Raw genomic sequence first — 57,671 nt, 5'->3', positions numbered from 1 at the left:
TAATCGCTATTAGCTACGGTGGTCAGTGGGATATTGCCCATGCTGCTAAGCAGTTGGCGCAGCAAGTCGAAGCGGGCAAGTTGCGCGCAGAAGACATTAATAAAGAGATGCTTGGCGGATATGTGCAATTAGCAGATGCGCCAGCGGTTGATATGTTGATACGCACGGGCGGCGAATACCGTTTGTCAAACTTCCTATTATGGCAATCTGCTTATGCGGAGCTGTTTTTTACCCAAACCCTGTGGCCCGATTTTAAAGTAGCCGAGCTTGCTGCAATGATAACAGAGTTTGCTCAGCGCCAACGCCGCTTTGGCAAAACCAGCGAGCAAGTAGTCATAGAGCAGCAGACTTCTTAAAATAATTTTAGCCAATAAGCGCTGTAGAAATAATTGCTTAAGTCGTCCGCGAGGTTTGAATTACACTTGTTTGGTCTATAATAAGCTGCTTTAATTAGCGTTAATCCTGTTTAATGGGCTATTATAGAGCGCTGTTATGCTAGATTTGACCAAACATTTTTCGTTATATAAGGCTCGATAAGTATGTGGCAACGAATTAAGACGGCAATTGTTCTCGTTATTATCGTTGGTATTGCAATGTTTGCGAGCCAAACGCCTATTTTATTTGCACCGCTGCTAGCGATTGGTGTCATTATCGCCGCCCACGAGTGGACCAAACTGATGCCAAAATGGCAGCAGCCTACGTTGTTTGTGTTGTTGGTTTTGGCATTGACCATCGTCTCGCTGATGTTTAAAGTCACCTGGCTGTTTTGGTGGGTGGCATCACTAGTTATCTGGCTGATGGCACTGTCTTGGGTTCGAGTCTTTCCTACTCATATCAACTGGTACGGTAAAAAAATGGCTTGGATGGGCGCTATTATATTAACCGCTGCCATTACCGCTATGTTCTACTTATGGCAACTGTCTGCATGGTGGCTGCTGTATGTGTTTTTATTGGTATGGTGTGCCGATAGTGGTGCTTACTTTGTTGGGCGTAAGCTCGGTCGCCGTAAGATGGCGCCAAACGTCTCTCCCAATAAAAGCATGGAAGGGCTAGCAGGTGGCTTGGTCACAGGTTTGCTCGTGGTTATTGTCATTAGCGTCTTTAAACTACAGTTGACTGGTCTACCGTTAGTCGCTTTTGTAGCATTGTCAGCACTGACGATTTTGGCTTCTGTACTCGGCGATTTGTTTGAGTCTATGCTCAAACGCCGCGCTGACGTCAAAGACTCTGGCACCATTTTGCCAGGGCATGGCGGGGTACTTGACCGCATTGATTCGTTATTATCTGCTACTCCGATATTTGCGCTTGGCTTTTGGGCGCTACAGCAGCTCGGTTTAATGGTCGTATAGCAATAACTAGTTTAAGAATAAAAAATCTAAAAATAAAAAACTATCAGGCTAAAAATATAAAATAGGTAGGGCTTACATATTTGGTAGCGACTAGGCTGCCTCTTATTAGGTTTTATACCTTATATTTATTGTCTTTATTTCTCATTTAATTTCACCGTATTATAGGCATAGATGGTTATGACCCAACGCATCGCCGTACTAGGCGCGACAGGCTCGATAGGCGATAGCACGTTAGCAATTTTGGCGGCACAACCACAGAACTACGACGTTTATGCCTTATCAGGCTACCACCGTTTAGATAAATTATTCGCGCTTTGCCAACAGTTTTTGCCAAAACGCGTCAGTGTGCCGACAGCAGCGGTCGATGATTTCGCTCAGCGTCTTAGTGCCGCTGGTTTAAATATCGACGTGGTCGGCGGTGCTTCAGGGTTGGTCGATATTGCGACTGATCCGCAAACCGATACCGTCGTCGCTGCTATCGTAGGCGCAGCCGGTCTGCCTTCTACTTTGGCAGCAGCGCGTGCAGGCAAGCGTATTTTATTGGCGAATAAAGAAGCATTGGTCATGGCAGGAAAGGTAATGATTAATGCGGTTAAAACGCATCACGCGACTTTGTTGCCCTTAGATTCAGAACACAATGCGATTTTCCAGTGTTTACCCTTTGCGATTCAACAAGACAGTAGCCAAATTCATCAGCCAAACCATGGCGTTCGTAAGCTTTGGTTGACCGCGTCTGGCGGGCCTTTTTTGCAGCAGTCATTTGCGCAAATGCAGCAAGCTAGCGTCGCTGAAGCGGTTAAACATCCCAATTGGTCAATGGGACAAAAGATATCGGTTGACTCAGCAACGATGATGAATAAAGGGCTTGAGCTCATCGAAGCTTGTCATTTATTTGATTTAACGGAGGATAAGATAAATGTGGTGATTCATCCACAAAGTATCATCCACTCAATGGTAGAATATAGTGATGGTAGCTTTTTGGCGCAGCTTGGCAGCCCTGATATGAAGACGCCTATTGCCCATGCCCTCAGTTACCCTGCCCGTATCGATAGTGGCTCGCAGCCATTAGATTTATTTGCATTAAGTGGTTTAGAGTTTATTGAGCCTGATTTGCAAAAATTTGCCTGTTTGCGTTTGGCAAGGCAAGCGATGCAAGCGGGTACGCAGGCCACGATTGTACTAAATGCGGCCAATGAGATTGCAGTTGCCGCATTTTTAAATGGGCAGATTCGTCTGACTGATATTGCCGATATTAATGCGCAAGCACTAGATGAGATACAAGTAGCGGTATTAAATGAGACTGCCGATATTGAAGATATTTTAGCGATTGATAACATAGCGCGTCAGCATACTGATACGTTAGTGGCAAAGTTGGCATGAATCTATAAAAATTCAGTCATTTGATAAACGATGTTAAAAGAGCATATTGAGAAAAGATCATGACGTTTTTATTAACGCTACTTGCGGCAATATTTGTCTTAGGTCCACTCATCGCCTTACATGAGTGGGGCCATTACATCGTGGCGCGTCTGTGCGGCGTTAAAGTACTGACGTACTCTATTGGCTTTGGTCCGAAACTCTTTGGTTGGACCAGTAAAAAAAGTGGCATCGATTATCGTATCTCGGCACTGCCGCTTGGTGGCTACGTCAAAATGCTTGATGAGCGTGAAGGTGAGGTAGCAGCAGACGAGCTACATCTAGCGTTTAATCGTCAGCATCCGCTCAAAAAGATTGCGGTGGTTGCCGCAGGTCCTATTATGAATTTTGTCATCGCTATTGCATTATTTTGGGTGTTATTTATGACCCCATCAGAGCAATTGGCAACAAAGATAGGGCAAGTGCTGCCCGATACCCCAGCAGCGATGGCACAGTTACCTGTGGGCGATAAAATTGTCGCTATTGATGGTCATGAGGTGCAGACGTGGGAAGGTATTAACTATCGCCTTGCTGGGCGTATGGGTGAGACGGACAATGTCAGTGTCACCTTACAATCTGATGCAAAAGGTAGTAACGCCACCAAAACCTATCAAGCACCGATTAAAGAGTTTATGCAAGGCGATGCCCAAGGCAAAGATGCGTTATCAAGCTTCGGCATGATACCGTGGCAACCAAACATCACACCAATCGTTGGCAATTTAACGCCCGATGGCGCTGCCAGCCGTCAAGGCCTACAGGTTGGTGACCGCATTACGGCTATTAATGGTAAAGAGATTACCGACTGGATTAGCGCCACGCGTATCATTCGCGACAATCCTGAAACTTTGCTTAATTTCACTGTATTACGTGATAGCAAACAAGTTCAGTTATCCATCATGCCGCAAGGTAAAAAAGACAATTTAGGTAACGATTACGGGCAAATTGGTGCTATGGTGGCAGAGTCTGAAATTGTCATTCCTGACGCCTACAAAACCACCGTTGTCTACGACCCTGGTGAGTCATTGATTAAGTCGTTTGAGAAGACGGAGCAGTTAGCCGTCATGACGGTCAGCTCAATGGGAAAGATGCTGTCTGGTATGATAGGTTTGGAGAATTTATCAGGTCCGATTACCATTGCGAAAGTCGCCAAACAAAGCTTTGATATTAGCTGGCAAATGGTATTATCGACAGCAGCGTTGATCAGTTTGAGCCTTGCGGTTTTGAATCTTTTGCCCATTCCAGTATTAGATGGTGGACATATTGTCTACTATCTTATTGAGCTGATACGCGGTAAACCTCTGTCTGAAGGCGTGCAAATGGTTGGTCTAAATATCGGTTTACTCTTGCTGGCAGGTTTCATGGTGTTAGCAATTGGTAATGATATCAGTCGGCTATTTTGATAAATAATGCGGCGGTTTATTAACTAAAGCATGATGGTTTAATGCTTGCATGCTACTACAGCGCAGGCAGTTCATGTAATACGGCGCTTGTTTTCTATTACCGCTACTGTACTAATTTTATTTTTTAGTTTATTTTATGATGCGTTTTATATAAAGTGTCCTGAGTCTGCCGTGCTGAAGTTTTTCGACTTTATGCGAAATGGGCTAGACAACACGTGCTTTTTACCTTAACTTAAGCAAGTTTTTTATTGACGGATAGTGTTTATGCGTACGCCTTTATTTATGAGCGCGGCTGGGTTGCCGTTAGTTGTAGCAATGATGAGTATGCCGGTGCAGGCTGCAGAATTTGTGGTCACTGATATCGGCTTTAATGGTCTACAACGCCTAACTCCTGATAGTCTCTATCCAGTTTTGCCGATTTCGGTGGGTGATACGGTTAATGATAGTCGTTTGGCCGCCAGTATTAAGGCACTATATGCGACTGAAAACTTCGCTGATATTCAAAGTCGTGTTGAAGGCGGCAAGTTGCGCTTTGATGTCGTCGAGCGTCCTATCATCGCTGAAGTCAACTTTGAAGGCAATAAACTTATCCCAAAAGAAGGGCTTGAGCAAGGGCTTGGTAACGCTGGTTTGTCTGTGGGTGATGTGCTAAAGCAAGCGACCTTGCAAGGTGTTGCCAACGAGCTACAACAGCAATATATTAGTCAAGGTTATTACAATAGCAATATCGAAGTCGATCAGACATTATTAGATGGTAATCGCGTCAAGCTTGATGTGCGCTTTATCGAAGGTAAACCCGCCAAAGTCGTCGATATCAATATCATTGGTAATAAGCACTTTAGTGATGAGCAGATTAAAGACGTTTTTGCGGTAAAAGAGTCGTCGTGGACGCGCTTATTATCTAAGTCTGATCGCTATGCTAAAGAAAAGCTGGCGGCCAGTCTAGAAAGTTTAAAAGCACTTTATCAAAACGATGGTTATGTACGTTTTTCTGTCGATAATGCGGTTCTTAATATTAGCGAAGATAAAAGCAATGTGTTTATCGAAGTTAGTCTTAGCGAAGGCGAGCAGTATCAATTTGGCGAGGTGAACTTCTTAGGTAAACCAACCTTTGATAACGCTGAGCTAAAAGAGCTGGTCACGTTTGCGCCCGATGAAAAATATTCACAAGCCAAACTGGATGCGACCACTGCTGCACTGAAGAGCCGTTATGGTAATGAAGGATATTATCTCGCACAAATCAGACCAGTACCGCGTATCAATGATGAGACCAAAGTGGTCGATATTGACTATTATATCGATCCTGCGCGTCCTATTTATGTGCGCCGTATCAACTTTACGGGTAACTTAAAAACCCAAGATGAAGTGCTGCGCCGTGAAATGCGTCAGTTAGAAGGTACACTGGCCTCTAATGATAAAATTCAGCTATCGCGTACTCGTTTGATGCGTACCGGTTTCTTTAAGGCGGTCAACGTTGATGTGAAGCCTGTGCCAAACCAGCCAGATCAAGTTGATGTCAGCTATACGGTCGAAGAGCAGCCTTCTGGCAGCTCAACGATTGCTGCTGGTTACTCGCAAAGTGGCGGTGTGACCTTCCAGTTGGATTTAACCCAAAATAACTTTATGGGTACGGGTAACCGCGTGAAAGCAGCGCTATCACGTTCTGAAACGCGTGATTCTTACAGTTTAGGTTATACCGATCCGTACTTTACCGAAAACGGTGTGTCGCAAGGTGTCAGCGCATATTATCGCGAAACCAAATACGACGACAGAAACGTTAGTAACTATGTCACTGACGCTTATGGTGCCACGCTCAACTACAGCTATCCTGTTGATGAAACCAAACGTGTGAGCGCAGGCTTAAACGTTGATAAGACCACCGTACGTGCTGGTAGCCGTCTTGGCGTCTCAAACGTGCAGCAGATTATTGATGGTGGTGGTTCATTCGAAAAATTTATCAATGATGATAATGAATTCTCGGGTCGCACCGGCTTTAAAAACGATTATCAGACCTATAACTTATTACTAGGCTGGGATTACAGTACGCTAGATCGCCCCGTATTCCCCAATAAAGGCATGAGCCATACCATCGATGCAACCATTGGCTTTGGCGATGAAAGTTATCAAAAACTTGTTTATCGTGGCAATATCTACTATCCGATTTATAAAGATTGGGTGGCGCGTGGTTATACCAAGCTTGGCTACGGTAATGATTTGCCATTTTATGAAAACTTCTACGCTGGGGGTTATGGTTCAGTACGTGGCTATGAAGCCTCAACACTTGGACCTAAATCTGAAAGTTACTACAATGCGATTAATGGTACTACAGAAAATAAAGACGAGGAAATTGGTGGTAATGCGCTAGTCACTTTTGGTACCGAACTGATTTTACCGATGCCATTTAAAGGCGATTGGGCAGACCAAGTACGTCCAGTACTGTTTGCCGAAGGTGGTCAAGTATTTGATACCACAGATAAAGAAGATCGTACCTTTATTGATCCAGATACGACAAATCCAGATAGAGATACCGGTGTTCCACTATTAACTCAAGATAATAAATTCCGCTTTAGTGCGGGTTTAGGTGTCACTTGGTATACGCCAATTGGTCCGATCTCGCTCAGTTATGCTGTGCCTATCGGTGACAAAGAAGGCGATGAGACTGAAAAAGTTCAGTTCCAAATCGGTAATACTTTTTAGTCCGATAAAGTTAAATGCAGCGGTTTAATTGTTTTTGTTTATTTATGCAGCTAAGTAAACTAGTCCGCAGTTAAAAATTAATAGGTCGCCAAGCTGATATCTCAACTTGGCGACCCACTTATTCATATCAATACTAATTTTAATTATACCAATAGCAACTATGATAACGATTGAGCAACTTATCACTCGCATTGAGCAGCGTCAGCCTGTTCTTAACAAGGACGACCTTAGCGCTGAGCAGTTGTGTCTAAAATTAGAGGGTATTGGTAATTTAACCACCGCCAATTTGAAGCAATTAAGCTTTTTGGCCAACCCACATTATCTGCCTAGTCTGGCAACCAGTCAGGCGGGGGCTGTGTTAACTACCTCAGAGCATCAAGGCAAAGTGGCACAGAATACGGTTGCCTTAATCGTTGCCGCGCCTTATTTGGCTTATGCCAGTGCCAGTCAACTATTTGCCCGTACGGCCTTGTTTAAAGGTATTCATCCGAGTGCTGTGATAGCGGAAAGCGCTGTTATTGGCAACCAAGTGACTGTTGGGCCTTTTTGTATGATTGGCGAAGGCGTACAAATTGGTGATCGCAGTGTGCTCGATGCGCACGTGGTCATTGAGGCGAACAGCAGTATTGGTACCGATTGTGTGCTCAAGTCACAAGTGGTCATCGGGCATGATTGTGTGCTTGGTAATCGTGTAAGATTGCATGCTGGCGTTAGCATAGGGTCAGAAGGCTTCGGCTTTGCACCTACGAGTAATCCTAGTGTTACCGGCTGGGAGCGTATTGCTCAATTAGGACGCGTGGTAATTGGCGATGATGTACGTATAGGTAGCCAAACCTGTATCGATCGTGGTGCAATTGACGATACGGTGATTGGCAATCATGTTATTATTGACAATCTTGTACAAGTTGCCCATAACGTCCGTATCGGTGATGGTACTGCCATCGCAGCGCAAACTGGCATTGCCGGTAGTACCACTATTGGCAAGCGCTGTATTATCGGCGGTGCTGTTGGCATTACTGGTCATATTGAGATTGCGGATGATGTTACCTTATCTGGCATGACTATGGTAACCAAATCTATTACCAAGGCTGGCTCATATTCTTCTGGAACAGCGGCCATGCCAACCGCCAATTGGCGCCGTGCGGCGGTACGTTTTCGCCAGCTTGGTCGCGATTAGCCTAGCGCGATTAATGCATGACAATGAATGCTTAATGAATAAGACATTCAATTATTTATAAAATTTAAAAACACAGCAATGCTTAAACACAAAGCACTGCTTAGTATATAGCAAGGAAGCGCCATTATGAGTACGACTGTTATTGATAGCCCAAGTGATGAAGACATCAAAAGCTTAGCAGAACAAGGCTTAACACTGCCATTAACCTATCATACATTGAAGCACTATCTGCCGCATCGTTATCCGTTTTTGCTGGTAGATAAAGTCATATCGTGCAGCCCTGGCGAATGCATTACAGCGATCAAAAACGTGACCATTAATGAAGAGTTTTTTAATGGACACTTTCCCGATCAGCCCATCATGCCGGGTGTATTGATGGTAGAGTCGATGGCGCAAGTATCGGGCGTCCTTGGGTTTATCAGTGCCGGATTGACGGCAGAAGATGGTTATTTGTATTTGTTTGCAGGGGTGGATAAAGTGCGCTTTAAACGCCGTGTTATCCCTGGTGACCAGCTGATTATCCGTGCAAAAACCGTGATGCAAAAGCAGGGTATTTATAAGTTTGATTGTACCGTCCATGTCGAAGATGAGCTTGCTGCTAGTGCCCAAATTATGATTGCCCGTCAGGGACAATAAAATACGATGAACGCTAACGTATGGCAAGTTTATAAGATTGGCTAAATCTTTCGCCTTTAGATAATTGTTAGTAGAAATCTAGAAATTTATCTCGGTATTTTACCTAGATTGCCACTTTTAAAAATCGTTATGCTTTTAGGCGTCGTTGTCTTTTTAACCAGTTTTAACCAGAACCAGTATCAGGTTGATTATTTACCCTAAGCTTGCTTTACTTGTTTTACCATTTATTCGCATCAGATGATACAAAGGTCCATATTATGAGTCAGATTCATCCAACAGCACTCATCTCACCGTCCGCTAACATTGATGAGACTGCCATCATTGGTCCTTATTGTATTGTCGGTGATGAAGTTTCTATTGGCGCCCATACGGTTTTGCATCGGCACGTGGTCGTAGCAAGACTGACGCGTATTGGGCAGTACAATCAGTTTTATCAATTCGCCAGTATTGGGGAAGACCCGCAGGATTTGAAATACGCTGGCGAACGTACGTGGCTTGAGATTGGCGATCATAATACCATTCGCGAGGCTTGTAGCTTGCACCGTGGCACTGAGCAAGACGGCGGCTTAACGAAGATTGGCAGTCACAATCTTTTGATGGTCAATACCCATGTGGCCCATGATTGCTTAATCGGCGATCATAATGTATTGGCTAATAATGTCGGGGTGGCAGGGCATGTGACTATCGGTAATCATACAATTATTGGCGGCAACTCAGGTATTCATCAGTTTTGTACCATTGATGATTACAGTTTGGTTGGCGGCGCCAGCCTAATTTTAAAAGACGTCGCTGCTTTTACCATGGTTTCAGGTAATCCTGCTAAAGCCCACGGGCTAAATGTCGAAGGTATGCGCCGTAAAGACTGGTCTAAAGAGACGATTGATGTATTGCGCCAAGCGTATCGTGTTATCTACCGATCAGGTCTAACAACGGCTCAAGCGCTTGAGATTTTAAAAACAGAGCTATTACCAACAGAGCCAAAAATCGCCCTGCTAATAGATTCGCTACAAAAAAGCCGCCGCGGTGTGGTTCGCTAAACATAGTTTTACTAATTATAAAAATACTGTGATAGCTCGATTTTCAAAATAATATACTTTGACAAATTATCTCGATAAATATAAAAAGCCATAACTATTAGTTATGGCTTTTTATATTTATCGCTACTTGACTTTTTTGGTCGCTTAGCAGAAACTGGGCGTTTACGATATTGTAAACAATTCTTTCATAATGTTGCTAAGTGCGTCACATTGACAAGCTGGTTAAATGAGTCTCAGTCATTAAGAGCGATTTATGATAATCAAGGAAGATTATAAGCAACAGTAATTGAAGCACGAGGAAGGCAAAATGGCTATTAATAAACAAGAACATGCTCAGTGGAGCTCAAGTTTTGGCTTCGTACTAGCAGCAGTAGGATCGGCAGTTGGTTTAGGAAATATTTGGAAGTTCCCTTATATGGTTGGGGAGAGTGGTGGTTCCGCTTTTGTTATCGCCTATTTATTTTGTCTTGCTCTGATTGGTTTTCCAATTTTGGTTGCAGAATGGCTGATTGGTCGCCGTGGGCAAAAAAACCCTATCAATACGTTTTCTGATGTCGCCGCAAGCGAAGGTAAATCACGCAGTTGGGGTATTGTCGGTGCGACTGGTATTTTAGGTGGCTTTTTAATCTTATCGTTTTATAGTGTCATCGGTGGTTGGGCGCTTAATTACATCACCAAAGTTGGCTCAGGCAGCTTTGCCGGACAAGACGGTGACTCTGTAGCGGCAACCTTTGATGCGATGTTGGCGTCAGCTGGCACCTTGACAATTTGGCATACGGTTTTCATGGCAATCACCGCTTTAATCGTCGGTGTTGGTGTCACCAAAGGTATTGAGAACACGGCCAAAGTGCTTATGCCTTTACTGGGTGTGATTTTATTCGTGATTGTTGGTTACAACGTCATGAACGGCGGTTTTGGCGAAGCGGTGAACTACCTGTTTGCGCCAGACCTTAGTAAGTTAAATGGCGATGTGATGCTAGCGGCGCTTGGTCATGCTTTCTTTACCTTATCTATCGGTATGGGCATCATGGTTGCTTATGGCTCTTATTTGGGTCGTGATGTCAATCTATTAAGCACGGCGCGTACCGTTGTTATTCTAGACACTGTCATTGCTTTAGCCGCTGGTTTGGCTATTTTCCCAATTATCTTTAACAACGGTCTTGATCCTGCTTCTGGTCCTGGTCTTATCTTTGTCAGTTTGCCTATTGCTTTTGGTAGTATGGGCGCCGGTGCCATCATTGGTACTTTATTCTTCTTATTGATTACCTTTGCCGCTGTGACGTCATCAATCTCACTGCTTGAGCCAACGGTTGAGCTGTTAGAAGAGCGTACGCCAATGAGCCGTACGGTATCGACCATCGTCGCCAGTATCGCGGTTTGGTTATTAGGTATCGCAGCTTTGTTGTCATTTAATCTATGGAGCGACTTTACCATCATGGGTAATGGTATTTTTGATGCTTTGGACAAATTAACCAGTAAATTCATGTTACCTTTAACCGGTCTTGCCGCGATTATCTTTGTCGGTTGGAAAATGGATCAGCGTAGCATTCAGCAAGAGCTTGGATTGTCTAATGGCACCTGGCAATTATGGCAAATCATTGCTAAATTTGTCGCGCCTATTGCTGTACTGATTGTCTTCGTGACCACTTTGATGAGCTAATAGATTAACTATGATTAATACGTACTTATAATTCTAGGCGGTATTGATTATTAGCTAATAAAAAGGGCTTAAGATTAATCTTAAGCCCTTTTCCATTTTAATGCCTTTAGCTTAAAGCAGCTTACGCAGATAAAATAACTCTAAAAATGGTTAACGTAAATTGAGTTCAGGAACGCTTTGACCGCGTTTACTATAAAACTCATGCACAAACTCATCAAATTTATCTTGTTCAATCGCGTCTCTGATACCTTGCATCAAACGCTGATAGTAACGCAAGTTATGAATGGTCGCCAGTTGCGCCCCTAGCATCTCTTTACATTTATTCAGATGTGATAAATAAGCACGACTAAAGTTTTGGCAGGTATAGCAGTCGCATTCAGGGTCTAATGGCCCTTCATCAGTACGATACTGGCTATTACGTATGCGTATAATGCCGGCGTTCTCAGCGTCACCGGTGACAAAGTAATGACCATTACGGGCGTTGCGAGTTGGCATCACGCAATCGAACATATCGACGCCGCGGCGTACCCCTTCAACAAGGTCTTCAGGCTTACCAACGCCCATCAAATAGCGCGGCTTATCAGCCGGCATATCATCAGCGATATAATCTAAAACCTCTATCATCTCTTCTTTTGGTTCGCCAACCGACAAACCGCCGATGGCATAACCATCAAAGCCAATCTCAAGCAGACCTTCGAGCGATTGCTGACGCAAATCGGCATACATACTGCCTTGGATAATGCCAAATAAAGCATTGGTACTGCCAAGCTTCTTATGTTCATTGACACAGCGCTGGCCCCAGCGTAGTGACAACTCTAAAGATTTTTTGGCTTCTTCATGAGTGGCAGGATAGGGCGTGCACTCATCGAACTGCATCACGATGTCTGAGTTTAAGCTATATTGAATTTGCATCGATTTTTCTGGCGATAAAAATACTTTTGCGCCATCGATAGGCGATTTAAAAGTCACGCCTTCTTCGGTGATTTTACGCATGGCCCCAAGACTGAATACTTGGAAACCACCCGAATCGGTGAGAATAGGCTTATCCCAATGCATAAATTTATGCAGACCACCAAATTTATCAATGATATCAGTGCCCGGACGCAGCCATAAATGGAAAGTATTGCCCAAGATAATATCAGCGCCAATCGCTTCGATATCACGTGGCAGCATGCCTTTTACGGTACCATAAGTACCCACTGGCATAAAAGCAGGCGTTTGCACATCGCCATGATTGAGATGAACCGTACCACGGCGTGCGCGCGTGATACCGCTGGCCGTTTTGTGTAAGACAAATTGCATAAGATAACCGCTATTTAAGCTATGAAAATGGCGCTAATTATAACATTGTTAAGCATTTTTTTGGACATGGATATTTAAGCGGCTGACAATTGGTTTAGAGAAGGAGAGCGTTTATAAAATAGCCTAAGCATGCTAACAATTAAACGGGACATTAATCGCTTATTAATTGGCATGCTATAACCAAAAAATACAGACATTCTTGCCAAGTCATTGCTAAATTAGAAGAGTAGCTACTATAAATCAAATAAATGTTAAGTGCTAAATGTATATAGCGGAGAGAGGATATGGATAAAGCAATTTATTTGTCATCGATTCGCTTGCTATTGAATAATGACTTATCAAATAAAGCCCTATTAAATGGACTGTTACTAACGAGCGCATTATTACTATCAGGAGCAGCTATGGCAACCGAAGAGCCAAAATATACTGTACTAAAACAGACTGAAGACTTTGAGCTGCGTCGTTACGATGAGCAGTTAATGGCACAGACTTGGGTAACGGGCGACCAAGATGCCGCCAGCCGTGCAGGATTTAAGATTCTAGCAGATTATATCTTTGGCAATAATAGCGCCGCAAATGGCAAGAGTCGTAAAATTAGTATGACTGCGCCAGTCAGCATTTAACAAACTAAAGACAAATGGCGCGTGCAATTTACCATGCCAAGCCGATATACGCTGCAAACGCTGCCAAAACCCAATAATCCGAATATCGAAATTGTAGAAGTTCCAGCGCAAACTTATGGCGTTATTAAATTTTCAGGATTGGCGGGTACTGAAAAGGTCGCGGCAAAAACTAAAGAGCTACAATCTTGGATGCAAGGGCAAAATTTAACCATCACAGGTAAGCCTGAGCTGGCGCGTTATAATCCACCTTGGACGCTGCCATTTATGCGCCGCAATGAAATAATGATTGCTTATCAGCCTAAATGATTCATTATTAAAAAAATAACGCCAAAAATGATGCTAAAAAAAGACAGCAAGCGCTGTCTTTTTTATTGGCGATTAAATAAGATTAGCTGTTTTGCTCACGGATGATATTCAGCATACGGCGTAATGGCTCTGCTGCGCCCCATAATAGCTGGTCGCCGACAGTGAACGCACCCAAATATTCAGGGCCCATATTGAGCTTGCGTAGGCGTCCTAGCGCCACTGTTAAAGTGCCAGTTACTGCTACCGGTGTTAAGCGATTTATAGCAGCTTCTTTGGTATCTTCAACCACATCTAACCACTGATTATCGCTATTTTTCAATGCCGCTTCGATTTCTTCTAGCGGGATGTCTTTTTTAAGTTTAATCGTTAAGCCTTGAGCGTGACAACGCATGGCGCCAACGCGGACACACATACCGTCAATGGCAATTTTATCGGCTTCAGAATTGCCAAGGATTTTATTGGTTTCAACGCCACCTTTCCATTCTTCGCGCGATTGTTTGTTTTCTAACTGCGAATCGATATAAGGAATCAAACTGCCTGCTAGTGGTACGCCAAAGTATTGCTTTGGAAAGTCGTCTGAGCGCTGTGTCTGAGCGATTTTTTTATCGATCTCAAGGATGGCGCTGGCAGGGTCGGCAAGCTCGTCTTTGACTGCTTCATGGAGTACGCCCATACCTTCGATTAGCTCGCGCATGTTGTTGGCGCCAGAGCCACTCGCTGCTTGATAAGTCATGGCGCTGACCCATTCAACCCAGCCTTTATTAAACAGCTCCCCGATTGCCATCAGCATCAGTGACACGGTACAGTTACCACCGATGAAGTCTTTTTTGCCATTTGCCAGTGCCTTATCAATCACATTGCGGTTAACAGGATCAAGAATGATGATGCTGTCATCTTCCATACGTAAAGTACTTGCCGCGTCAATCCAGTAGCCAGTCCAACCGCTATCACGTAGGGGCTGATGTACCTTTGAGGTATAATCGCCGCCTTGGCAGGTGATAATTACGTCACAGGCAGCAAGTGCTTCAATATCATGAGCATCTTTTAGTTTGCTGGTCTTGATACCGTCAAAGCTTGGGGCGTCGCCGCCAGCGTTACTGGTCGAAAAAAACACTGGTGTGATACCATCGAAGTCTTTTTCTTGACGCATACGCTCTATCAATACTGACCCGACCATACCGCGCCAGCCTACCAAGCCTACTGTTAAATTACTCATAAAACTCAATCCTTTTCACCATAAGTTGTTGCACTGCCAACCGATAACAATGCCGTGAATAGCAGCAAAAAGCAAGGTTTTTTAGAGAATATACCGCATTTTTCAGATATGACTTATTCACTTTTCTACTTATCAATGCTACTACCCATAAAGCCTGCTATTTATTAAGCTTGCTGATTGTTTATCGTGTCAACTTCTCTTAAATTCAAGCCCCTCTAAATAAGGCTTAAATTGTAATTTTTTATAGCCGCTAACGTCTAATGAATGTTCAATAGTAGGCGCAGGCGTGATGAGGTGCTAAAGTAAGCAGGCTATTTATCTTGTGACAAAGGTTTAGAGTTTAGCCGCTCAATCATTTTTAGCTTAAATAATTTTAGCCCAAACAATTATTATATAAAGAATATTCACTATTATTGGCTTTGCCATTCATTTAATAAACGGTCGACACACATTATGGATCTCTCCCTCTTATATTATGGCGCTCAGTGGTTGGCAGGATTCATCGCCTTTGTCACTATTTGGGGCTTGTTGCCTCTTGATAATTGGTGGGTGCGAGGTGTTGAGTTTCCCCGTATTCAAATCATGTTCCTCGGGTTCGCCGCTTGGCTTGGCATGGTTATATTTTGGTCGGACTGGCAGCTTGGTCAGTGGCTGTTATTTATCGTTTTAAGTAGCGCGCTCGCCTTTCAATTGCGTATGGTGTTGCCCTATACCATACTTTGGAAAAAAGAAGTGCTCACTGCCAAGGATATGCCAAATGGACATGCGCACCAGCTTAAAATCATGGTTTCAAACGTATTGACACCCAATGATGAGACCCAAAAACTGGTTGAACTGGTAAAAGATAAGCGCCCCGATATTTTAATTACTTTAGAGACTGATAAAAAATGGGAGAAAGCCCTTAATCAAATAGAAGCAAATTATCCTTATACTGTCAAAGTGCCTTTGGATAATCTATACGGTATGCATCTGTATTCTAAGCTTGAGCTCATAGACCCTGAAGTTAAGTATTTGATGATTGATGATATTCCATCTATCCATACGCAGCTACGTTTGCAGGGTGGACAAGTGATTTGGCTCTATTGTTTGCACCCGATGCCGCCCAGTCCGACAGAGGCAGATAAGTCTACGACCCGCGATGCTGAGCTGCTGATGGTTGGAAAACATATCAAAGAAAATAAGCAAACGGCGATATTGGCAGGAGATTTAAACGATGTCGCTTGGTCAAAGACTACCCGCCGCTTTCAACGTATCTCAGGCTTGCTAGATCCTCGTATCGGGCGCCATTTTATCAATACCTTTCATGTTAAATATCCGTTTTTACGTTGGGCGTTAGATCATATTTTCCATAGTGCCTGCTTCACCTTAGTCGATATTCAGCGCATGCCGTCTATCGGCTCCGACCATTTTCCGGTGCTGACAACGCTACAATACGAGCCCGAAAAAGTCAGCACCCAAGAAACTAATGCGCCAATTGAGAAGGCAGAAGATGTCAAAGAGGCAAAAAATACCATTGAAGCGGGTAAGGAAGAGGGCTGTAAAGTATCAAAAGAACATGCAGAGGCTGAAAAGGAAAGTGATTGCTAAAAAGGTTTTATCATCTGTATAAAACCCTCGCCACAAACAATGGCGACGTAAGCAAATGCTTACGCTAAATAAGGTCTTTAGCCTCTAGTCGTTCCGCGTCAATTCACCTAGAATACAACCATCAACACAAGGATACGTAAGGATGCAGTGTTGAGGCAGTAACAATAAAAGCACAGGTCAGCCCGCTGTCTTATAGGTTACTGTTTATGACTTAGGACGAGTCAACACGGAAGAGATAATAACAACAATATGAAACGCCATAGCCCTGAACCCAACGCCCTAGGTTCGGGGCTTTTCTTTGTGCATTATTTTTATTTGAAAAATATTTTCGACCGTTAATAAAAGCGTTAATAAAAGCGTTAATGAATGTATAGTTAAAATATCCTAAAAACGCGACGGTATTGCTGATATCAATTTTTTGTAGCCTCTGTCTGCGCAGGCACAGCTAGCAAGAAAAATTGATATCAGCAGTGCGTGATGTATTGTTATTACTTTTCACTCACTATAGAGCTCTGAGCTAAAGCTTATCCCATCATTTATGGAGTTTTTAATAAATGACCTAAATTAAAAAAGGGTACATGCATTAGCATATACTACCCTTCTTTTATAAAATTTTTTCGATATTATTAAATACTAATTAGCCGAGTATCTGAATATAAGCGCCGGCTTGTAGTTCTTGTAGCCAGTCTTCTTTGGCTTGCGGAGCAAGGCGCTGATATAGCGCTTGACGTGCCATATTGCGACGGTATTCATCGCTGACATCTTGCTCGCGTTTGCCTTCAACTTTTAGAATGTGCCAGCCAAATTGCGTTTTGAATGGTGCAGAGTAATCACCGACGGCGGTATTCTTCATCATTGTTTCAAACGGACCAATCATTTGCTCTTCACCAACCCAATCCAAATCGCCACCGCGTCCTGCTGAACCGGGATCATCTGAATAAGTTGAAGCTAGGCTCGCAAAGTCGGCTCCTTTACGTAATTGCTCGTAGAGGTCATTGATTTTTTGCTCAGCCAAAGCATCGGTTTGTAGCTCATCGACTTTGACTAAAATGTGACGCGTATGCCACTGCGGCACTAGCATGGTATCACTGGATTTTTTATCAGCCAGTTTGATGATATCAATACCTTCTGGGGTCACTAACGGCGCACTGACGGCGCCAACTTCAAGTTTGGTGATTTCGCTAGCAAGCTCGGTTGGTAGTGCAGCCGCTTTATGAAAGCCCATATCGCCGCCTTGCAACTGAATAGGGTAGCTGCCTTGACTTGCGGCAATGGCTTCTGTGACATCGACATTTGGCGCTTGCAGTCGTGTGCGTAGACGCTGCGCGACTTTTAATGCTTCTTCACGCTGGGCGTCCGACAGACGGCTGTAATCGTCCATATAGGGGATACGTACGTGAATGGTTTGATATTCGCTTTGACTCAAACGCTTGGCTTCAGGAGAGGCCAAAAAGGCATCGATATCTTGTTCGCTGATGCGCACGCGGCTTGCGATTTGGCGCTGCTGCAAGGCTTGAATCGCGGCATCTTCAATCAATTGCGCGCGTAGGGTAGCATAACTGCCTGGTTTTGCGGCGTCCAAACGTTGTTGCAACTCGCCAAGGCTGCTGAGTCCTTCTGCTTGGGCGATTTGAGCCAGCCGCTGATTGATGGCAGCTTCATCAGGATTGAGACCAACTCGTTTGACCATTGAGAGTTGTAATTCACGCATGATGAGGGCGTTTAACACTTCAGACTGCAGCTGGGCTGAATTGGCAATCGGTTCACCAGCCGCCTGCGCCCTTGCTTGGGTTTGCGCCATGGCAGCGATGAGATCACTTTTTAAGATAGCGTTTTCATTGACCAAGGCAATGATACCGTCCGTACTATTGGCAGGCGTCAAACGTGCGGCGCTATTTTTCTGAGTGCCAGCATCAACGTTTGCAGCTGAAGTTTTTGCAGGCTTAACGGTGGCTGCTTGCGCACTTAGGCTCAGAGCAATAGCGCCCGTCATACCCATAGAAAGCAATACAACTCGGCTTGTCTGACGTAAAGAAAAAAATCTCATGATGCTCCTCATCAATGTCATTGCATCGGATGGTAATCGGTTAAGCCATAGCCGTTACTCTTCATTTAAGTAGCGGCTAAGGCTGTTTATAATAGGGTGTAAACACTGCTATATGCTGTTATAGCACAAAAGTTACTTGATACATAAACCATCAATCATACGTGAGTCTAAGGATATAGACGACGTTTTATTCATCTTTCCATGCGCTTTGAACCGGCTCAAAGCCCAACACTTTATCAGAAAGTAAGCGTGTTAAGCGGCTGCTACCGCTACCAAGACCGTTGAGTCTGATTTCTGCCATAATCGCTTGTGTTGGTTTGTCTTTGATATTCAAATCATTATAGTAACGACGACCATAAACTGCAAAACCAAAACAGCAATCCTCATAATCAACACCGATTAACGAGTCGAGCATTTTATCACGATTATAATCGTATTGACCTTGCGCCAATACGCGCCAGTTATTATTAATTGGGAAAACCGCTGATGCGGTAAACGCCGATAAAGGTAACTGGTCGGTGTTTTCATCGCGCATACGCTTCACAAAGCCGACGTTAAATAAACTGTTGTCAGATGGCTGATAACGCAGCTCAGTGGTGATATAGTTTAAATCATAGCTATGAGTAAGCGCGCCGCTTACATCGACCCAGACGTTATTATAAGGCTGGGTACTGGTATCCCAAACCAATCCTGAGGAAGAATTCGTCAGCACGGGTTTTTGGTCTTCAAGGGTCACGCGCCCATCATCGATATAAAACTGCTCTGCGATACTACCATCAAAACGTGTCACACCCGTTGCATCGATGTAACGATAATTAATACCGGGTGTAAAGGCATGCAAATCTTGCAAGCGGTCATGACCTAAAAACCAGCTGTCCGAAAACAGTTGCTCGTAGTTGATAGAGGCAATACGGGTATTAAAGTTAGGAATATCGTTTTGGTCTTTATAGGGCGAGTAGGTATATTTTAAGCGCGGACTGAGCAAGCGATAACCGCCTAAAGTATCGTCAAAGGCGCCAAAGGGTGAGCCCGCTTGAGAAAAGTGCAGGCCAGCATCGACACTGACTTGAGGCACAAATACCGATTGGTTGCCGTCATCTTTGCTCAAATCATTGTCCGCCAAGCTGTCTTCATCATAAGAAGTATATAAATGCTGTAAGCTAAGTTTAGGTTTGATATAGCCCCAAGATTTTTCCATCGGATAAACGGCGCTTAATTTATTATAAAAACGCGTGCCACTTTTTTCATTTTCAGAGCCATCATCGATGGATTTTTTAAAATAAGCCGAGTCACTTACGCCTGTGATATCAAAGCTTTTTGCCCATGGTAGACGATAGTCAAGTTTAAGCTGTGGCAAGCGCGAGTACGGCTTGTCTTTATCTTGTAATGGCTGTCCATTATTGTTAAATGCATCGAGCGTTTGGAAAGTCTCGACTTTTAATTCACCATTGACATAATCGTTATAATAATTCACCCGCGCACGGCGTGGTAGGTTTAAGGTATTGTCTGACAAACCCAAGGTATCGAAGTCATTGAGATAATCGGCATCTGACACATAGCTATATTTTGCGTCGCCACTTAAGCGTGGAATACTGGTAGATGACCAGTAATGATCGTAAAAAAAGCTGCTGCGATCTTCGCCGTCATATTTTTTATCGTTGGGCAAATAAGAGCCGTTAAAAATCCCTTCGCCGTACTCCTCAGTTAGATAACGAAACTCACCGGAGAGCATGGGGTTACGGTTGGTATAAACGCGAGTATTAAGGGTGGCGTCGTAGTATGGCGCTAAATTAAAATAATAAGGTACGTCAACTTCAAGTCCGCTTTCACTACCGACACTCGCGCTCGGTAATAAAAAGCCGCTGCTGCGTCTATTGTCTATAGGGAAATTAAAATAGGGTAAATAAAATACCGGTACATCAGCAATTTTAAACGTTGTGTTGTAAGCTTCGCCGCGGCCTGTTTCGGTATCTAAATCGATGCTTTTAGCATCAAACTGCCATTTACGGTTGGTCGGCGGGCAGGTGCTAAACATCACCTCATCAAGCTCATACTGCGTCTCGTTAGGGCGGTTTAAGCGCTTGGCATAGCCGTGTGCTTGCAGCTCTACGCTAGCAAAAGCCACGTCCTTAGCTGTTGATTGTCCAGTTTCGGTATTGTAGTTTAAGCTGTCGGCGACACCGATAAGACCGCCAGTGGAGGCTTTTTCAGTGAGGCTAGACTTAGCGTTTTGACCATTGATATTTTGTCCGTTGCTGTTTTGAAAACGGTTAGCTTCGGCCAAGCCAGCAGCGTTTTTGTTTTGTCCAGTCGCTTGGTCGGTAAACATCACTTTACCCTGTGCGGCTGCGACATTGTTGTTCAAATCGAGTACGATTTTTTCCGCTTCGATATGCTGCGTTCCTTGGTCAACGATGACATTACCAGAAAGCTCGGCGTAGTCGACATTGTCGTAATAGCCATAATCCGACTCTGCAAACAGTGGCGCTTGATTATTAGGAATGCCGTTTAAGTTGGGCGCTGGCTGGCCGTTAGGTGCGCCCGTTTCATTGATCGCACGTTGGTAATTAGGATTTTTTTTAGGATAAACCCATTGACCTTCACAGCGCTGGGCGCTATCGACGCTATTTGGTAGCAGTTTTAAGTCGTTGCCTACAGGTTCAATGGTTTGCGCGGCAAAAGAGTTTTGAATATCGCTGTTATTGCTATCTGCTACGTCATCATTGCTATTATTATGTAACGTAGCGGGATCTGTATCAGGCGTTAATTCATAAAATTCTGCTAAACGTATCAGGCTGTCTTGAATACTTTCGTCATTGACATCAATGCTGCGCTTATTGGATTTGGCTGTGCTGCTGTTATTAACGGGCGCAGTGGTATTGTTTGTTTTAGTAGCGTTGTTGACGGCATTATTATTAACATCAATCCTGTCACTGCTGTCATTAATTGCCGTGATATTTACGTTGTCACTGGTAAATACGTCATCATTGTTGAAAACAGGCGCAGTTGTTAATTGACTGTTTAACGCTTTATTATTAGCATCAGCAGTGCCACTTTGGGTTTGATTGCCCTTTTCAGTAGAGAGGGTATACAAGGTGGCGTCACTACTATTTTCAGTGATTAGTGGCTCAGTCGTCTGTGCATCAACATTGTTATCGACAGGATTAAGAGCCGCACTGACCGTCAAGCTGGTTAAGCCCAAGGCGCCAAATAAAATCAAACGGATGCTTTGGTAAAGCGGAGAATATAACAAGGGCACACCTATGATTGTAGAGCCTATTGGATTGCGATCGTTAAATGACAGGCTATATTTTAACGTTATTTAAAGGCGAATAAACCTATCATTAAGACGATAATCTCGAAAATCGGAACGTTTTACATATAATGACGACTAATCATAGTCAAAAAAAACCAAATCAGCTACACTATTTACCAAAATTTATACGATAGCGGATGATACAGACCTTTTTACGGCTACATAGCCAGTAGATTTTGTCTGCTTAAAGCGGCTGCACTGTTTAGGCGCACGCTCATTATTTTAACAACTATTTGCCCTACATATCACTTATTTATGACTGATATTTAATTTGCGATACTTTTTATGACGGATAAAACCATGACAGTACCTAACGTAACCGCTACGCGCCAGCAGCAGTTAGAGCAATGGTTGCAAGACGTGTTTGCCAACCAAAAATTTATTCTTGATAGTCTGCCGGGTGATGCCAGCGCGCGCCAATATCACCGTATCCAGTTACTTGATAATGATGCTGTCGAAACTGAGCGCTATATTGTCATGGATTCGGCTGACGAACAAGACGCGTTGCAGCAGTTTATTAATGTCGCAAAACTGATGGCGCCAGCAATCAATGTTCCGACGCTCGTCGCTCAAGACGTGGCAAAAGGCTTTTTGATATTGCAAGATTTTGGTACGGTAGAATTTGCTCATCTGCTGGTCGATGCGCCAGCCGCTCAGGTGAATGATTACTATCAATTAGCGCTGCGCACTTTGGTTGCCTTACAAGTGGTGCCAGTGGCGACCGCAAAGACGGATCATCAATTACCAGATTATGATACTGCCCTACTAAACCGTGAGATGAATTTGTTTAGCGAATGGTTTATTCCTTATATTGGTATAGAGCTTGAGCAAACGCTTTGGGAAAATCTTAAATCGGCTTTAATCGCTGAGATTTTGGTGCAGCCGCAGGTCATCGTCCATCGTGATTATCACAGTCGCAACCTTATGCAAGACCAAGCAGATCATACGCGCTTGGGCGTGATTGATTTTCAAGATGCGGTGATAGGCGCGTATAGCTATGATTTGGTATCATTGGTACGCGATGCTTATGTAGAATGGCCAGAGACTCAGGTATCAAGCTGGATACAGGACTGCTGGCAATTGCAAAAACAGGCAGGGCTGGTAACGGCTGATAATGCAGCGCAGTTTGAAAATGATGTCAATGTCATGGGCGTACAACGGCATTTAAAAGTGCTGGGTATTTTTATCCGCCTGTTTGAGCGTGATGGCAAAAGCCGCTATTTGGCCGATATTCCAAAAGTCATGCGTGACCTGATTTTTGAGCTAGAATGGCTGGCAGAACACGGTAATTCCGATATGCAGCAAGCGGTTACTCCTTTTAATGAATGGCTGCGAGAGTCTATCTTGCCTGCTTATCAACATAAATTTGTACAACAGTATATTTAAACAGCATGAGCAAAATAAAAGCGATGACAGTATTCATCGCTTTTACTTTGTTTAAAACAGTCGATAATGAATAATAGGCAATCATACAGCCAACAACAAGGAGCGTGTATGTCGGTAATAACGCAAGCGATGATTTTGGCGGCTGGCAAAGGTACGCGCCTGCGTCCGCTCACACTCGAGACGCCAAAGCCTTTGGTGGAAGTAGGCGGGCAGCCGCTTATTGTCTGGCATATCAAGGCGCTACAAGCCGCTGGCATTACTGATATCACTATCAATGCTTCATGGCTTGCAGACAAGCTGATGCAGACGTTGGGTGATGGCGCAGAGTATGGCGTGACGCTGCATTGGTCGATTGAGGGCGATGAGCCGCTTGAGACTGCTGGTGGGATTTTTAACGCGCTGCAAAACCATAAGCTGCGCGATGAGCCTTTTATCTTAGTCAACTCTGATATTTGGACGACCTATGATTTTGCGCCGTTGCGAGATTACCCGTTAGGCGCTGACCAACGAGCGCACTTATTATTGATTGATAATCCTGAGCATAATAATGGCGGCGACTTTGCTATCAATAATGGACTGGCAAGCGAGCAGCCGATTGCTGATGCAGACAAATATACCTTTGCAGGTATCAGTGTCATCTCACCAAGACTGGTAGATGGGCTGGTAACAGGACAACCGGCAGCCCTTGCTCCCTTGTTAAAACAAGCAATGCTAAAGTTCCAAATTACCGCTGAGGTGATTAAAGACAATTGGATAGACGTCGGTACGCCCGAGCGCTTAACACAAATTAATGACTATATAGAAAATCACAGTGTCGATAATCATCGCGGTGCATAAACGGTTTTACGACAGTTAAAGTTAAAACAAAAAAGCAGCGCTGAATATTTACTATTCAGCGCTGCTTTTTTATGGCGCTAGGTTTTGATAAAGAGATTTTATACACCCATTGCCAATTTTATTAATTGGGCAATGGTAAAAACAACCAAAAAACCCGCCAAGTATAAGCCTATAAACCAAGCCCATTGCGATTGTTTTTTACTGAGTTTTTTCATCACTATCTCCAAACTGCCTTTTAACTCCAAGCTATTTTCTAACTTCAAACTACCTTTCTAATCTAAGCCATTTTCTAATAATCAGTCATCACATATTCATGAGCGGATTAAGCTAAGCGCGGCTACTATCCCTACTAGATAGATAATAGCCGCTGCTTATTTAATACATGTGCTCGTGGTCGGTTTTACCTTTAAAAGTATAATACGCGAAAGCCGTGTAGCTTAAGATAATAGGTAACATAATACCGGCACCGATGAGCATAAAGGAGAGCGAAGTATCAGCCGCTGCCGCCTCATAAATGGTCATTTGATAAGGTACGATATACGGGAATATTGCCATACAAACGCCGATATAACCCATCAAAAATAATGCAACGGTCAATAAAAATGGACGATACTCGCGCTCAGTAGTTAAATCTTTACGCATAAAGAAGAATAAGAGCAAGACGATAATTGGCATCGGCGCTAGATACAACAGCCCTGGTAAACTAAACCAGCCTTCAAGCGCTTCGATATCTGAAAAATACATAAATATCGTCACCGCAATCATTGCGATGATTAAGGCGGTGAGCAGCCAACCTGATACTTTGCGTGCCCAGACTTGCAGCGTATGTTCGGTTTTGATAATCAGCCATGTAGAACCCAGTAGCGCATAACCAATCAATAGCGCAAAACCGCACATGATAGAGAAAGGCGAGAACCAATCAAAAGGGCCGCCTGTATACAGGCGATTGCTGGCCTCTAAGCCTTGGACTAGCGCCCCAAGCATAATACCTTGGGCAAACGTCGCAACGACAGAACCGATAAAAAAGAAACCGTCCCAAACGTAGCGATGGGCGGTGGCTTTAAAACGGAACTCAAACGCCACGCCGCGCATAATTAAGCCAAACAGCATAAAGATAACCGGCAGATAAAGACCGCTCATAATGATGCCGTAAGCGACAGGGAAAGCTGCGAATAAACCACCGCCGCCCAGTACCAGCCAAGTCTCGTTACCATCCCAAAAAGGCGCGATAGAGTTCATCATGCGGCTACGGTTTTTATCAGAGCCTGCAAACGGAAATAAGATGCCGCAGCCCAAATCAAAACCATCTAGTAAGACGTAGATAAAGACTGATAGCGCAATCAAGCCACCCCAGATTAAGGGTAAATCTAATACATCACCATAGTTAAACATTAGCGTAACCCTCCATCATCGACGTCGTCAGCAGGTTTATCCAAACCTTCTTCAGGCCCTTTGGTTTTATCAGCAGCGCGTTTATCACCGCTTAGCGTGCGACCTTGGGCTTCGGTGACAGAGTGATCATAGAAATGATCATCCGAAGGGTCCTCGTACGGTTTGGGTCCTTGTGCGATGAGGCGCAAAATATAAAAGCTGCCCGCGCCAAACACAAAGGCATATAGCACAATAAAGCCAATCAAGGTTGTCGCCACTTGCTGCGCTGCGATAGGTGACATACTCTCAGCAGTACGAATAACCCCATATATCGTATAAGGTTGACGACCTGTTTCGGTCACAAACCAGCCGGCAAGTAACGCTATAAAGCCAAGCGGCGTCATCATCATCCACGCACGGTGGAAGAGCTTACTCTCAGGATCGAACTGCTGCTTTTTAAAGTACTTATAAAGACTAAATAAACCGATGAGCACCATTAACATACCAATACCAACCATGATACGAAATGCCCAAAATACAATCATAACGGGCGGCTGATCTTCTGGTGCCCAATTTTTAAGACCTTTGACCTCACCATCTAGTGAATGGGTGAGAATCAAACCGGAGACATAAGGAATGCTAAGCTCATAGTTATTGGTTTGGTTCTTTTGGTCCGGTATGGCAAATAGCCGCAATGCCGCACCGCGCTCATCTTCCCAAATCCCTTCCATCGCCGCGACTTTAGCTGGCTGATGCTCAAGAGTGTTTAAGCCATGCTCATCACCGATGAGAACCTGCGCTGGCGCCACAAATATCGCCATAATCATCGCCATGCCGAGCATGACTCGACCATGCTGCCGATGCTCAACGTGCTTTTTGGACTGTAAATAATAAGCGCCAATACCGCCAACCACAAAGGCGGTGGTTAAAAAGGCTGCCGTCATCATATGGGCATAGCGATAAGGAAACGAAGGATTAAAGATAATTTCAATCCAGTTGGTGGGGTATAACAGACCATCAGCGCCCAGCATAAAACCTTGCGGCGTTTGCATAAAGCTGTTGGCGGCCAAAATCCAAAATCCTGAAATCATCGTACCGATGGCAACAATGGCGGTAGAGGCAAAATGCATGCGTTTGCTCACCCGTCCCCAACCAAAGAGCATAATCCCTAAGAAGGACGCTTCTAAGAAAAACGCCGTTAAGACTTCAAACGCCAATAATGGGCCTAAGATATTACCAGCTCTGTCGGAGAACACGGCCCAGTTGGTTCCGAACTGATAGGACATGACCACACCCGATACCACACCCAGTCCAAATACCACAGCGAAAATCTTAACCCAATGTTTGTATACTTCAACATAAATAGGCTCGCCAGTTCTTAGCCAGCGAAATTCAAGCACGGTCAACCAGCTGGCAAGACCGATAGAAAAAGCGGGGAAGATAATATGCCAGGAAATAACGAAGGCAAACTGAATGCGCGCGAGCATCAACGCATCCATTTGATCAATCATAAATGTAGCGAACATAAACGGTTACCCTTATCTGTTAGCTGAATAGCGTTGGCTTCCATGATACGCGCAAGTAACTGTCCGTAACCGTCCATCATTCAGGGCGCTTATTATTACGGGCAATCGCTAAGTATTAGTTAGCGGCAAATGTAATTAAGATAAAAATTTAACTAAAATAGCGTTCATTACCCTTATGTTTTATTCATTACCGTATGGTAAGACTAAAAAATTTTAGGGCTGACTATTTAGCCAAAGTAAATAATTTATATCCTTATAAACTATTAAATATTCATCAAACGATCGTTTTATTCATATTAAACATTTTAGTATTATGCGCTTCACCTTACGCACACGCAAGTTGCACAAGTGTGCTATCACACACCTATGCGTTCATAAACCACTTACAATATTAGCCAATAATCTTTGAAATAATAGTCATTGTTTAACTATTGTTATCAATAGATACCAAACAGCAATATAAAAAAACAAATTTTAATAATAAGAATTCAAAGCTTTTTATATAGGTGAAATTTAGTTTGTATCTTGCTGCTGTAATTGTTGATGCAAAATACGGCGTAAGGTCAAAATGGTTTGCGGGTTTTCTTGGATGCTATGACCGCCGTTAATAACCGTCTCTGACGCTGCACCATCGAGGTGAGCGCTGGTGTAGGGCACGATACCATCTGACAGCTGCTCGGTGAGTGCTTGCCCAATCTCGCCATCGACTGTCACGGCGGCGACCAGGGGTTGACCTGGTAACTCATCACTATCCGTTAACAGCGCATTGCTGTCATCAACGTCGATAACGTCCTCTGCATGGTCATTTTCTGTTATCTCTTCGGACAAGTCGAGCTTTGCTCCAGCAGGCTGCATTTCTGCCAAACCTCGGGTGATATCGGCATCGTTATTGGCGATGATTGAATGATAGGTGATACGGTCGTTGATACGGATATCTTTGGTTAATTGAATAAAAGACGATTTGTCACTCAATTGACTGGCGCCGTTTTGTAAATATAGCGCGCCGAGCGGGTTCTGGGCCAAATCGCCTTGGATGGCCAAGGCTGCTAAGTTATCGGTCACCGTTTTTACCAAACCAACGGGCAGATACACGATGCGGCGTAGCGCGCGCGTGAACCAGCGGTCGGCATAATCGGTACCGCGAAACGGCGACGATAAAAATACCGCCGTATCTACTTGTGGTAAAGTTTTAAGCTCAAAACGCTCTTTTAGCTGCTCTTTGCCCGCAGACTGCTTGATCGCCTCACGTATTTGACGTTTCTCATTCATCGACAGCGCATTTTGGTCGTCAAGTCGGTCCAAATCATCGAGCAAATTTTCGTCAGACAACATCATACGCGCAATGATACCGCCCATACTATGACTGATAATGACGCTGTTTTTGCTGGCGATATTTTGCCCCGTAGGGTCGGTTTTCTCATAAGTGGTATTGATGAGCTTTTGGATTTGATAACGATTTTCCAAAATAGGCAAGTTGGTTGGATAAAAAATCTGCCAAACTTGATAGTTATTGCGCAGTTTGTCGTCATTAAAAATATCGTTGGTTAAATTGACCCATGTCGCTGGGCTTGAGGCCAAACCGTGCAGCATAATGATGACGCGCTTATCAGCATCATAAGGTTCGAGCATAAAGAGCTTGGGTAAACTGGTTTCTTTTTTACGGGTAATCAGGTTTAGATAACCGACGCCATCAAGCTGGTTTTCTGCCAACCATAAGCCGTAACCTGCTGAAAAGTTTGCCGCCAGTGGATAATCGTCACCTAAGATATTGGCGCTCTCGCTGCGGTAAGGGTTGTATAAATGAATATCAAGCTGTTTGCTGCTCAGGGTATCAAGCACGCTATTGCCCGTCGGCTTAATCAGCCCGGTCATCAGTAAATGTCCGGTCGGATAAATACGCGTACTGGCATCATCACTGTCCAAGCTATCCTTTGAGCGCTCTTTCGAGCTTTCGTTTATATCGCTGGCTGTTCGACGTGGGCTTTCTTGATGCAGTCTGCCCGTCCTATCTGCTAACGACGAGATTAATAATTGACGAATGGTAGTGGTATAGCGGTCGTCCAATGAAGCTACCAAGCTGATACCCAGACCTGGGCGCTTACTAATAGAGTTTAGTCCAGAGAGGCGTAGCTCATAGGTCGAGACCAAATCGGTTAGGGCAGCGGTTTGTTGATTGGCATTTTTGAGGTAGTTATTTTCGTTGGGCAAATAGACATTGAGATTGTAGTCGTCTATGTGCATTTTCATGACTTTAATTTGGTCAGTTGGTTGTCCCTTGACGGCCGTAAGATTGGCAATTACTGCTTGCTCGCTGCTAGTGGCAGTACTTGCGGACGTCGGTAGGTATTCTACCTTGGTATTACCCATCATTTTACCGCCACCATCAGCCGTTTGATAGAGCTGGGTAATCACATCGTTACTAGCGGCGTTATAGATGTCTTGGGTTTGGATATCCATCTCACTTGGAATACGACTTTGCGTGTGTGAGTGTCTGGTTTCTTTATCCGCACCTTCAAAATCATGCTCTAAGCTGTCATAAAATAAGTACGTATAACTGGTTTTAATGGCATCAAATAAACGTTCTTGATAGCCAATCAAGCAGCTATCGGTTCTTTTTTGCTGCGCCTTGGCATCAGTGTCGCTTAAAGGCGCGTTGGCATAATAAGGGTCAAGTGGCGGGCGGGCGAGGGCATTGCGGCAGTCTTTAGATTCGCCAAGCTGGCGCGCTTTAGCGTAGTGTAATTCAGCAAATACTGCCAAAGCTGGGCGGTAATGTTCATTTAGCATGCTGTCGGTAAGCTGCGTTAGGCAGAGGTTAAACTGCTGCATACACGCTTGCTCATTAAGCCCGGCTGACAATAGGACTGAGGCGGTATCGCTACTCAGTTTGTTATCGGTGACAATATTGCCGCGCTGGGCGGCGATGGTCTTTGCTGAGGGCTGTTTATTGACGGAGACGGTGCTACAGGCAGGCAATATTGCCATGGCGGCGACCACTGCGAGTAGAGCAAAAGGCGTCTTGTTTTTATGCTTATACTTATACTTATACTTATGCTCTAGCGACGGCATATCGTTGGCAGGGTCAGCAAATATCATAGGTCATTCCAATAATAAGTATCAGCAACGCATCATAAATAAGTGATAAATGTCACATTTATATAGCAGCATGAGTGTAACGTAAGTCGAGCTATTCGACTATTGTATTTGTTATCTTATAGTCAGCTATCTTATATTCATATAGCATGAAATACTATCGAAAATATGGATAGGCAATGCTTACCAAAGCCCACTTAGATATTTCTAAATTAAGCACAAAAAAGCGCGCTCACATTATTAATCATAATTGTAGCGCGCTTTTTTACAGCTCTTTAGAAAACAGTGTGAGCTATCATTTTACCAAATAGCTAACACTTTACGTTTCCATCACAAAGAATTAAGTGCTTGGTTTGATATTAATATCTGGGGCAGGGATATCCCAAATATAGAATTTACCATCCTCGATGAGCTTGATTTGTTGACGAATAATAGCGTTGTCAGGGTTTTGTTGCGCCAAGCGGCGTAAACGCTCTAGTGCCTTATCACGGCGATCACTTAACAAGTCAGATTGCGCAAGACTCTGCTCAGCTTCGGTATAACCAAGATCGACTGCTTGATCAAGGTATTTTTGACCTTCTTTAAAACCGCCACCTTCTGAGAGCATCATGCCATAGATAAAGTTGGCCTCGCCGCTATTCGGTTTAAGTTTGATGGCGCGATCGATATATTGTCCGCCACGTACCGTGTATTCTGAGCCTAAATCTAAGTTACGTCCCATGCCATTGAGTTTAGCGGCGCGAACTAAGACATCGTACGAGGCATTTGGCGCTTTAGCGTACGGCTCAATCCATTCAGTCAAGACTTTGATTTTTTCGCGGGCGTTGTGGCGCTGGGTGCGGTTCGGGAAGTTTGGTGGATAATGGCGCGCATTTGGTGAGACTTCTTTGATAAAGTCATCGAGTAAGCTGACGTCCAGTTTATCGGTGCCAAGTCCTTGCTGCTGCGGTATGAGCACGGTAGGGACAAAGCTGATATCTGAAATACTCACTTGCGGGGCTGGGATGTTTGGCAGCTGACCACTGCGTAAATCAATCCCCGTCGCAGTGATAGGACCACGCTCATAAACGCGCGTCGTACCGGTCAACTCGGACGTGTCTGGTGTTGGTAAGGCTGGTGGCTGGGCAGCATTTTGCGCCGTATTTAAAGGCGCACGGTTTGGTTGGACAATAGCCTGCTGGACATTGCCTTGTTGCGTATTAGGGGCTTGATTATTAGCTGATTGCGCTATGTTAGTTGGTTGGACGGCATTCTGCTCAACATTGTTTTGAGCGCCAGTCTTAACTCCAACATTGGCTTGAGCATCAGTTGGCGCCGTGCTAATCGTTGCATTTGGCTTGGCTAGGCGAATGATACGTTTACTAGAATCGATAGCGCTAGGTACTGCTGTGCTGCTCGTAGCGGGCGCTGCGGCGGTATTCGCTTCTTCAGCTGCATTTGCCGGCGCTGATAGCAGCATGGCACAAGCGGCAGCGAGTGCTGTTAGGGTCGCAAGCCTAGGCGCTTTACTAGAGTGGGGCGCTTTACTAGAGTGCGATGCTTTATTAGAAATAGGCGTTTGGCTGATGGCTTTCATAAAAATAATTACCTTTTAATCGTTGTCGTTGACCAGTTATTGTAGTTACTGACTTGTTATCTCTTCATCCATTGATTGATCGTTAGGTTTTGGCATTCCGTAAAATCGTACAAATTTTTCATACCCTAGCAAATTAATCTGACTGCTAACAGTAGTAGGATTGTTAAAAGCACAGAATAATGCCGTCTGTAGCCACTAAAAAAGGATGCAGATTAGTAGCGCCTGCGTATTATAGATGATAAACGCTTATAAATGATAAGCAGTGGCTTTCATGCGATTGGCCATCCAGCGCATCGTGTGGCGCACCAGTGGTGACAATGCCGCGCCGCCATTTGCCAGCGCCAACTCGCGGTGATGTAATTCTTCAATATCCATTTGCGCCAGTATTTCTCTTGAGCGTTGATCTTGCGGTGGCAATTGACCGATATGGTCTTGCAAATGCTCACTAACTTGCGCTTCGGTTTCGGCGACAAAGCCCAAGCTAAACTCGTTAGAAATCGCCCCTGCTACCGCGCCAAGCCCAAATGACATGCTGTACCATAAAGGCGTAAAAATACTAGGATGGCTACCAAGCTCATCTAATCGTACCTCGCACCACACCAAGTGATCGACTTCTTCTTCAGCCGACTGTTGCATGGCTTGCTTGACGTCATCGTTTTTTGCGGCAAACGCTTGCCCGTGATACAGCCCTTGGGCGCAGACTTCGCCCGTATGATTGATACGCATCAAGCCTGCGACATGACGGGCTTCGTTGATACTTAGCTCAGGAATCTCATCACTGCTAACAGGCAGCGGGCGAGTGCTAGGATTTGAATGCGGTACAACCGCTCGCAATGCTTTATCTACGCCAAGTAATAGCTGGTCAATTTTTGATAAGGAACGCTGCGCCATGATTCACTCCTGATGGCTGTATGAATTATAAATAGAACTTATGATGAATAGGTTTAAGCTATTTAATAGGCCACTAAACCTATCAGACAACACTTATCGAACCACTATAACAAACAATAGACAATCTCGGCAGCGAAATTATTGGCTTGCTGATTCATATTGCGTTTGGCGCTAGTCGTATCGATTCTGCTCGTCATCATGGGTTTGGATAACGGCCTGTTTGACATGTTTATTAAGCTTAAGATATAAAAATATACCAAAAATAATATTTAATATACCGGTGACTAAAAACAGTTGCGGCAAATTTAGACCCAGCGCATTTAATACCACAATCGAGAAAATCGCCGAACACACCATAAAAATGGCATTAAAGATATTATTGGCACCGACGATACGCGCGCGATGGCTTTTTGGCGCATAAGCCTGCATAGAGGCGTATAAAGGCACGATATATAAACCGCCGCTAAAGCCCAAAAAGAACAAGTCGGCAAACACGCGCCAGCTACCGCTCATATCCCATAAATCACTGATACCAAATAGGGTAGCCGAGCTGACATTGAGTTTGAGCCCTGACAAAGAAAAATATAAATCAATAGCAAAAATGCTCAAACCTGCAATACCAAAAGGCAGTAAGCGCAGACTGACTTGGTTTTTGGTCAAGGATTTGCACAGTAGCGAGCCAATCGACACCCCAACTGAAAATAGCGTCAATAGAAAAATAACCACGGACTCATCGCCATGCAAAATGACTTTGCTAAATTCTGGCGTTTGGGTCAAAAACGTCGCGCCATAAAACCAAAACCAGCTATTACCAAGAATGACAAAGAATAAAAAAGGCAACGAGTATAAATAACGCACCGTCGCCATACTGGTGGTAAAGATATTCCAATTAATCTTCAAATCAGGCTGCATCGCTGACATGGTAGGAATAAAACGGGCGGCAAAATAGCCTATCGCCGCAACAAAAAGCACCGTCACACTTATCCAAAATAGCGGCTGGGTAATTTGGGTCAATACCCCAGCGATAATCATACCAAGCAAAATGGCAAGCGAGGTGCCCATTTGAAACAGACCATTGGCACCGACCAGCTCATTTTTCCTCATCGCTTGCGGCAAGTACGCATACTTAATCGGCCCAAAAAACGTCGACTGCGTGCCCATCAAAAACAGCGCCACAAATAACAGCGCGTACCATTCAAAGACAAAGCCAACAGCAGCGATAATCATAATGCCTATCTCAAGCAATTTGATTAAGCGCGTCAGTTTTGATTTTTCAAACTTATCAGCAATTTGCCCTGCCAATGCCGAAAATAAAAAGTACGGCAAAATAAACAACATCGCCGCCAAGTTATTTAAAATACTGACTTCCATACCCAATTGGCTGGCAGCAGTATAGGTTAGCACCAGTATCAGCGCTTGCTTAAAAATATTGTCATTAAAAGCACCCAAAAATTGGGTAAAAAACATGGCATTAAACCGGCGATGCTTAAAGAGTTGAAACTGATTGGCCATGAAAATTCCTACAGGTGGGGCGCGGCTAATAAAGGAGAAAACAAACTTTTACGCAGTGATTGGCAGATAAACAATTATCAATACTATCAAAAACTTATCGAAATATAGCATAGGTTTTATCTATGTTACGCCGTATAATAGCAAGGCTTTGGTAAAAATACATGCGCACAGTGCTATGATTTGAGAATTAACTAAGTTATGATTTGTAAATTTTAGCCGTCCAAACCTTTAATGTCAGCGAACTGTTCTACGTTTATTCACCGGTAAGACGAGGCGATTGCCATCGACCGTCACTTGTGCCGCGTGAGGTGATAGGAAATCAATATGAAACACCAGCCTTCAACTCTAGCGCGCCACTCATCGGGGATACCGCATGCTGCTGCGTCAAATGCGCCGCTGTGTTCGGCTAAATTTGCTCATCCTACCCATATAAATCCTATGGATAACCCTCGTGTTTATTTTACGCGTACGGCACTATTTCGGGCATTGACCACCACTTTGGTTGGTTTTGGGGTCAGTGTTGCTATCGCGCCTAGTGCTTTTGCCGCCACTGATTCAAATAATAATACGGCCAATAATGCAAGCAGCAGCCAACTTATCAAAAATAGTGGCAATGATGCGACCACTGCACAGCCGCAACGACAATCGCAGCTACCAACGCCAAAACCGCCTTCCAATTCTTCGGCTCAGTCCTCGTCTAAACGAGCACTTTCTAAAGATGCTTATGAAGACAGCCAGCTTGATATTGCTTTGGACGCCTTACGTCTAAAAAAAGCCGTTGAAGAAGGTATTATCGATCAATCGGTATTGGATGATTATAGCGAGCAGAACTTAGGTATTAAAAATCCTAACAAAAACGCCACCACGCAAGCAAATACCACGGATAAGTCCCAGTTATCAAATAATGATATCGATAGTATTAATGACTTTGCTAGTGCTATCGGTAATGGCATAGATAGTCTAGGCAACAACCAAGCATTTGACAGCAATGAAAACTTAGAGCAGCAAGTTAATAGCGTGCAGCAACAAGGCTATCAGATGATGACGCCTGACGAGATTGATCGCGAGCTGGCGGCGATGGATAAGCAAAACGCTCAAGATATCGGCAATATCACTCAAAGTAATGCCGTTAATAATATCGATGGCATGCGTTATGACGACAATGACTTTCAAGCTTTAGATGGCGCATTTGATGCGCCTGTTGCAAGGTTAGACGATAGCACGCCGCCAATTGGGCTCGATGTGAGTTTAGAGGCTACCAATTTACCAGCACCGAGCAATCTTGAAACCTTAGGCAGAAATGAGGCCGCTGCTAAGCAGGCAGAGACAGATAACGTGATGTCACGTCCTATGGACGTCAGCGACTCGGTTGCTAGTGGCACTGGCGATAGCACAACCAGTGTGGACATAGATAATGGTATAGCAAATGCCCAGTCGGACAGCATCAATCCTGATGATTATTTGCCTAACTATGAAAACGATGTCAATGCGGTAAAAGAAAGTATCGAACAAGCGGCAAAACCCAAACCGATAGCACGTAATAAAAAAGGCAATATTGTTAAGCGCCTTTATAATCGCTTTTTTAAAGGTGGCGTCGTCACCCTACCGCATGTTGAGACGACGATTTATTTGCAACAAGCCGCAGCAGATAATTTAAACGATAATAGCAAAAACAACGCTCAAAACAGCACGAGAAACACGAGGCCAACATTAACCAAAGCTGACGATGATATTCAGCCCTTTAAGAATATCAAAGCCGCTATTGATGACACTACCGTGCAGTCTGTGGTTGATTTCACTGCTGCGCTGCCGCGTCTACGCCAGAGCGCCTTAGATGCTGCCAAAGCCGTTGGCTACTATGATGTAACCCTACGTTTGCGTCAGCCAACTACCGATACCATTGATGTCATTATTGAAAAGTTGGGTGAGCCGGTACGCGTTGATAGCCGCATTGTTGACATTCGCGGCGAGGGCAGCGAGCAAGAAGAATTTGCCAAGTTAGAAGAAGATTTGCCGCCACAAGAGGGCGATATTTTTAATCACCGCGTTTATAAAGACAGTAAGGCGGCGCTTGAGACCCTCAGTGATACCTACGGTTATTTTGATCAATATTGGCTCAACAAATCGGTCGATATTATCTTGCCTGACAATACCGCCGATGTGTCGCTGGTTTACAATACGGGTGATCGTTACAAGTTTGATGAAGTGGTGTTTTTTACTTATGATCAAGAGTCGGGTACGCTAACCCGCGATCCTGAAAAGCTACCGGTTGAATTGTCGTTATTAAAGCAGCTGGTCGGCTTTGAAGAAGGCGAGCCATTTTATCGTCCGGCCGTGACCAAGTTTAGTAACGATTTATCGGCGACCCGCTATTTTAATACTGTCAACGTCGAGACGATTTTGCCGCCAGACGAGCGTACAGAAAGCAGTACTTTAGCCTTTGATAATACGCCTAATAGCAGTAGTACTGAGACTACCGATGGCGACTTCGATAGCAATAATATCGAGCAAGATGAGGCAGTCAAAGCCGAAAATGACGCTGAGCGTTACGCTATCAGCGGTGAGACGGTCAATCCAGCCGATATCGCTGCCATCGAGTTTGAAGCCGATGAAGAAACCTTGAGTAAACTGCAAGCCATTAGACAAAAAGCTGAACGTTTAAGCCGTTTGCCGGATGATCGCGTCTTGGATGAAAAAGACCAAAAAGCCACTAGTATTTTGGGTAAAATCAGCGACTCTATCAGTAATGTCGCACAAAAAATCTTCCCTGATGAAGAAAATATCCTTGCCGATGAAAACTTCGTCCCGCCAACGCTTGCTGGACGCAAAACCCCGCAGGACGTGTTAGAAAACAAAAAAGTACCGCTGTACGTCTTTGTTTCGGCAAACAAACCACGTGATGCCCAAGTCGGTCTCGGTTATGGTACTGATACTGGGGTGCGCGCCACTGCCAAGATAGATTATAATTTGATCAATCGTAAAGGCTATCAAGCAGGGGCGGAAACCGAAGTTTCGCGCATTACCAAAAATGTCGCCGTGTATGGCAGTCGACCATGGAAGCATCCGCTAAACGATAAGTTGGATGCCCGTTTGACCTACGAAGAAGAGGTTATCGATCAAGGCGAAGGTAATTTTGACTTATCTACCCGAACCTTAAAAGCAGCATTGGCGCGTAATATCCGCCGTGAAAACGGCTGGGATCGTAGCTACTCTCTGCGCTACCGTTTAGATGAGTTAGAAACTGGCGTCGATGAGGAAGAATTAGACAATCTGCCAGTACGTTTTACTTCCTCGAAACCGACGCAGCACGCCCTATTATTTGGTTATGGCATGAGCAAAACAGACGTCGATAATGCTGCCAATCCTACCCGCGGGTTCCGTCAGTATTATGCGCTTGAAGCAGGTTCAGAAAGTCTGCTAAGTGATACCGATATGGCAATTTTACGCGCGGGTGTGAGCGGTCTTTATAGCTTCGGGGCTGACGATAAACACCAAGTGCTGGGCAGTTTAAATACCGGTTATATCTGGGCAGATGATTTTTACGAAGTGCCTTATAAACTGCGCTTCTTTGCTGGCGGCGATCAAAGTATTCGCGGTTATGATTACGAAAGCCTATCACCGATTGAGAAAGGCTATCTTACCGGCGGACAAATCCTGGCAGTCGGCAGCGCGGAATATAACTATGAGTTTAAACCAGGTTTCCGCGGCGCAGTCTTTACCGATGTCGGTAATGCCTATGACAAAGATTTTGAAACTGACACCAAAGTTGGCGTCGGCGTCGGTATCCGCTGGGCGTCGCCGGTTGGTGTGGTACGTGTCGATGTTGCTGCTGGCGTGACGGAAGATAGCATCCCTGTTAGACTGCATCTGTTTATCGGGTCGCCTTTATAAATGGCTGCTATAAGTACGCCTAACACGAGTGCTTATAGCAGTCTTGATAAAAACCCAAAAACCGCCTTATTTTTCATTCTAGCGCTTGCTGGTAATCCTTCTTTAACATAGCTGAGTGTCATGTTGACCAAAAATACCCCGCCAAATAAGCCCTCGGATGAAGATCCAGCACAGCGCGATGCCCGCGCTGTTAGACGTTGGTTTCCCCTGTCTTTTTTGCTCAAATTAACGGTTCTTATTTTGATTGTACTGGCGATTATGTTCGCCATATTTTTATATGCGGTCGGTACTGAGTCAGGCACAAAGTTCATTTTAGAAAAAATCAGTGCCGAGACGGGGGTTAAGTTTAAATACGGTCGGGGTAATCTGCGCGATGGTATTTGGGTCAGCGATATCGATATCAACGCTACCGAAGACCTTGAGATATTGGTCGATAAAGCTTATGTCAAAATAGGCTGGCGCGCGGTATTTGCCAAAGAAGTGCATCTACGCGATGCCGACATTCAAACCATTGAGATTATCAATAATAAGCCACCTACGGGCGAGCCGTTTGATTATCGAACGCTTAGCTTGCCAGTCAATTTGCGCTTTGATCAAGCAAAAATAAAAACCATTATTTATAAACAAGTCACCAAAGACCCTATCGTTGTGCATGATATCGAAGCGCGAGATTTGACTTGGGTTGGTAGCGTGGTGAACGTCGGGCGCGGCAAATTGCAGTATGCGGATATTGTAAAAGTCAGCGCTTTAAAAGGTCAGGCAGATTTACAAGGCGACTATCCTTTAGATTTGAGCGGAATTGTCGAGGTAAGTGCGTTAGAAAAAGCCTATATCGACCCTTTAAATATCACCGCAACCGGTACGCTAAAACGTACCGTTGGTAAAGTCCGTAGCCGTTATAACGACAGCGATGTCAGCGGTGATTTCGTGGTGCAGGGCCTAGATGAAGGTTCGCCGTTTCAAGCGAAACTTAAATGGGACGATATTTTAATTCCTTATGCCGATAGCCAAAATATCCACCTAAAAAGCGGCATGGCGACCGCGTCGGGCGTCATCTCGGAGATACGTCTGCGTATCAATACCGAGCTGACCGCTAAAGATATCCCATCGGGTCACTATCAAGGTCGCGGTATTATCGCCAACAGTCAGCTGCGCGTTGATCGTTTGGATGCGCAAGTACCAGCAGGCAATTTGACATTGCAAGGTATTTTGGACTGGAAAGAGAGTTTTGATGCGGTAGTCCGCGCCACAGGCAGTAATTTTGATATTCGACAGGCGATTCCAGCTGAATATGCCGACTTTAAACCCTATGCGCCGCAAAAGCTCAATGGTCGTTTATCGGTACGTTATCAGCATAAAAATAAAAATGGCAATCTAGAGATGGATGCAGATTTGCGTCAGCGCGATGGTGAGCATCTCAATGCCAATATCGTGCGTGGCAAAACGCCTGCTCGTGGTCGCAGCGCCAATTCTAAGCAAGTCACGCCTTGGTATATCGATGCCAAGTGGCAAAATCTGGTACGCCGCAATCTGCCAAATATCGGTAATGTCGACAGTCCAAGCGGACAAGCCAATGTTATTATCCGCGGCTCGAATTTATCGGTCGATGGCAAAGCGGTGATTAATGAGTTAAATGCCGCCCCTAAAGGCAACTATGATGTGCGCGTGCGTAAAGCCGGCGACGTGATTAATATCAACCGTCTTAATTACAAAGGTATAGTAGGCGACCTATCTGGTACAGGGCAGATTCAACTGGCCAGTAAAAAACACCCGCTAACGTGGCAAATTGATGCGCGTACCAATGGCTTATTACCCAAAAAATATCGTAGTGACTTACCGCTTGAGCGCTTAACAGGGCATATCAATGCGCGCGGGCGTATGCTCAATATCAGTAAAAACCGTGTCAAAGGTCAGCGCCATATTATTAGTTTTACTAATACCGATTTAAAAGCAAACCTTGATGCCAGTCAAGATAGCCGCGCTATTGGTATCACGGGCAGCGGTGATGCTAGCGTTGATATTATCGGCGGCGAGCTGTCTGTTTTTGATGCTCGTTTTGATGGTCATATTGATTCCGCTGACGTACCAAAGGGCAGCTTATCGATTGATGCTGCTGGTACGCCAAAGCTGATTCGTATTCGTAAACTCAACTATAACGGTGAAGCCGGCGCAGTAAAAGCGAACGGTGTCATTGACTTACGTCAAAACATTGGCTGGACGGTCGATGGCCGCTTTGACAAATTTAACCTTGGCTATTTTTTACCCAATAATGCCGCCATTATCACTGGTGATTTAAAAACCAGCGGTGTGTGGCAACCGCCGCCAAAGAACCAAGCCAATACTAATTCTAACGCAAAGGGTAAGCTGAAAAACTTTGCGGTGAAATTTGATGGTATATTAGATGCTGAGCAACTGCCAGCCGGTAAACTTAGCATTGACGCCAGTGGTGACGCACAGCTGATTCGTATCAAGCGTTTCCGCCATGTCGGCGCCGCAGGTAGTATCGATGCTAATGGTACGGTCGATGTGCGTAAAGGTATCGCTTGGAATGTTAAGGCGGTGATGAATCGCTTTAACTTGGGTTATTTCTTTAAAGATATCCCAAGTACCATCACTGGCACTATTGATACCGATGGGCGCTGGGGTGACAATCAGCAAATCGTTAATATCAAACAAGTTAACCTAAGTGGCGTGCTAAAAGGCCAGCCGCTCAGTGCCAAAGGTAGTCTGGTGGCGAAGCTGCGCCTACCAAAAGACTTGGGCAGTTATTTTAAACGCTTACAAGCACAGGATGCACAGGCACAGTATCAGCAAGTTAATGCGCTAATCGATAGCTTAAATGCCAATAATTTGGTGCTACGTTGGGGCGATAATTATCTTACTGCCAATGGTAACGCAAAGCAGCTACAAGCTAAGATTAATATCACCAGTCTTGACCAGCTATCAGATAAGCTTGCTGGTAAAGTGACGGGCGGCGCAACCTTGTCGCAGCCCGCAGGCCAAGCGCTGCCAACGATTTATATCGACTTGGTTGGTGAGCGACTAGCGCTACCGGGCTTTATTTTGCGTCAAGGTCGTATCCGCGGTAAGCTGGTCAATTTGGCCAATAGCCCAAGCCAGCTTATTATTAGCGCCGAAGGTTTGGATGCGGCAGGTCAGAGCTTTAAAAAGGTCAATGCCACTTTTAATGGCACTGAGCAGGCGCATGTGGTCAATCTTGAAGTGGCAAATGATGAGCTTGCTATCGCCGCTCGGCTCAAGGGTGGTTTTAATCGCGATAAGCTCAGTTGGTCAGGAGTGATTGGTAAAGGGCGTATCAAATCAAAATATGCGACGTTAAACCAACTACAACCTGCACAATTAATTGTCAATTTACCCAAAAAGCAGGGTAATAATTCTACTGACTTAAAAGTGCAGCTTGCCGCCCACTGTTGGCAGGCGACCGACCAAACGGGCAAGCTGTGTTTACGCGAGAATCTCATTGCTTCACCAGCGGCAGGTCAAGTCAATTTAGCGGTACAAAACTTGGATACTTCACTATTCTCGGTCTTTTTACCCAAAGATATCGATTGGCAAGCGAAAATTAATGGTAAAGCCATCGTCGGTTGGCAACGTGGTCGTCCGCCGACGATCAATACCACGCTGTATTCTGACAACGGCAAAATCGGCTTGATGCAAGATGGCGATAGTCAGCCGGTTACCTTGCCTTATAAGCGCGTGTCGGTCATTGCTTTATCGGTCCCTGAAGGCATCAAACTGCGCACGGATATCAATACTGGTCGCGGTGCGCGTGGCTATGCTGAGGTTATCGTTGACCCTTATAAAACACCGAAACCTATCTCGGGTGCGCTGGTGCTCAATGAGCTGAATTTGGCAGTGTTTAAGCCTTTCTTCCCCGGTATGCGCGTGCTCGAAGGTAATATCACTATGGCAGGTGGTTTGGGTGGGACGCTCGATAAACCGCAGTTTTATGGCGATGTGAAATTGGCTGATGGCCGTATTGCGATGCTAGATTTACCAATCAATTTAAGAAAGGTCAATGTCGATGCCAAAATTCGTGGTACGCAGGCGAATATCGACGGCACTTTTAATAGTGGTACCGGTACGGGCAAGCTGACTGGTACGGTAAATTGGCAACAAAAACTGCAAGCTAAGCTCAGCATCATTGGCGAGCGTTTGGTATTGACTCAGCCGCCATTATTGTTGGCTGAGATTAACCCTGATATCGACATTATCGTGCGTCCGGGTGACCGTTATGTCAATATTACTGGCGCGGTCAGTGTGCCGTCAGCGACCATTCGTCCACCAGAAGCCAGTGAAGATATCATTACCCAAACCGAAGATGCGGTAGTGCTTGATCGCCGTTTGATTGGTAATATTGATGAGGTTTTAGCGATTTCAAAACCTTGGTCAATCAATGCCGACATCGGTATTGACTTGGGCGATGACATCAATTTCCGCGGTTTTGGTGCAGTGATTCCGTTAGCAGGGGCGATTAATGTCACCCAAAATGGCACAGGCGTTATGCGCGCCAAAGGCGTCGTGCAGGTTTCTCGCCGTACCAATGTCAATATTTTTGGTCAGAGCTTAGAGCTGAATTACGGTCAGGTGCGTTTTAATGGCGACGTGATGAAACCAAATCTGAGCATTGAGGCGGTTAAAACCATCAGCGGTAAGACCGTCGGCGTACGCGTTAAAGGCAATACAGAAAATCCAAATATTATCGTCTTTAACAATGCTGGCTTAACCCAGCAGCAAGCGATGAATGCCTTGATAACGGGCCGTATTAATAATAAGAGCGCGACGCAAATCAGTGAGCAAGGCTTTAAATCGCAGGTGACTAATAACCTTGCGGCGGCGGGACTAAGCTTTGGGCTGAGTGGCACGCGCAATCTAACCAATCAGATAGGTCAAGCGTTTGGCTTCCAAAGCCTAACCGTTGATGCATCAGGCAGTAGTGATGACACCAACGTCAACGTTACTGGTTATGTGACCCCTGATTTGTATATTCGCTACGGAGTCGGGGTGTTTAATGCACAAAATAGCCTATCTATCCGTTATCAGCTAACGCGCCGCATTTATGTCGAAGCAACTTCAGCGGCGGAAAACGCGGTCGATGTGGTTTATAGTTGGCAGTTCTAAGCACTTAAGCTTTTAATAGCTTTACTATACTGTCGATTTTTAAGTCGCTTGTTAGTGGTTCATTTAATGCAATAAAAAACGCCTTTATCAAAAGGCGTTTTTTTATGCGGTGAGCAGTTGATTTATTTGGTTAAAATTAAGCGGTTATTGCGCGTTAAGCGTAAGCGATATTCTTCGCCTTCGTGCTCGATACGCACTTCTTTGGTTAGCGCAAATAGGTGCTGTGATTGCAGCGTAGGCAAGCGGTTTTCGCGGCAGTTTAAATAACGAGAGATGACCATGCTCATAGTAAATTCCTTTTGATAAAATAATTAAAGATAAGGCAGTGGGGTAAAGTAAGTTATTAACGATAATAATTATCATTTACATTGAAAGCTTTTGCAAGCTATTTGATAAAATAAATCACAGTTATTATGTAAACTTATATAAAGCAGCATTTACAAACGCTATAAGTCAAAACAATCGTACCATTATAAAGGGCAATAGAATGCGCAGTCATGTAGAGGATTCAAGCAAAAATTTGTTCGCTAAAAATGAGGCAAGTGCCCATAAACCGCTAAAAATCGTCAATGTTGCGGTGGCGGTCATTTATTATCAGCATCAGTATTTGCTCGGTTTTAGAAATGCATCGCAGCATCAAGGTAATCGTTATGAGTTTGTAGGCGGCAAGATAGATACTAATGAAACCATTCAACAAGCGCTGATACGCGAAGTCGCTGAAGAAATAGGTATTGATATCGCAAATAATACTGCAGTGAAACTCGGTCGGCTGCATCATGATTATGGCGATAAGCAGGTATGTTTGCAGGTTTACAAGGTAGCACTAAGTGCGCAGCAGTATGAACAGCATAAACATTGCCAGCAGGGATTGGAGGGTCAAGCATTAACTTGGGTAGATAAATCGAAGTTAATGGCAGGAGATTATCAACTGCCAGCCGCTAATAAAACCGTTCTTGCATGGTTGCGCTTACCACAACAGATAGCAATTACTTATCCATTGGCACACTTTAACGACGCGGCTGATCCAGCAGCAGCTTGGCTACAATTTCATGCAGCGCATTTGGCGCATGATGCTTGGGTTTATGTCCGTCCAAAAGCCATGGATGCAGATAATAATATAGCGCAGCTATTACGCTTGCGTGCAGATATACAGGCGATTGTACCAGCTGAATTTGAAAGCGACCAAGCACATAAGCAAGCTATAAACCACCAAATCGTCGCAAAGCAGTTAACCCAAACACAACTTATACGCGGCTTAAGCGATATTGATAACGCTGTTTATCAGAATAACCATATACCGTACGACGTTCTATCTACAAACCATTTATTAAACTATCCATTAATCATTAGCTGCCACGACGCCGAAAGTGTCGCTGCCGCTAATAAGTTGGCGCATAGACGTTTAGAGCAACAATTACCACCCGTTATCGGTATTTTTATATCACCAGTTTTAGCAACCCAAACCCATCCTGATGTCGAGCCACTTGGCTGGCAAGCGTGGTCGATATTAGCAGAATTAGCCGATATACCAGTGATTGGCTTAGGTGGTTTATCGCCAGCAATGAGGGCTCAAGCAGAGCAGTATGGCGGCATTGCTGTTGCTGGTATCCGACGATTTTTGCGGTAATTTTTAACATGGTATTTATATTATTTTTGCGTATATTCGCAGCCAATAATTAACCAAAATATGAAAGGTAAATCAAAAACTGAAAGCAAATGTAAGGCCATATAAGAGTGAGGTTTAATGGGGGCAAACCACTGATTTTAAATCTATTTTTACACAAGGTAACCATGTATTGCTTGTATGGCATAAATACAGAATTACTTACAAACCGTTGCGTTTTCCTACATTGCTACACTGTTTTGCTTAGCCCTTTGCCATTACTATAAACCTGCAAATTACTAAAGGGCGCAAAATCAGTTTGTTAAGGGCGATTCATCTAGCAACTTTTTATCCAATCACTTGCTATTTAACCAATTGCTATCCAACCACTTCTTATCTATCGTGATTTTATTCATCACAGCGCCACTGAAAGGTATAGTAAACATAAGTAATCCAGTATTTAATTTTCACTCATCTGTCTTTTGTATTTGAAGTGATTGTTGAGCATTATTTATACTGAGTTAATCGCTATAAAATTTGATAAATGAAAAATTTTAACTAACACTATTAATAAATGGTACTCCTATGAAAACCAATAAGTTACCTAAGTCAGCATGGCCTGATTCGCAGGCAGCTGGTTCTCAATCACAGCAGACTAAATCAAGTCATCATTATCTTGATAAAAACTATTTAAAAAAAGGTTATCGCAAGACAGATAATACGTCACAATCGAGTGATGCCAGCAATGACGCTAACTATCACAATGATAGCGCGAACGATATGCCAGTAGACGATGTCGCCCTAAAGGCACCAGCAACAGATAATGAATTCGTCTATAAAAAGATTGGACAAAACGCGCCTAAAGCCGCAAAGTCTGTATTGATTGATAGCAGCGATCACGATCAAAATAACTATAATACAAGTTTTAAAAGCACTCAAGATTTGCAAAGCCGCAGTTTTCAAGATGGCGGTGGATACAAAAAAGCGCCTGCTTATAAGAAAGTGCAAAAAACTACTGATATCAATACTACCGATATCAATATTGATGCTGCTGTAGACATCTCAGCGAAAAGCTTAAATGGCAATACTAAATCCAATAAGTCTATTACTGCTGAAGCTGTCGATGCAGATGACGGCAATGAAGATATGGGTTTACCAACAATACCAGAGCGTATATTTATGAATGGACTTATCAAGCATACAGGTATTGCTCTAGCAATTATTATCCCATTGGCTGCGTTCTCAGCCTATGCAGCGACGCCGCCCGTCAATACCGCGGCTAAAGCTACTGTGACCGCTAATGTAACGACGGATAAAACCAGCACAGAAACCTTATCCATTAAGCCAAATGCAATTATCCATAAATCTGCTAGCGTTCCAACTACAGTTGATAGCGTTGATCTCAAAAAATACGCTGGTACTTGGTACGAGATAGGGCGCTTGCCGATGTATTTTCAGCGCAACTGTGCCAGTGATGTGACTGCGACGTATGTTGAAAAAACTGACGGTTCAGGCATTAAGGTGATTAATCAATGCAAAGCGCAAGATGGTTCAGCCATTACCGCAGAAGGTCTAGCTAAACCCGCTGATGCTTCGGGTAGTAAATTAAAGGTTACTTTTTTGCCGTCATGGATTCGCTGGGTGCCTGTTGGCCGCGCCGATTATTGGGTACTGGCGCGTGACGCAGATTACAAAACGGCATTGGTTGGCACGCCAGATAAAGAATATTTATGGTTACTGGCTCGTTCGCCGAATGTTAGCCAAGAGACCTATGCAAAATATCGCCAAATTGCCCAAAAGCAGGGCTACGATTTAAAAGAATTTAAACTTACCCCGCAGACCAATCAGACGGTAAAGTTGGTTCCTTAAGTTTTTCATAACCATACATGGCATAACCATATAAGTATTTTATAATTATCATATTTTTGTTTGATTTATCGATAATTGACAATAGAGCAGCAATGCAAGCTGCCTTTAGTTTTATGCAGTAACTTATAAAGCGCTAAAAAACGCGATAAGTACGTCAAATTCGGTTATCACTAGCAAAATAGGGCGTTTTAGGCTAAAATCTACCTTATCTAAAGACGGTGACGATAAAGACTGTGACGCTAGTTAGTGATAGTTACTATTGCCAATCACTACCGCCAAAGTCGAGCATGACCGTTTTAATATCGTTATTTAAACAATGATGACCTATCTATTTATATTTCTTCCTACTTTTCTGCTACCTAATTACTGACCATAAGGATGTTTCTCGTGAGCAACGCTGATACCTTACGCCAATTACATCAAGACCATTTGAGCAATTATAACCAACAAGAGCAACAAGCCATCGAGCTTATGGGCTTATTAAATAAGCTTTATAATGAGCAAGATGTGCAAGTGACATTGTTTGGTGATACGCTAGATACAACCTCTGTGGGTCAAATACTGGCATTGCATCAAAAAGTCGCGCTACGTGATAAAGGTGCTAAACCTATCGCTGTCGCGGATACTTTAACGATGGTTAAAACGCTTGCAGAGAATAAAGACATCCAAGCGGCGCGTATCGATGTTGGTCAATTGATTGCTAATGACAGTGATTTACAAGCGGTATTAGAGTCTATTAACAATGACAATGCAGCTAGCAATGGCGCAACGGACGTGGTGCTATATGGTTTTGGCCGTATTGGTCGTATCTTAACGCGTCTTTTATTGTCACAAGCGTCAAGCGCTAAAGGCTTACAGCTAAAAGCCATTGTGGTGCGTCCAGCAGCAGCGGGCGATCTGGCTAAGCGCGCTTCATTGCTTGAGCGCGATTCAATCCATGGTAGCTTCGCTGGTGGCGTCGTTGTCGATGATGAAAACAATGGTTTGATCATCAATGGCCGCTTTGTACAAGTTATTTATGCCAAAGACCCAAGCGAGATTGACTATACGGCTTATGGTATCAACGATGCATTGGTCATCGATAATACTGGTATTTGGAAAGATGAAGACGGTCTTGGCAAGCATTTACAATCGACTGGTGTGAAAAAAGTATTATTAACAGCACCAGCTGGTGGTGATATTAAAAATGTCGTTTATGGCGTCAATAACGATACGGTCGGCGATGACACTATCGTCAGTGCAGCGAGCTGTACCACCAACGCGATTACCCCAACGCTCAAAGTCTTAAATGATGAATACGGTATCGAAAACGGTCACGTAGAAACTATTCACTCGTTCACCAACGATCAAAACTTAATTGATAATTATCATAAAGCTGATCGCCGTGGCCGCAGCGCGGTATTGAATATGGTTATCACCAGTACTGGCGCGGCAAAAGCGGTCGGTAAAGCCCTACCAGAGCTTAGCGGTAAATTGACGGGTAATGCGATTCGTGTACCAACGCCAAACGTCAGCTTAGCGATTTTGAACTTAAACCTTAAAACGGCGCCAGCCAGTGCCGAGGCGTTAAATGAGTTCATGCGTAAAGTGTCTAATAGCAGTCAGTGGCAAACTCAGATTGCTTATACAGATTCTACCGAAGCGGTATCAACTGATTTTGTTGGTGATACGCATGTCGGTATCGTCGATGCGCAAGCGACGATTTTGACAGACAATCATGCTATCGTTTATATTTGGTACGATAACGAAGTTGGCTATAGCACGCAGGTGTTACGTTTGGCCACGCAAATGGCTGGCATCAGCTATGCGCAAATTCCAGCGTAAAAATTTGCACAGCTGCTATCTTAGCCGTTTGTATTTAGATAAAATGCTAAGGCAAAATAGCGGGACGAAAGTAAGTTTTATCCTAGATAAATCGGTGTAAATTATTAACGGCAGTATTCAAACACCCGATAGTCCGAATGGTTATCGGGTGTTGTTGTCATGCTAAATGCTAAGCGTGGTATGACATTTTAGTAAATGCCGTTTTAAAGAAGATTTTATATTTTTTTAAGTTATTCATAACTACCAAACATATAGCTACCATCTAAAATACAGTCGCTGACTGTAAGTTGATAAACGAGATGGTAAATAAAGGAACGAAAGATGCGATTTATTGATGAAGCCGTCGTAACGGTAAAAGCAGGTGACGGTGGTAACGGAATCGCCAGTTTTCGCCGAGAAAAGTATGTCCCACGTGGTGGCCCTGACGGTGGTGATGGCGGTAAGGGCGGCGATGTCTATGTCATTGCCGATGACAATACCAACACCTTAGTTGACTACCGTTATACCCGTCGTTATGACGCCATGCGCGGTGAAAACGGTCATAGTAAGAACTGTTCAGGTAAAGGCTCTGACGATATTTATTTGCCAGTTCCAATTGGTACGACCGTGGTTGATACCGAAACCGACGAAGTATTAGGCGATTTGATTGAAATTGGTCAAACGCTACTGATTGCCAAAGGCGGCGACGGCGGTCTGGGTAATACCCATTTTAAAAGCTCGACCAACCAAGCACCGCGCAAAGCCACTTCAGGTTTTGAAGGCGAATTAAAGGTGCTGAAGTTTGAGCTAAAAGTAGTCGCTGACGTTGGTCTGATTGGTTTACCTAACGCGGGTAAATCAACCTTTATCCGTCAGGTATCTGCCGCCAAACCTAAGGTTGCCGATTATCCCTTTACCACCTTAGTGCCAAACTTAGGCGTGGTTGATATCGGTCGTCACCGCTCATTTGTGATGGCAGATATTCCGGGTTTAATCGAAGGCGCGTCAGAAGGCGCAGGACTTGGCATTCGTTTTTTAAAGCATGTCGCTCGTACACGCCGTCTGTTACACTTGGTTGATGTAAAACCGATCGATGGCAGCGACCCAGTAGAAAACGCGCGCGTGATTTTAAATGAGCTTGAGCGTTTTTCACCTGAATTGGCCAATTTGCCACAGATTTTGGTGCTAAATAAAATTGATCAGGTTGCCGAAGAAGACTTAAACGAGCTTTGTACCCATATTGTGGCTGAGCTTGGTTGGACAGGTATGGTATTTCGTACCGCAACCTTGACCGGTGAAGGCGTTGATGCGATTAAGTACCATTTGATGAATGAGATCGAGCGCGAGCGTGAGCGTGAACTCGAAGATCCGATTTTTGCTGAAGCCCAAAAAGAGCGTTTTGAGCGCTTAGAAGCAGAAGTTCGTTTGAATACCGAAGCGCAGCGTGAAGCCTATCGTGCGGCTCGTAAAGCAGCGCGTGAAGGTACCAATTTAGACGACGATGACGATTTCGACGATGGCGTCGAAGTGGTATACGTTCCTTAATATATCTAAGGTTAAATTGGCAAAAGTTAATGTTTCGTTTTTTAAATAGGTGTGCGTACAGTTCTAATATTATTCACGTAATTCATTTACCCTAGCAACAGGAGTTTATATGGCAGTTGACATAGAGAACACGACAGAAGAAGCAAGGTTTGTTAAGCAAGCTCGCAACTTTGATATTCGGCGCGTTATTGTCAAGATTGGCTCATCGCTATTAACCAATAATGGACGAGGGCTTGATCGAACTGCCATTTACGAATGGGCAAAGCAGATTGCCAAACTGCATAAGCAAGGTGTGGAAGTATTGCTAGTGTCGTCAGGTGCGGTTGCTGAAGGCGTGGTGCGGATGAATCTGGACGAGCGCCCAAGGAAACTGGCGGCGCTACAAGCTTGTGCGTCCATCGGACAGATGGGCTTGATTGAAACCTGGTGGTCAGCATTGATTCAGCATGGTATTCAAAGCTCGCAGCTATTATTAACTCATGATGATTTGTCTAATCGTAGTCGCTATTTAAATACCACGGGAGCATTGACGCAGTTATTAGAATGGCGTGTGCTGCCCGTAATCAATGAAAACGATACCATTACCATTGATGAGATTAAATTCGGCGATAATGACACCTTAGGCGCGATGGCGGCGGCGATGGTCAATGCCGATTTATACATTATTTTGACCGATCAAGAAGGCGTTTTTACTGATAATCCGCGTAACAATCCGAATGCCAAAATGATTCGTCAAGAGCGCGCGATGGCCGATTACTTATTTGATATCGCTGGCGATGGCGGTAAACTTGGTCGCGGTGGTATGCTGACTAAAATCCGTGCTGGACGCTTAGCTGCCATGGGCGGCTGTCCAACGGTTATTGTCAGTGGCGCTATCGACGATGTGATTACGCGTGTGGTTTCTGGCGAAGCGGTCGGTACGTTATTGACTACTAATGATGCCGATAAAATCATTGCTCGTAAACAGTGGCTAGCGGCGCATTTGCGCATGTCAGGCACGCTCATTGTAGACGCTGGGGCTGCAAAAGCGGTTGTCGAACATCACAAGAGCTTATTGCCAGTTGGCGTCGTCGAGGTTCGCGGTGATTTTGATGAAGGTGATGTGGTAGAGATTGTCAATCAAGACACGGGCGAGCGTATCGCTGTTGGTCAAGTGAACTTCTCATCGCGTGACGCTTGCCGCGTGGCTCGCGAGCGTACAGAGCAGTTTGATAGAATCCTTGGTAACAAGGAAGAGCGTGTGGTCATGGTACATCGCGACAATTTAGCGTTAACCGTGTAGTTATACCCCTTTAATCGGTAGGTGTTCTCAAAGCTTAATAGTAAATGGTATTTAATATAAAGAAGCTGATATCAAATCATTATGAAGCTTTTTAGGATTAAATGCCGCTATCTATGCGTTATAAGCGTTTATTAATCTTTTCTTTCACTTATTTTATCTTGCCCTGTTATTTATTTTATTGAATATAGGGCTGTTTTGGAGAGTTGTACATGAGTGCTTCAGACAGTAACCATGCGCTTGAGCAGAACTTTGCGCCTTTAAAAAACGATAGATTGCTACGAGCACTCCGCTTTGAGCCCATAGATACCACGCCCGTATGGATGATGCGCCAAGCCGGCCGTTATTTACCAGAATATAAAGCCACCCGTGCCGAAGCCGGTGATTTTATGAGCCTATGTAAAGATACGGCGCGTGCGACCGAAGTCACTTTGCAGCCGCTGCGCCGTTATGACTTGGACGCCGCAATTTTATTTAGTGATATTTTGACCATTCCTGATGCCATGGGGCTAGGACTGTATTTTGAAACGGGCGAGGGTCCGAAGTTTAAGCATCCGATTCGTACGCAAGCGGATTTAGACAGATTGCCGGTACTCGATATGAATGACTCGCTTGATTATGTCATGCGCGCGGTGACGAGCATTCGTAAAGCACTAAACGGACAAGTGCCGTTATTCGGCTTTTCGGGTAGCCCTTGGACGCTAGCGACTTATATGATTGAAGGCGGCAGCTCAAAAGATTATCGCTATACCAAGGGTTTCTTATATAGCAATCCGGAGTTTTTACATCAATTATTAGATAAATTGGCAACGTCAGTGATTGATTATTTGGATGCGCAAGTGGTTGCTGGCGCACAAATTTTGCAGATATTTGATAGCTGGGGCGGGGCGCTTGGTCATCGTCAGTTTGTGAATTTCTCGCATGCCTATAATAAGCGTATTGTCGCTGAGCTAAAGGTACGTCATCCAGAAATCCCAGTCGTACTATTTACCAAAGGCGGTGGATTGTGGCTCGATGTGCAAGCGGATAGTGAGGCCGATGCGCTAGGTTTAGACTGGACAATGCCTATTGATCGCGCCCGTCAAGTATTGACAGAAAGTCAGCGCCAATTGACCAAGCAACATAAAAAACTACAAAGTAGCAAAGCCATTCAGGGTAATTTAGACCCCGCAACCTTGTACGGCTCGCCTGCAACTATCCGTGCTGAAGTCAACGCGATGCTCGATAGCGCTTACGCCAGTGGCGAAAAAACCGGCTATGTGGCAAACTTAGGTCACGGTATTACCCAGTGGGTCAATCCTGATAATGCCAAAGTCTTTATCGATGCGGTACATGATTATAAAATTTAAGTTATAAAATTTAATATCGTTAATTATTAAAAAATGAACGTTTAAAAGCGCTAGTAATAGCGCTTATATTTAGAAGCAACAAGGTTTAACTTTGATGTAGAGCTTATCTCTATCTAAATATTTACGCATTAAAAGAAAAAGGAATATCTTATGATTTCAGCAGCGATTGTCGGCGGCACAGGCTATACAGGTATTGAGCTGATTCGCTTATTATCTGCCCATCCTGAAGTGTCTATTGATTTGCTAACCTCACGTAGCGAAGCTGGCACCCGCGCTGATGAGATATTCCCAAGCTTACGCGGTATCTCCGATATAGTTTTTAGCGATTTAGGTGATGAGACGCTAGCGACCTTGCAAAAATGCGATGTGGTATTCTTTGCGACCCCACATGGCGTGGCAATGAAGCAAGCAGAGGCATTAACGGCAGCGGGTGTAAAGGTCATTGATTTGGCCGCCGATTTTCGCTTGCAGTCATTAGCAGATTTTGAGCATTGGTATCAGCAAGCGCATGCCTGTCCTGAATTGTTAAAGACCGCCGTTTATGGCTTACCTGAAATCAATCGAGAAAAATTGGCCAATGCGTTAGTTGTCGGTAACCCTGGCTGCTATCCAACCACCGCTATTTTGGGCTTAAAACCTATTATCGATGCGCAAAATCAGCAAGCCGAAAGGCTGGTTGAGTCACGTATCGTTATCGATGCAAAATCTGGCGTTTCGGGCGCGGGTCGGCAAGCGAAGCTTGCGCTTAACTATGCGGAAACCACCGATAATTTCAAAGCTTATAGCGTTGAAGGTCATCGGCATTTACCAGAGATTGAGCAGGGCGTTGCTCAATTGTTAGAGAGCCAGTTTGACCATCGTATCCGTTTTTTACCGCATCTGGTACCAATGATACGCGGCATGCTGAGCTCTATTCATTTAGAGCTTACCGAAGCAGGCACTGCTATCGATTGGCAGCAAGTATTTGAGACAAGCTATGCGGCAGAGCCGTTTGTCGATGTGATGCCAAAGGGGCTTTATCCTGATACACGCAGCGTGCGAGCCAGTAATCGTTTGCGTATTGGTATTCACCAAGACAATGCGCGTGCTGAGCTGACGGTGATTGTCGTGCAAGACAATTTGGTGAAAGGTGCTGCTGGGCAGGCCGTACAAAATATGAATGTGATGTTTGGTTTCGATGAATCGATGGGCTTAGACTTTGCCCCTATCGTTCCTTAACAGATGTCTAGCTATTAACAAATCCCTCATATTTATGGTGCTAGGTATTGATTATAAATTCCGCTATAATAACCTGCCTTTACTGTTAAGAGATATCGTCTAAATGCGTTTGAAGAGTGCACCACGCCTTTGCCAACAGCCTGCACGAGTATCGTGCCAAGACTCTGTTTCCTATGATATGGGGCACGATGCGCATCTCTCTTATTCTCATTACCAACAGAGTCATGCGCTGATAAATAGCCCTATTATTAGCAACTCGCTTATTAGTAATAAGCAACGAGGCGCTTCTACCTTAGTATTGGCATTATTCGTAGTGACGGTATTGGTGACCGCTGGAGTTGGACTCGCATTTGGTCATAAACTTGGCTATCAGCGCGGCTATTATTCGATGCAGGCAGAAACTCAGCAAGCGGTGATTACCAGTAAAGAAGCCACGCAAGAGCTGAAAGATTTACGCCTTAGCAGCAAAATTGCCACTAATGAAGCGGCAACCGCTAAGCAAGAGTTAGAAATAAGTTTGGGAAATTTAAAAGAGCTACGTGAAAATCAACAGGAATTGACGGTTGAAAATAAACAATTAGCCCAACTTAATGAGATATATGCTGAGCTTGTTAGTGAAAATGGCGGTATGCCTTTACAAATACTTGGGGCGAAAATCAAACCTTTGCCTGAAAACGCTTTTGAGTACGGCTTTGATGTGGCAATGCTTGCCAGCGACGGCAAAGCTAAGCGCTTAAAACCTACTTTAACCTTGTTGAATGATAATAACTTTGTAGAAGTGCCGCTTGAGCCGGCAAGTTATACTATCGATGGCATAACGCGAATCCGCGGCCGCTTTATGATGCCAACAGGCTTTAAACCTTTGCAAGTGAAATTAAGCTTAAGCGCAGGCGGACAAGAATTGGAGCAATTATACGACTGGAAGCTTGGTGATAAGGTTGATAGCATGCCGTTGTCACTTTTAGATTTGCCAGAAGTTGATGAAAGCCCCATTGAACCTTAAGTTTTTGATATTTTATTGAACTTTATTTTATTGAATTTTAGATTTTTAATGTATTAATACTTTCTTGTCATATGCTAAGTGATAGCTAGACAGGTCTGCTACTCTTTTTAATCCTCTTTATGCTGTTACAGCATCGCTATTAATTTGTACGCTAATTATGATAAAACAACCGATATTACATTCAACGCCAACCGTTGCCGATTGGCATTTCCCAAATACGCCGCTGCGTCTAGCGCAAGATGGTGATACCGAGGGCGAAACTTCACCGCAAGCCGATGTATTGGTCGCTGAGCCAGAAGTAGCAAAACCGCCGATGTATGCAGTGGTCATGTATAACGATAACTACACGCCGATGGAGTTTGTCGTCTATGTGCTGCAATCAGAGTTTCGTCATAGTATGGATACAGCAGTTGAAATTATGCTGACCATTCACAATAGCAGCAAGGGTATTGCAGGCATTTATCCAAAAGACATCGCTGAAACCAAAGCCAAAAAAGTCAATAGCTTGGCGCACCGTGAAGGTTATCCTTTATTGACTCAAATCGAGCCGCATCAGGGTGAATAATTTTTTAGCCTATTTTGTCTTAAGTTTTCTCTAATTTCGGTTGATTTTACTCACTTCTCTATTTCTTACCTTTTTATTTCTTACCTTTTTATTTATTATAAGAACTCTGCCGTAGAGCAAACCTGATGTATTAGCCAATGGTTTGCTCTAATCTATTTGTCTACTTGATTCCTGCCTTTTTAAATTTATTGTCACTCCTTTAATTCTCTTTTATTAATCTTCCTAGCTTTGCATTTTCTGCTTGATTTTTTTTTCATATCACCCATATATTAAAGTATACCCTTGTACACTTAATCGTATTAAACCCCACATTTTTTCATATCGTTTTAGCACCTTTTATCTCTGTTAAATTCAACCGTTACTTTCGAAAACTTACGCTCGAAGTGTTTTTTGCCTATTTGTCGCTTTAATACTGCACAATAAATACTGCGCAATAAAGGTCTAGTGGACACTTCGATACATTTTAGTCAGCGTTAAAAGATTGACTATGGTTAAGTATCATGTTGAGATAAAGGTAAGACGCAAATAGTATTCAAGCCATGGAAGACATCATTCAGTAATGTCTGTTAATAAACTCAACATTGCCCTTGAACAATCCATCTATCGCCCTGATTTAGTTACTAACTCATTCATAAAGCTATCAATAATAAGATAGGTACAACCGTAGGAAGTCCTTATGTTAAGTCGTCATCTTGAAGTTTCTTTGCGTTTAGCAATGACACTTGCGCGCCAAAAATCGCATGAGTATCTCACTGTTGAACATCTCCTATTGGCGTTATTGGAAAATACCAATGCTGCCAATACGTTGACTGCTTGCAATGCCAATGTCTCAACGTTGCGTAGTGAGCTAGAAGCTTATATCAATAAGCATACGCCAACCGTGGACGCAGATTCTGAACAATCACCACAACCCACCCAGAGCTTTGACCGCATTTTGCAGCGTGCTATTTTCCACGTGCAGTCTATTGGTGGCGGGCGTTTAGTTGAAGGTTCTGATATTTTGGTATCGATGTTTTCAGAGCATGATACTTATGCCGTTTATTTGCTTAAAAAGCAGGGCATCAGCCGCCTTGAGCTGACCCAGTATTTATCACATGGTCAAGACAAAGACGAGCCATCTGAGCCACGTGCTTCAATGACTGGTGAGCGCCGTAGTGCGTCAGAAAAAACCAGTAAAGATCCTTTGGTTGAATTTGCAACCAACTTAAACCAGCGCGCTGCTGAAGGTAAAACTGACCCACTAATCGGTCGTGGTCCTGAGATTGAGCGCGCCGCTCAAGTATTATGCCGTCGCCGTAAAAATAACCCACTATTGGTCGGTGAGCCAGGCGTTGGTAAAACCTCTATTGCTGAAGGATTGGCGTGGCTGATTATCAATGATAAAGCACCAAAACCTTTAAATGGCTGCGTGATTTATAGTCTAGATATTGGCTCATTAATCGCTGGTACTAAGTACCGCGGCGATTTTGAAAAACGGATGAAATCACTACTTGATGCGTTAAAGAAAAAACCCAATGCGATTTTGTTTATCGATGAGATTCATATGATTATTGGCGCAGGCTCGTCAATGAGTAGCAATATGGACGTCTCAAACTTAATCAAACCAGCGCTTGCCAATGGTGAGCTGCGCTGTATTGGTTCAACAACCTTTACTGAATATCGTCAGGTGTTTGAAAAAGACCATGCCTTGTCACGTCGTTTTCAAAAAATTGATGTTAAAGAGCCAAGTGTCGATGACAGTATCGATATTTTACGTGGGTTGAAACCGCGTTATGAAGAGTTTCATAACGTCGAATATACCGACGAAGCCTTGGTAACTGCTGTGCAATTATCGGCGAAACACATTCACGAGCGCTTTTTACCCGATAAAGCCATCGATGTTATTGATGAAGCCGGTGCTTATAAGCGTTTAGGTATCGTCGCGGATCTAGACGATATTGACGCTGAAGAAAGCTTTATTGCCAATTTAGAACAAGACTTTGATGCGCAAATCGATGCCGATGAAGAAGGTCTTGGGGGTGATGCTGACGATGACAGCTTTGATACAACAAGCACTTCCAATGAAATGCAAGAGGAAGCAGATACGGCAAAAGCCAATGATCGTGCGAGCGGGTCTAAAAAATCTAAAGGCAAACGCGCACCGATAAAAATCGATGTTGCTGATATCGAAGCCATCATTGCTAAGCTTGCGCGTATTCCGCCCAAATCCGTATCAAGTGATGATAAGAGCATTCTTGAGCATTTAGATCGTGATCTTAAACACTTAGTATTTGGTCAAGATGAAGCGATTGAAACCTTGGCAGATGCCATTAAACTGTCGCGTGCCGGTCTAAAAGCACCAGACAAACCAATTGGCTCATTTATGTTTGCTGGTCCAACCGGGGTTGGTAAAACAGAAGTATCACGTCAACTGGCTAATTTGTTAGGTGTAGAGCTGGTCCGC

At 44.1% G+C, this 57,671-nt stretch carries 35 protein-coding genes and 3 pseudogenes (2 of these 38 only partly in view); 26 read left to right on the top strand and 12 right to left on the bottom strand.

The window, feature by feature from the left end; translation table 11 throughout:
- From uppS to RAH45_RS09205, 9 genes are all read left to right on the top strand, one after another.
- Positions 1-356: the end of a polyprenyl diphosphate synthase gene (uppS, locus tag RAH45_RS09245; RefSeq protein ID WP_306495204.1), read on the top strand. It extends 403 nt beyond the left edge of the window; only the last 356 of its 759 coding nucleotides appear in the window; its start codon lies off the left edge, out of view; the stop codon is at positions 354-356.
- Positions 357-539: 183 nt separating this feature from the next.
- Entirely contained in the window at positions 540-1,349 is an 810-nt protein-coding gene (locus tag RAH45_RS09240; RefSeq protein WP_193032367.1) for a phosphatidate cytidylyltransferase, read from the top strand.
- Positions 1,350-1,520: 171 nt separating this feature from the next.
- Positions 1,521-2,729 (top strand): 1-deoxy-D-xylulose-5-phosphate reductoisomerase, encoded by a 1,209-nt coding sequence (gene ispC / locus RAH45_RS09235; protein ID WP_193032366.1) that lies wholly within the window; start codon positions 1,521-1,523, stop codon positions 2,727-2,729.
- A gap of 59 nt (positions 2,730-2,788) precedes the next feature.
- On the top strand, positions 2,789-4,165 hold the full coding sequence (gene rseP, locus RAH45_RS09230) for an RIP metalloprotease RseP (RefSeq protein WP_306495203.1): 1,377 nt from the start codon (positions 2,789-2,791) through the stop codon (positions 4,163-4,165).
- A 264-nt stretch (positions 4,166-4,429) separates the two neighbouring features.
- A complete protein-coding gene (gene bamA, locus RAH45_RS09225) occupies positions 4,430-6,862 on the top strand; it encodes an outer membrane protein assembly factor BamA (RefSeq protein ID WP_193032364.1) in 2,433 nt (810 codons plus the stop codon).
- A gap of 160 nt (positions 6,863-7,022) precedes the next feature.
- Complete coding sequence (lpxD, locus tag RAH45_RS09220; RefSeq protein WP_193032363.1) at positions 7,023-8,039, top strand: UDP-3-O-(3-hydroxymyristoyl)glucosamine N-acyltransferase; 1,017 nt, start codon at positions 7,023-7,025, stop codon at positions 8,037-8,039.
- Between the two features lie 126 nt (positions 8,040-8,165).
- The gene (fabZ, locus tag RAH45_RS09215) at positions 8,166-8,675 is read left to right on the top strand and encodes a 3-hydroxyacyl-ACP dehydratase FabZ (protein ID WP_193032362.1); all 510 of its coding nucleotides are present in this window, start codon (positions 8,166-8,168) and stop codon (positions 8,673-8,675) included.
- Between the two features lie 257 nt (positions 8,676-8,932).
- Positions 8,933-9,712, top strand: coding sequence for an acyl-ACP--UDP-N-acetylglucosamine O-acyltransferase (gene lpxA, locus RAH45_RS09210; RefSeq protein ID WP_068404561.1), 780 nt, complete (start codon positions 8,933-8,935; stop codon positions 9,710-9,712).
- 307 nt (positions 9,713-10,019) lie between these two features.
- Positions 10,020-11,372 carry a sodium-dependent transporter gene (locus tag RAH45_RS09205; RefSeq protein WP_068404559.1) on the top strand — a complete coding sequence of 451 codons (1,353 nt, stop codon included), beginning with the start codon at positions 10,020-10,022 and terminating at the stop codon, positions 11,370-11,372.
- A 150-nt stretch (positions 11,373-11,522) separates the two neighbouring features.
- Here RAH45_RS09205 and tgt read toward each other — a convergent pair whose 3' ends face one another.
- The gene (gene tgt, locus RAH45_RS09200) at positions 11,523-12,674 is read right to left on the bottom strand and encodes a tRNA guanosine(34) transglycosylase Tgt (protein ID WP_068404557.1); all 1,152 of its coding nucleotides are present in this window, start codon (positions 12,672-12,674) and stop codon (positions 11,523-11,525) included.
- A gap of 284 nt (positions 12,675-12,958) precedes the next feature.
- Between tgt and RAH45_RS09195 the strand changes: the two are divergent.
- Positions 12,959-13,603, top strand: a pseudogene (locus RAH45_RS09195) (heme-binding protein).
- 82 nt (positions 13,604-13,685) lie between these two features.
- Here the strand turns inward: RAH45_RS09195 and asd are convergent.
- Positions 13,686-14,819 (bottom strand): aspartate-semialdehyde dehydrogenase, encoded by a 1,134-nt coding sequence (asd, locus tag RAH45_RS09190; protein WP_068404555.1) that lies wholly within the window; start codon positions 14,817-14,819, stop codon positions 13,686-13,688.
- 453 nt (positions 14,820-15,272) lie between these two features.
- On the opposite strand from asd, the gene RAH45_RS09185 reads away from it, so the two are divergent.
- A complete protein-coding gene (locus RAH45_RS09185) occupies positions 15,273-16,406 on the top strand; it encodes an endonuclease/exonuclease/phosphatase family protein (RefSeq protein ID WP_191689697.1) in 1,134 nt (377 codons plus the stop codon).
- A gap of 637 nt (positions 16,407-17,043) precedes the next feature.
- Here the strand turns inward: RAH45_RS09185 and RAH45_RS09180 are convergent.
- Both RAH45_RS09180 and RAH45_RS09175 read right to left on the bottom strand, forming a co-directional pair.
- Positions 17,044-18,453 (bottom strand): peptidylprolyl isomerase, encoded by a 1,410-nt coding sequence (locus tag RAH45_RS09180; RefSeq protein ID WP_068404552.1) that lies wholly within the window; start codon positions 18,451-18,453, stop codon positions 17,044-17,046.
- A 187-nt stretch (positions 18,454-18,640) separates the two neighbouring features.
- Positions 18,641-21,706: an LPS-assembly protein LptD gene (locus RAH45_RS09175; protein ID WP_068404550.1), complete on the bottom strand. Its 3,066-nt coding sequence runs from the start codon at positions 21,704-21,706 to the stop codon at positions 18,641-18,643.
- Between the two features lie 363 nt (positions 21,707-22,069).
- Here RAH45_RS09175 and RAH45_RS09170 point away from each other — a divergent pair, with 363 nt between their 5' ends.
- Positions 22,070-23,155 carry an aminoglycoside phosphotransferase family protein gene (locus RAH45_RS09170; protein WP_225211535.1) on the top strand — a complete coding sequence of 362 codons (1,086 nt, stop codon included), beginning with the start codon at positions 22,070-22,072 and terminating at the stop codon, positions 23,153-23,155.
- 108 nt (positions 23,156-23,263) lie between these two features.
- A complete protein-coding gene (gene murU, locus RAH45_RS09165) occupies positions 23,264-23,992 on the top strand; it encodes an N-acetylmuramate alpha-1-phosphate uridylyltransferase MurU (protein WP_102077208.1) in 729 nt (242 codons plus the stop codon).
- Between the two features lie 98 nt (positions 23,993-24,090).
- Here murU and RAH45_RS09160 read toward each other — a convergent pair whose 3' ends face one another.
- The 7 genes from RAH45_RS09160 to RAH45_RS09130 all read right to left on the bottom strand — a co-directional run bounded on the left by RAH45_RS09160 (position 24,091) and on the right by RAH45_RS09130 (position 33,961).
- Complete coding sequence (locus RAH45_RS09160; protein WP_102077207.1) at positions 24,091-24,207, bottom strand: DUF2474 domain-containing protein; 117 nt, start codon at positions 24,205-24,207, stop codon at positions 24,091-24,093.
- A 160-nt stretch (positions 24,208-24,367) separates the two neighbouring features.
- Positions 24,368-25,384 carry a cytochrome d ubiquinol oxidase subunit II gene (gene cydB, locus RAH45_RS09155; RefSeq protein ID WP_102077206.1) on the bottom strand — a complete coding sequence of 339 codons (1,017 nt, stop codon included), beginning with the start codon at positions 25,382-25,384 and terminating at the stop codon, positions 24,368-24,370.
- Positions 25,384-26,889 carry a cytochrome ubiquinol oxidase subunit I gene (locus RAH45_RS09150; protein WP_102077205.1) on the bottom strand — a complete coding sequence of 502 codons (1,506 nt, stop codon included), beginning with the start codon at positions 26,887-26,889 and terminating at the stop codon, positions 25,384-25,386. The genes cydB and RAH45_RS09150 overlap by 1 nt, the downstream gene beginning before the upstream one ends.
- A gap of 513 nt (positions 26,890-27,402) precedes the next feature.
- Positions 27,403-29,985, bottom strand: coding sequence for an esterase/lipase family protein (locus tag RAH45_RS09145; protein ID WP_306495202.1), 2,583 nt, complete (start codon positions 29,983-29,985; stop codon positions 27,403-27,405).
- Positions 29,986-30,322: 337 nt separating this feature from the next.
- On the bottom strand, positions 30,323-31,558 hold the full coding sequence (locus tag RAH45_RS09140) for a tetratricopeptide repeat protein (RefSeq protein WP_306495201.1): 1,236 nt from the start codon (positions 31,556-31,558) through the stop codon (positions 30,323-30,325).
- Positions 31,559-31,804: 246 nt separating this feature from the next.
- Positions 31,805-32,449 carry a 2-polyprenyl-3-methyl-6-methoxy-1,4-benzoquinone monooxygenase gene (gene coq7, locus RAH45_RS09135; protein WP_191689688.1) on the bottom strand — a complete coding sequence of 215 codons (645 nt, stop codon included), beginning with the start codon at positions 32,447-32,449 and terminating at the stop codon, positions 31,805-31,807.
- Between the two features lie 171 nt (positions 32,450-32,620).
- Positions 32,621-33,961, bottom strand: coding sequence for an MFS transporter (locus tag RAH45_RS09130; protein ID WP_198328086.1), 1,341 nt, complete (start codon positions 33,959-33,961; stop codon positions 32,621-32,623).
- A gap of 324 nt (positions 33,962-34,285) precedes the next feature.
- Here RAH45_RS09130 and RAH45_RS09125 point away from each other — a divergent pair, with 324 nt between their 5' ends.
- Positions 34,286-37,852 carry an autotransporter assembly complex protein TamA gene (locus tag RAH45_RS09125; RefSeq protein WP_306495200.1) on the top strand — a complete coding sequence of 1,189 codons (3,567 nt, stop codon included), beginning with the start codon at positions 34,286-34,288 and terminating at the stop codon, positions 37,850-37,852.
- A gap of 120 nt (positions 37,853-37,972) precedes the next feature.
- Complete coding sequence (locus RAH45_RS09120) at positions 37,973-42,994, top strand: translocation/assembly module TamB domain-containing protein (protein ID WP_306495199.1); 5,022 nt, start codon at positions 37,973-37,975, stop codon at positions 42,992-42,994.
- A 122-nt stretch (positions 42,995-43,116) separates the two neighbouring features.
- Here the strand turns inward: RAH45_RS09120 and hemP are convergent, their stop codons facing one another.
- Positions 43,117-43,275, bottom strand: a complete 159-nt coding sequence (hemP, locus tag RAH45_RS09115) for a hemin uptake protein HemP (protein WP_227672156.1) — start codon at positions 43,273-43,275, stop codon at positions 43,117-43,119.
- Positions 43,276-43,481: 206 nt separating this feature from the next.
- On the opposite strand from hemP, the gene RAH45_RS09110 reads away from it, so the two are divergent.
- The 11 genes and pseudogenes from RAH45_RS09110 to RAH45_RS09065 all read left to right on the top strand — a co-directional run.
- Positions 43,482-44,621, top strand: coding sequence for an NUDIX domain-containing protein (locus RAH45_RS09110; RefSeq protein WP_191689680.1), 1,140 nt, complete (start codon positions 43,482-43,484; stop codon positions 44,619-44,621).
- A 561-nt stretch (positions 44,622-45,182) separates the two neighbouring features.
- Positions 45,183-46,466, top strand: a complete 1,284-nt coding sequence (locus RAH45_RS09105; protein ID WP_306495198.1) for a lipocalin family protein — start codon at positions 45,183-45,185, stop codon at positions 46,464-46,466.
- A 378-nt stretch (positions 46,467-46,844) separates the two neighbouring features.
- The gene (locus RAH45_RS09100; RefSeq protein ID WP_191689675.1) at positions 46,845-48,290 is read left to right on the top strand and encodes a glyceraldehyde-3-phosphate dehydrogenase; all 1,446 of its coding nucleotides are present in this window, start codon (positions 46,845-46,847) and stop codon (positions 48,288-48,290) included.
- A gap of 321 nt (positions 48,291-48,611) precedes the next feature.
- The gene (gene cgtA / locus RAH45_RS09095; protein WP_068404524.1) at positions 48,612-49,814 is read left to right on the top strand and encodes an Obg family GTPase CgtA; all 1,203 of its coding nucleotides are present in this window, start codon (positions 48,612-48,614) and stop codon (positions 49,812-49,814) included.
- Between the two features lie 109 nt (positions 49,815-49,923).
- On the top strand, positions 49,924-51,096 hold the full coding sequence (gene proB / locus RAH45_RS09090; protein WP_068404522.1) for a glutamate 5-kinase: 1,173 nt from the start codon (positions 49,924-49,926) through the stop codon (positions 51,094-51,096).
- Positions 51,097-51,305: 209 nt separating this feature from the next.
- Positions 51,306-52,442 (top strand): uroporphyrinogen decarboxylase, encoded by a 1,137-nt coding sequence (gene hemE / locus RAH45_RS09085; protein WP_068404521.1) that lies wholly within the window; start codon positions 51,306-51,308, stop codon positions 52,440-52,442.
- Positions 52,443-52,592: 150 nt separating this feature from the next.
- Complete coding sequence (gene argC, locus RAH45_RS09080) at positions 52,593-53,660, top strand: N-acetyl-gamma-glutamyl-phosphate reductase (protein WP_102077197.1); 1,068 nt, start codon at positions 52,593-52,595, stop codon at positions 53,658-53,660.
- 103 nt (positions 53,661-53,763) lie between these two features.
- Positions 53,764-54,663 carry a hypothetical protein gene (locus tag RAH45_RS09075; RefSeq protein WP_306495197.1) on the top strand — a complete coding sequence of 300 codons (900 nt, stop codon included), beginning with the start codon at positions 53,764-53,766 and terminating at the stop codon, positions 54,661-54,663.
- A gap of 157 nt (positions 54,664-54,820) precedes the next feature.
- Complete coding sequence (locus tag RAH45_RS09070; protein WP_068404516.1) at positions 54,821-55,228, top strand: ATP-dependent Clp protease adaptor ClpS; 408 nt, start codon at positions 54,821-54,823, stop codon at positions 55,226-55,228.
- Positions 55,229-55,904: 676 nt separating this feature from the next.
- Positions 55,905-56,030 (top strand): annotated as a pseudogene (locus RAH45_RS13780) (Clp protease N-terminal domain-containing protein); the annotation flags it as partial.
- Between the two features lie 396 nt (positions 56,031-56,426).
- A pseudogene (locus tag RAH45_RS09065) lies at positions 56,427-57,671 on the top strand (AAA family ATPase); its annotated part runs 807 nt beyond the window's last position; the annotation flags it as partial.

Origin of the sequence: Psychrobacter sp. van23A, assembly GCF_030845275.1 — a bacterium.
Taxonomy (GTDB): Bacteria; Pseudomonadota; Gammaproteobacteria; order Pseudomonadales; family Moraxellaceae; genus Psychrobacter; species Psychrobacter faecalis.
The sequence above is the reverse complement of the archived record's forward strand: the minus strand, read 5'-3'. Positions and strand labels throughout refer to the sequence as shown.

Bases quoted from the DNA above. Each gene is read 5' to 3' on its own strand.
- RAH45_RS09240 (WP_193032367.1), top strand. From the start codon at position 540: ATGTGGCAACGAATTAAGACGGCAATTGTTCTCGTTATTATCGTTGGT.
- ispC (WP_193032366.1), top strand. From the start codon at position 1,521: ATGGTTATGACCCAACGCATCGCCGTACTAGGCGCGACAGGCTCGATA.
- rseP (WP_306495203.1), top strand. From the start codon at position 2,789: ATGACGTTTTTATTAACGCTACTTGCGGCAATATTTGTCTTAGGTCCA.
- bamA (WP_193032364.1), top strand. From the start codon at position 4,430: ATGCGTACGCCTTTATTTATGAGCGCGGCTGGGTTGCCGTTAGTTGTA.
- lpxD (WP_193032363.1), top strand. From the start codon at position 7,023: ATGATAACGATTGAGCAACTTATCACTCGCATTGAGCAGCGTCAGCCT.
- fabZ (WP_193032362.1), top strand. From the start codon at position 8,166: ATGAGTACGACTGTTATTGATAGCCCAAGTGATGAAGACATCAAAAGC.
- lpxA (WP_068404561.1), top strand. From the start codon at position 8,933: ATGAGTCAGATTCATCCAACAGCACTCATCTCACCGTCCGCTAACATT.
- RAH45_RS09205 (WP_068404559.1), top strand. From the start codon at position 10,020: ATGGCTATTAATAAACAAGAACATGCTCAGTGGAGCTCAAGTTTTGGC.
- tgt (WP_068404557.1), bottom strand. From the start codon at position 12,674: ATGCAATTTGTCTTACACAAAACGGCCAGCGGTATCACGCGCGCACGC.
- asd (WP_068404555.1), bottom strand. From the start codon at position 14,819: ATGAGTAATTTAACAGTAGGCTTGGTAGGCTGGCGCGGTATGGTCGGG.
- RAH45_RS09185 (WP_191689697.1), top strand. From the start codon at position 15,273: ATGGATCTCTCCCTCTTATATTATGGCGCTCAGTGGTTGGCAGGATTC.
- RAH45_RS09180 (WP_068404552.1), bottom strand. From the start codon at position 18,453: ATGAGATTTTTTTCTTTACGTCAGACAAGCCGAGTTGTATTGCTTTCT.
- RAH45_RS09170 (WP_225211535.1), top strand. From the start codon at position 22,070: ATGACAGTACCTAACGTAACCGCTACGCGCCAGCAGCAGTTAGAGCAA.
- murU (WP_102077208.1), top strand. From the start codon at position 23,264: ATGTCGGTAATAACGCAAGCGATGATTTTGGCGGCTGGCAAAGGTACG.
- RAH45_RS09160 (WP_102077207.1), bottom strand. From the start codon at position 24,207: ATGAAAAAACTCAGTAAAAAACAATCGCAATGGGCTTGGTTTATAGGC.
- cydB (WP_102077206.1), bottom strand. From the start codon at position 25,384: ATGTTTAACTATGGTGATGTATTAGATTTACCCTTAATCTGGGGTGGC.
- RAH45_RS09150 (WP_102077205.1), bottom strand. From the start codon at position 26,889: ATGTTCGCTACATTTATGATTGATCAAATGGATGCGTTGATGCTCGCG.
- RAH45_RS09145 (WP_306495202.1), bottom strand. From the start codon at position 29,985: ATGATATTTGCTGACCCTGCCAACGATATGCCGTCGCTAGAGCATAAG.
- RAH45_RS09140 (WP_306495201.1), bottom strand. From the start codon at position 31,558: ATGAAAGCCATCAGCCAAACGCCTATTTCTAATAAAGCATCGCACTCT.
- coq7 (WP_191689688.1), bottom strand. From the start codon at position 32,449: ATGGCGCAGCGTTCCTTATCAAAAATTGACCAGCTATTACTTGGCGTA.
- RAH45_RS09130 (WP_198328086.1), bottom strand. From the start codon at position 33,961: ATGGCCAATCAGTTTCAACTCTTTAAGCATCGCCGGTTTAATGCCATG.
- RAH45_RS09125 (WP_306495200.1), top strand. From the start codon at position 34,286: ATGAAACACCAGCCTTCAACTCTAGCGCGCCACTCATCGGGGATACCG.
- RAH45_RS09120 (WP_306495199.1), top strand. From the start codon at position 37,973: ATGTTGACCAAAAATACCCCGCCAAATAAGCCCTCGGATGAAGATCCA.
- hemP (WP_227672156.1), bottom strand. From the start codon at position 43,275: ATGGTCATCTCTCGTTATTTAAACTGCCGCGAAAACCGCTTGCCTACG.
- RAH45_RS09110 (WP_191689680.1), top strand. From the start codon at position 43,482: ATGCGCAGTCATGTAGAGGATTCAAGCAAAAATTTGTTCGCTAAAAAT.
- RAH45_RS09105 (WP_306495198.1), top strand. From the start codon at position 45,183: ATGAAAACCAATAAGTTACCTAAGTCAGCATGGCCTGATTCGCAGGCA.
- RAH45_RS09100 (WP_191689675.1), top strand. From the start codon at position 46,845: ATGTTTCTCGTGAGCAACGCTGATACCTTACGCCAATTACATCAAGAC.
- cgtA (WP_068404524.1), top strand. From the start codon at position 48,612: ATGCGATTTATTGATGAAGCCGTCGTAACGGTAAAAGCAGGTGACGGT.
- proB (WP_068404522.1), top strand. From the start codon at position 49,924: ATGGCAGTTGACATAGAGAACACGACAGAAGAAGCAAGGTTTGTTAAG.
- hemE (WP_068404521.1), top strand. From the start codon at position 51,306: ATGAGTGCTTCAGACAGTAACCATGCGCTTGAGCAGAACTTTGCGCCT.
- argC (WP_102077197.1), top strand. From the start codon at position 52,593: ATGATTTCAGCAGCGATTGTCGGCGGCACAGGCTATACAGGTATTGAG.
- RAH45_RS09075 (WP_306495197.1), top strand. From the start codon at position 53,764: ATGCGTTTGAAGAGTGCACCACGCCTTTGCCAACAGCCTGCACGAGTA.
- RAH45_RS09070 (WP_068404516.1), top strand. From the start codon at position 54,821: ATGATAAAACAACCGATATTACATTCAACGCCAACCGTTGCCGATTGG.